At 35.4% G+C, this 57671-nt stretch carries 59 protein-coding genes and 1 pseudogene (1 of these 60 running past the window's edge); 30 read left to right on the top strand and 30 right to left on the bottom strand.

From position 1 onward, the window contains the following. Positions 1 to 724 carry the final stretch of an AraC family transcriptional regulator gene (locus tag H560_RS0113655; RefSeq protein ID WP_034752908.1) on the top strand. The gene continues 845 nt to the left of window position 1, outside the view, so the window shows 724 of its 1569 coding nt (coding positions 846-1569); its start codon lies beyond the left edge, outside the window; its stop codon occupies positions 722 to 724. Between the two features lie 19 nt (positions 725 to 743). On the opposite strand, the gene H560_RS0113650 is transcribed toward H560_RS0113655, so the two are convergent. After that, positions 744 to 1055, bottom strand: coding sequence for a hypothetical protein (locus tag H560_RS0113650; protein WP_027380564.1), 312 nt, complete (start codon positions 1053 to 1055; stop codon positions 744 to 746). Between the two features lie 124 nt (positions 1056 to 1179). Beyond that, positions 1180 to 2154 (bottom strand): SDR family oxidoreductase, encoded by a 975-nt coding sequence (locus H560_RS0113645; protein ID WP_027380563.1) that lies wholly within the window; start codon positions 2152 to 2154, stop codon positions 1180 to 1182. A gap of 225 nt (positions 2155 to 2379) precedes the next feature. On the opposite strand from H560_RS0113645, the gene H560_RS0113640 reads away from it, so the two are divergent. Then, on the top strand, positions 2380 to 2976 hold the full coding sequence (locus tag H560_RS0113640; protein WP_051289336.1) for a Crp/Fnr family transcriptional regulator: 597 nt from the start codon (positions 2380 to 2382) through the stop codon (positions 2974 to 2976). A gap of 110 nt (positions 2977 to 3086) precedes the next feature. Here H560_RS0113640 and H560_RS0113635 read toward each other — a convergent pair whose 3' ends face one another. Both H560_RS0113635 and H560_RS0113630 read right to left on the bottom strand, forming a co-directional pair. Further along, on the bottom strand, positions 3087 to 3695 hold the full coding sequence (locus H560_RS0113635) for a Crp/Fnr family transcriptional regulator (protein WP_034752906.1): 609 nt from the start codon (positions 3693 to 3695) through the stop codon (positions 3087 to 3089). Between the two features lie 131 nt (positions 3696 to 3826). Beyond that, positions 3827 to 4297, bottom strand: coding sequence for an Lrp/AsnC family transcriptional regulator (locus H560_RS0113630; RefSeq protein WP_027380560.1), 471 nt, complete (start codon positions 4295 to 4297; stop codon positions 3827 to 3829). 144 nt (positions 4298 to 4441) lie between these two features. Here H560_RS0113630 and H560_RS0113625 point away from each other — a divergent pair, with 144 nt between their 5' ends. The 3 genes from H560_RS0113625 to H560_RS0113615 all read left to right on the top strand — a co-directional run bounded on the left by H560_RS0113625 (position 4442) and on the right by H560_RS0113615 (position 8925). Continuing rightward, positions 4442 to 5824 (top strand): MFS transporter, encoded by a 1383-nt coding sequence (locus tag H560_RS0113625; RefSeq protein WP_034752904.1) that lies wholly within the window; start codon positions 4442 to 4444, stop codon positions 5822 to 5824. A gap of 71 nt (positions 5825 to 5895) precedes the next feature. Next, positions 5896 to 6642 (top strand): metallophosphoesterase, encoded by a 747-nt coding sequence (locus H560_RS0113620; RefSeq protein ID WP_027380558.1) that lies wholly within the window; start codon positions 5896 to 5898, stop codon positions 6640 to 6642. A gap of 114 nt (positions 6643 to 6756) precedes the next feature. Then, on the top strand, positions 6757 to 8925 hold the full coding sequence (locus tag H560_RS0113615; protein ID WP_027380557.1) for an outer membrane beta-barrel protein: 2169 nt from the start codon (positions 6757 to 6759) through the stop codon (positions 8923 to 8925). A 328-nt stretch (positions 8926 to 9253) separates the two neighbouring features. On the opposite strand, the gene H560_RS0113610 is transcribed toward H560_RS0113615, so the two are convergent. From H560_RS0113610 to H560_RS23610, 5 genes are all read right to left on the bottom strand, one after another. Beyond that, positions 9254 to 11515: a glycoside hydrolase family 3 C-terminal domain-containing protein gene (locus H560_RS0113610; RefSeq protein WP_027380556.1), complete on the bottom strand. Its 2262-nt coding sequence runs from the start codon at positions 11513 to 11515 to the stop codon at positions 9254 to 9256. A gap of 466 nt (positions 11516 to 11981) precedes the next feature. After that, positions 11982 to 12794, bottom strand: a complete 813-nt coding sequence (gene metQ, locus H560_RS0113605; protein WP_027380555.1) for a methionine ABC transporter substrate-binding lipoprotein MetQ — start codon at positions 12792 to 12794, stop codon at positions 11982 to 11984. Between the two features lie 135 nt (positions 12795 to 12929). Beyond that, positions 12930 to 13586 carry a methionine ABC transporter permease MetI gene (gene metI, locus H560_RS0113600; RefSeq protein WP_027380554.1) on the bottom strand — a complete coding sequence of 219 codons (657 nt, stop codon included), beginning with the start codon at positions 13584 to 13586 and terminating at the stop codon, positions 12930 to 12932. Next, positions 13579 to 14352: a methionine ABC transporter ATP-binding protein gene (locus H560_RS23615; RefSeq protein WP_262486282.1), complete on the bottom strand. Its 774-nt coding sequence runs from the start codon at positions 14350 to 14352 to the stop codon at positions 13579 to 13581. The genes metI and H560_RS23615 overlap by 8 nt, the downstream gene beginning before the upstream one ends. Positions 14353 to 14354: 2 nt before the next feature. Beyond that, positions 14355 to 14639 (bottom strand): ATP-binding cassette domain-containing protein, encoded by a 285-nt coding sequence (locus tag H560_RS23610; RefSeq protein ID WP_262486281.1) that lies wholly within the window; start codon positions 14637 to 14639, stop codon positions 14355 to 14357. Positions 14640 to 15262: 623 nt separating this feature from the next. On the opposite strand from H560_RS23610, the gene H560_RS0113585 reads away from it, so the two are divergent. Then, entirely contained in the window at positions 15263 to 15556 is a 294-nt protein-coding gene (locus H560_RS0113585; RefSeq protein WP_027380553.1) for a GNAT family N-acetyltransferase, read from the top strand. Positions 15557 to 15855: 299 nt separating this feature from the next. Continuing rightward, a complete protein-coding gene (locus tag H560_RS21635; RefSeq protein WP_051289339.1) occupies positions 15856 to 16617 on the top strand; it encodes a pirin family protein in 762 nt (253 codons plus the stop codon). A 105-nt stretch (positions 16618 to 16722) separates the two neighbouring features. On the opposite strand, the gene H560_RS22970 is transcribed toward H560_RS21635, so the two are convergent. Together H560_RS22970 and H560_RS23780 are read right to left on the bottom strand one after the other, a co-directional pair. Next, complete coding sequence (locus H560_RS22970; protein WP_027380552.1) at positions 16723 to 16905, bottom strand: hypothetical protein; 183 nt, start codon at positions 16903 to 16905, stop codon at positions 16723 to 16725. Then, positions 16906 to 16992 (bottom strand): annotated as a pseudogene (locus tag H560_RS23780) (helix-turn-helix domain-containing protein); the annotation flags it as partial. Positions 16993 to 17221: 229 nt separating this feature from the next. Between H560_RS23780 and H560_RS0113570 the strand changes: the two are divergent. The 4 genes from H560_RS0113570 (at position 17222) to H560_RS0113555 (ending at position 21326) form a co-directional block, all read left to right on the top strand. Continuing rightward, positions 17222 to 17503 (top strand): hypothetical protein, encoded by a 282-nt coding sequence (locus tag H560_RS0113570; RefSeq protein ID WP_027380551.1) that lies wholly within the window; start codon positions 17222 to 17224, stop codon positions 17501 to 17503. Between the two features lie 115 nt (positions 17504 to 17618). Then, on the top strand, positions 17619 to 18383 hold the full coding sequence (locus H560_RS0113565) for a GLPGLI family protein (RefSeq protein ID WP_027380550.1): 765 nt from the start codon (positions 17619 to 17621) through the stop codon (positions 18381 to 18383). Between the two features lie 214 nt (positions 18384 to 18597). Then, on the top strand, positions 18598 to 20721 hold the full coding sequence (locus tag H560_RS0113560) for a type IA DNA topoisomerase (RefSeq protein WP_027380549.1): 2124 nt from the start codon (positions 18598 to 18600) through the stop codon (positions 20719 to 20721). Between the two features lie 182 nt (positions 20722 to 20903). Further along, positions 20904 to 21326 carry a PaaI family thioesterase gene (locus H560_RS0113555; RefSeq protein ID WP_027380548.1) on the top strand — a complete coding sequence of 141 codons (423 nt, stop codon included), beginning with the start codon at positions 20904 to 20906 and terminating at the stop codon, positions 21324 to 21326. A gap of 77 nt (positions 21327 to 21403) precedes the next feature. Here the strand turns inward: H560_RS0113555 and H560_RS0113550 are convergent, their stop codons facing one another. From H560_RS0113550 to H560_RS0113540, 3 genes are all read right to left on the bottom strand, one after another. Beyond that, entirely contained in the window at positions 21404 to 22141 is a 738-nt protein-coding gene (locus tag H560_RS0113550; protein ID WP_027380547.1) for a hypothetical protein, read from the bottom strand. 88 nt (positions 22142 to 22229) lie between these two features. Continuing rightward, positions 22230 to 23579, bottom strand: coding sequence for an MFS transporter (locus H560_RS0113545; protein WP_228372479.1), 1350 nt, complete (start codon positions 23577 to 23579; stop codon positions 22230 to 22232). 12 nt (positions 23580 to 23591) lie between these two features. After that, positions 23592 to 25022, bottom strand: a complete 1431-nt coding sequence (locus H560_RS0113540; protein WP_027380545.1) for a mannitol dehydrogenase family protein — start codon at positions 25020 to 25022, stop codon at positions 23592 to 23594. A gap of 176 nt (positions 25023 to 25198) precedes the next feature. On the opposite strand from H560_RS0113540, the gene H560_RS21630 reads away from it, so the two are divergent. The 5 genes from H560_RS21630 (at position 25199) to H560_RS0113520 (ending at position 29795) form a co-directional block, all read left to right on the top strand. Continuing rightward, a complete protein-coding gene (locus tag H560_RS21630; protein WP_228372478.1) occupies positions 25199 to 25972 on the top strand; it encodes a LacI family DNA-binding transcriptional regulator in 774 nt (257 codons plus the stop codon). Then, positions 25939 to 26214, top strand: a complete 276-nt coding sequence (locus H560_RS23385; protein WP_228372477.1) for a substrate-binding domain-containing protein — start codon at positions 25939 to 25941, stop codon at positions 26212 to 26214. The genes H560_RS21630 and H560_RS23385 overlap by 34 nt, the downstream gene beginning before the upstream one ends. Positions 26215 to 26495: 281 nt before the next feature. Further along, a complete protein-coding gene (locus H560_RS0113530) occupies positions 26496 to 26840 on the top strand; it encodes a phage holin family protein (RefSeq protein ID WP_027380544.1) in 345 nt (114 codons plus the stop codon). Between the two features lie 380 nt (positions 26841 to 27220). Then, positions 27221 to 29215: a S9 family peptidase gene (locus H560_RS0113525; RefSeq protein ID WP_027380543.1), complete on the top strand. Its 1995-nt coding sequence runs from the start codon at positions 27221 to 27223 to the stop codon at positions 29213 to 29215. 91 nt (positions 29216 to 29306) lie between these two features. Further along, positions 29307 to 29795, top strand: a complete 489-nt coding sequence (locus H560_RS0113520) for a DNA-deoxyinosine glycosylase (protein ID WP_027380542.1) — start codon at positions 29307 to 29309, stop codon at positions 29793 to 29795. 110 nt (positions 29796 to 29905) lie between these two features. Here the strand turns inward: H560_RS0113520 and H560_RS0113515 are convergent, their stop codons facing one another. From H560_RS0113515 to H560_RS0113500, 4 genes are all read right to left on the bottom strand, one after another. After that, positions 29906 to 30940 carry a phosphotransferase enzyme family protein gene (locus tag H560_RS0113515; protein ID WP_027380541.1) on the bottom strand — a complete coding sequence of 345 codons (1035 nt, stop codon included), beginning with the start codon at positions 30938 to 30940 and terminating at the stop codon, positions 29906 to 29908. After that, positions 30931 to 31842 (bottom strand): nucleotidyltransferase family protein, encoded by a 912-nt coding sequence (locus H560_RS0113510; protein WP_027380540.1) that lies wholly within the window; start codon positions 31840 to 31842, stop codon positions 30931 to 30933. Before H560_RS0113510 ends, H560_RS0113515 begins: the two co-directional genes overlap by 10 nt. Next, positions 31832 to 33223: a Gfo/Idh/MocA family protein gene (locus H560_RS0113505; RefSeq protein ID WP_027380539.1), complete on the bottom strand. Its 1392-nt coding sequence runs from the start codon at positions 33221 to 33223 to the stop codon at positions 31832 to 31834. Before H560_RS0113505 ends, H560_RS0113510 begins: the two co-directional genes overlap by 11 nt. Before the next feature lie 166 nt (positions 33224 to 33389). Further along, positions 33390 to 34082, bottom strand: coding sequence for an AIM24 family protein (locus H560_RS0113500; RefSeq protein WP_027380538.1), 693 nt, complete (start codon positions 34080 to 34082; stop codon positions 33390 to 33392). Positions 34083 to 34278: 196 nt separating this feature from the next. On the opposite strand from H560_RS0113500, the gene queA reads away from it, so the two are divergent. From queA to H560_RS0113475, 5 genes are all read left to right on the top strand, one after another. Next, positions 34279 to 35328 carry a tRNA preQ1(34) S-adenosylmethionine ribosyltransferase-isomerase QueA gene (gene queA / locus H560_RS0113495; RefSeq protein ID WP_027380537.1) on the top strand — a complete coding sequence of 350 codons (1050 nt, stop codon included), beginning with the start codon at positions 34279 to 34281 and terminating at the stop codon, positions 35326 to 35328. Positions 35329 to 35399: 71 nt separating this feature from the next. Continuing rightward, the gene (rlmN, locus tag H560_RS0113490; RefSeq protein ID WP_027380536.1) at positions 35400 to 36434 is read left to right on the top strand and encodes a 23S rRNA (adenine(2503)-C(2))-methyltransferase RlmN; all 1035 of its coding nucleotides are present in this window, start codon (positions 35400 to 35402) and stop codon (positions 36432 to 36434) included. A gap of 73 nt (positions 36435 to 36507) precedes the next feature. Further along, positions 36508 to 37446 carry a sterol desaturase family protein gene (locus H560_RS0113485; RefSeq protein ID WP_034752900.1) on the top strand — a complete coding sequence of 313 codons (939 nt, stop codon included), beginning with the start codon at positions 36508 to 36510 and terminating at the stop codon, positions 37444 to 37446. 223 nt (positions 37447 to 37669) lie between these two features. Beyond that, positions 37670 to 38548: a hypothetical protein gene (locus H560_RS0113480; protein ID WP_027380534.1), complete on the top strand. Its 879-nt coding sequence runs from the start codon at positions 37670 to 37672 to the stop codon at positions 38546 to 38548. 69 nt (positions 38549 to 38617) lie between these two features. After that, positions 38618 to 39595 (top strand): polyprenyl synthetase family protein, encoded by a 978-nt coding sequence (locus tag H560_RS0113475; protein WP_027380533.1) that lies wholly within the window; start codon positions 38618 to 38620, stop codon positions 39593 to 39595. Position 39596: 1 nt separating this feature from the next. Here the strand turns inward: H560_RS0113475 and H560_RS0113470 are convergent, their stop codons facing one another. Then, complete coding sequence (locus H560_RS0113470) at positions 39597 to 39890, bottom strand: hypothetical protein (protein ID WP_027380532.1); 294 nt, start codon at positions 39888 to 39890, stop codon at positions 39597 to 39599. A 136-nt stretch (positions 39891 to 40026) separates the two neighbouring features. Here H560_RS0113470 and H560_RS0113465 point away from each other — a divergent pair, with 136 nt between their 5' ends. After that, positions 40027 to 42459, top strand: coding sequence for an alpha-ketoacid dehydrogenase subunit alpha/beta (locus tag H560_RS0113465; protein WP_027380531.1), 2433 nt, complete (start codon positions 40027 to 40029; stop codon positions 42457 to 42459). Positions 42460 to 42689: 230 nt separating this feature from the next. On the opposite strand, the gene H560_RS0113460 is transcribed toward H560_RS0113465, so the two are convergent. Further along, positions 42690 to 43271, bottom strand: a complete 582-nt coding sequence (locus tag H560_RS0113460; RefSeq protein ID WP_027380530.1) for a TlpA family protein disulfide reductase — start codon at positions 43269 to 43271, stop codon at positions 42690 to 42692. 42 nt (positions 43272 to 43313) lie between these two features. Then, positions 43314 to 43766, bottom strand: a complete 453-nt coding sequence (locus H560_RS0113455; protein WP_155845012.1) for a hypothetical protein — start codon at positions 43764 to 43766, stop codon at positions 43314 to 43316. Between the two features lie 166 nt (positions 43767 to 43932). Here H560_RS0113455 and H560_RS0113445 point away from each other — a divergent pair. The 6 genes from H560_RS0113445 to H560_RS0113425 all read left to right on the top strand — a co-directional run bounded on the left by H560_RS0113445 (position 43933) and on the right by H560_RS0113425 (position 48704). Next, positions 43933 to 45104, top strand: a protein-coding gene (locus H560_RS0113445; protein ID WP_155845011.1) for an IS3 family transposase whose coding sequence is annotated in 2 segments (ribosomal slippage) — positions 43933 to 44179 and positions 44179 to 45104 — 1173 coding nt in all. Because the reading frame shifts where the segments join, the coding sequence is not laid out codon by codon here. 160 nt (positions 45105 to 45264) lie between these two features. Continuing rightward, positions 45265 to 45750 carry a hypothetical protein gene (locus H560_RS0113440; RefSeq protein WP_027380526.1) on the top strand — a complete coding sequence of 162 codons (486 nt, stop codon included), beginning with the start codon at positions 45265 to 45267 and terminating at the stop codon, positions 45748 to 45750. Between the two features lie 7 nt (positions 45751 to 45757). Continuing rightward, on the top strand, positions 45758 to 46330 hold the full coding sequence (locus tag H560_RS22450) for a protein kinase family protein (RefSeq protein WP_051289335.1): 573 nt from the start codon (positions 45758 to 45760) through the stop codon (positions 46328 to 46330). Positions 46331 to 46365: 35 nt separating this feature from the next. Beyond that, positions 46366 to 46794 carry a hypothetical protein gene (locus H560_RS22445; protein WP_155845010.1) on the top strand — a complete coding sequence of 143 codons (429 nt, stop codon included), beginning with the start codon at positions 46366 to 46368 and terminating at the stop codon, positions 46792 to 46794. Further along, positions 46794 to 46991: a hypothetical protein gene (locus H560_RS0113430; protein ID WP_027380525.1), complete on the top strand. Its 198-nt coding sequence runs from the start codon at positions 46794 to 46796 to the stop codon at positions 46989 to 46991. Before H560_RS22445 ends, H560_RS0113430 begins: the two co-directional genes overlap by 1 nt. Before the next feature lie 330 nt (positions 46992 to 47321). After that, positions 47322 to 48704: a hypothetical protein gene (locus tag H560_RS0113425; RefSeq protein ID WP_027380524.1), complete on the top strand. Its 1383-nt coding sequence runs from the start codon at positions 47322 to 47324 to the stop codon at positions 48702 to 48704. 81 nt (positions 48705 to 48785) lie between these two features. Here H560_RS0113425 and H560_RS0113420 read toward each other — a convergent pair whose 3' ends face one another. From H560_RS0113420 to H560_RS0113380, 8 genes are all read right to left on the bottom strand, one after another. Then, positions 48786 to 49301 (bottom strand): hypothetical protein, encoded by a 516-nt coding sequence (locus H560_RS0113420; protein ID WP_027380523.1) that lies wholly within the window; start codon positions 49299 to 49301, stop codon positions 48786 to 48788. Further along, complete coding sequence (locus H560_RS0113415; RefSeq protein ID WP_027380522.1) at positions 49294 to 49797, bottom strand: Panacea domain-containing protein; 504 nt, start codon at positions 49795 to 49797, stop codon at positions 49294 to 49296. The genes H560_RS0113420 and H560_RS0113415 overlap by 8 nt, the downstream gene beginning before the upstream one ends. 56 nt (positions 49798 to 49853) lie before the next feature. Then, complete coding sequence (locus H560_RS0113410) at positions 49854 to 50825, bottom strand: IS1595 family transposase (RefSeq protein WP_228372476.1); 972 nt, start codon at positions 50823 to 50825, stop codon at positions 49854 to 49856. A gap of 305 nt (positions 50826 to 51130) precedes the next feature. Next, positions 51131 to 52099 (bottom strand): chorismate-binding protein, encoded by a 969-nt coding sequence (locus H560_RS0113400; protein WP_027380520.1) that lies wholly within the window; start codon positions 52097 to 52099, stop codon positions 51131 to 51133. A 48-nt stretch (positions 52100 to 52147) separates the two neighbouring features. Then, positions 52148 to 52585, bottom strand: coding sequence for a PaaI family thioesterase (locus H560_RS0113395; RefSeq protein ID WP_027380519.1), 438 nt, complete (start codon positions 52583 to 52585; stop codon positions 52148 to 52150). 53 nt (positions 52586 to 52638) lie between these two features. Continuing rightward, entirely contained in the window at positions 52639 to 53235 is a 597-nt protein-coding gene (locus tag H560_RS0113390; protein ID WP_027380518.1) for a 1-acyl-sn-glycerol-3-phosphate acyltransferase, read from the bottom strand. Between the two features lie 314 nt (positions 53236 to 53549). Further along, on the bottom strand, positions 53550 to 55271 hold the full coding sequence (locus H560_RS0113385; protein ID WP_027380517.1) for a PspC domain-containing protein: 1722 nt from the start codon (positions 55269 to 55271) through the stop codon (positions 53550 to 53552). Between the two features lie 12 nt (positions 55272 to 55283). Beyond that, a complete protein-coding gene (locus H560_RS0113380) occupies positions 55284 to 55613 on the bottom strand; it encodes a PadR family transcriptional regulator (RefSeq protein ID WP_027380516.1) in 330 nt (109 codons plus the stop codon). Between the two features lie 301 nt (positions 55614 to 55914). Here H560_RS0113380 and H560_RS0113375 point away from each other — a divergent pair, with 301 nt between their 5' ends. Beyond that, a complete protein-coding gene (locus H560_RS0113375) occupies positions 55915 to 56601 on the top strand; it encodes an XAC2610-related protein (RefSeq protein ID WP_027380515.1) in 687 nt (228 codons plus the stop codon). A 2-nt stretch (positions 56602 to 56603) separates the two neighbouring features. Beyond that, the gene (locus H560_RS0113370; RefSeq protein ID WP_027380514.1) at positions 56604 to 57194 is read left to right on the top strand and encodes an HD domain-containing protein; all 591 of its coding nucleotides are present in this window, start codon (positions 56604 to 56606) and stop codon (positions 57192 to 57194) included. A gap of 238 nt (positions 57195 to 57432) precedes the next feature. Here the strand turns inward: H560_RS0113370 and H560_RS0113365 are convergent. Then, on the bottom strand, positions 57433 to 57671 hold a 239-nt coding region (locus H560_RS0113365), incomplete at its 5' end, for an acyl-CoA thioesterase (protein ID WP_027380513.1).

Raw genomic sequence — 57671 nt, 5'->3', positions numbered from 1 at the left:
AGAGTTTGCTAAAGTTGCTGAGGTTTCAGAGAAAAAAGATTCGGTGGAGGTACAGCTTTATAATAAATCTGCTCAGTTTTTAGATACATCGTATTCAAAAATAGACGGTGAAATAACGAAGTCAAAAGAAAGCAATAATCAAAAGATGATCATTATTTTTGTGGGGATTATTTTACTGATTGCGGGAAGCATCTATTTTTATTTTTATAAAAAAAGGCAAAAAACCAATATCGAGAGATACAAAAAAATAGTAAACAATTATAAAAGCCTGAAAAGTAAAAGTGCTGTTATTACCCCAACAGAAACCGTAACAAAAACGGAATCTGATCTTAAACCTGAAAAGGAAAAAAATGTAGTAATGACAGATCTTACCGAAAAATTATTGCTATCCAAGCTTCAGGAATTTGAAGAATCTACTCTTTTTACAGATAAAAATATTTCACTTTCTTATCTGGCGGCACATTTTAATACCAATACAAGATATCTTTCACATGTTATCAATAAATACAAGGAGAAAGATTTTAATAATTATATCAATTCCTTACGAATAAAATTCATTGTAAATAAGCTGGCTGACGACCCAATGTACGTGAAATATAAAATTGCAACACTGGCTGAAGAATCAGGTTTTTCATCGCCCAACAAATTTACAATGATATTTAAAAAAATAACTGATGTTTCCCCTTCAGAATACATCAGAGATTTACGAGAAAAGGTTCAGTGATTTTTGTATTAATGATGTCTTACACCTTTCTGTGATACTGGATGTCTTTGTATATAGCTTGGTAATTTTTCAACGCATTTTCATTGGTTTCATTGAAATGATTACCCGTTGAAGATATTTTTTGTTCAGATTCCGGAGTGTTGAAATGAAATTCCTTACCATTTTTATAAACTTTTCCTTCAAAGGTGCGGTAAAGCTGGTTTTCTTTGTAGGAATTTCCATCCGGCGCGGTAAAAGTCTTGGGTTTTTTACCGTTTTTTTTCTTTAGGCTTAAGAATGCTAAAGCTCCGCCTGCAAGTAGTGCTAATCCTATTTTTACTTTATTATTCATAATATTATATTTGATTTAAATTAAACAAATTACCTGCCATTAAAGGATTTCATTAATTTTAAATTTAGTTAGTAAAAAAGCCTCTCAAAAATGAAAGGCTTACAATTTTTTTATATCAAATAATTTATGGCTGACCGCTTCCTCCTGCAGCTCCATAGATCTGGCCTGTCGCGAAACTGGCATTATTATCCGCCAGCTGAACAAATATGGAAGCCAGTTCTGCAGGTTGCCCGGGTCTTCCCAAAGGAGTATCTTCACCGAATCTTTCAATATTTTCCTGTGTCTGTCCTCCACTGATTTCAAGAGCAGTCCATACCGGGCCGGGTGCAACCCCGTTTACACGTATTCCTTTTGGTCCCAATTGTTTGGCCAGTGATTTTACATAGCTGGTGGTTGCGGCTTTTGTCTGTGCATAATCATAAAGGTCTGCGGAAGGATCATATGCCTGGACTGATGATAATCCAATGATGGATGAGCCCGGCTTCAGATGGGGTAGAGCGGCTTTTATAATCCAGAACGGTGCATAGATATTGGTTTTCATAGTTCTTTCAAATTCTTCTGTGCTGATATCCAATATAGATTCATGCGTTTTTTGATGACCTGCATTGTTAACTAATATATCAAGCCCTCCAAGCTGCTCTACAGCCTGGCTTACGAGGTTTTTACAAAAAGATTCTTCGCGGATATCTCCGGGAATGGCAACTGCTTTTCGTCCGGCTTTCCGGATGAGCTCTATTACTTGTTTTGCGTCTGGCTCTTCTTCAGGGAGGTAGTTAATGGCGACATCGGCCCCTTCGCGGGCATAAGCAATGGCTGCCGCTCGGCCGATTCCGGAATCTCCACCCGTTATTAGGGCTTTTCTGCCCGTTAATCTCCCTGAGCCTACATAGCTTTCTTCACCGTGATCAGGGACAGGATCCATCTTGCCTGCCAGTCCCGGAAACGGTTGAAACTGTCTTTTGAAAGGTGGTTTGGGATACTTGGTTGTAGGATCGGTAAGGTTCGAACCTGTCATATCTGTTTTCTGATTCTGAGATTGTGCCAAAGCCCCTAGTGCAATTTTTCCAATAGCATTTCTTCTTGTAATTTGCTTTTCCATTATATAATATTTTGGTGTGGTTGATGTTGTTGTTTAATTTTCTGTCATATAACAGAAATTAATTATTATTTGCAAGTATAATACCATTATAGATGATTTTTATTCTTAAAATGTACCATTTTTATTGATTTTTTAAAGGGTTAGTAATTTTTTGGTTTGTTATTTGTAGTAGCTTTTTCATTATTTCTACTTCGATAATCATTGTAACCTTAAAAAACATATAAGATGATAATCAATGAAGATTTATTATTGGAATTTGGAGCGGTTTATGAGGATTTTGATGTAAACCAGACCATTTTTACAGAAGGTAAAAATGCCAGGTACTATTTTCAGATTGTGGAAGGCATTGTAGAGCTCAACAATTATCATGAAGATGGAAAAGAATTTACACAAAACATTTTTTCAAACGGGGAGAGTATAGGAGAGTGCTTTCTATTAAATGACAAGCCTTATTCTATCACAGCAGTTGCAAAAACAAAATGCAGAATCTTGAAAATCTCAAAACCGGATTTTATCAAATTATTAAATGCAAAACCGGATGTTTCCTTAGATTTATTCAAATGCCTTGCAGACCGGTTATCTGATAAATATTTCATGTTGTTCAATCTTGTTTCTCAGGATCCCACAACCAAAATAGAAAGTGTTATCAATTATTTTAAAAGAAACAGCAAAGGGATCAATCCTTTCTCTTTCCAGGTGCCGCTTACGAGACAGCAGCTTGCCAACCTCACCGGCCTACGCGTAGAAACAGTAATTCGAACTATAAAAAAGATGGAAGATGCTAATAAAGTAAGAATTCAGAACAGACGTATTTTTTGCTAGAACAGCATCAGGAAATAGATTTAATTTTAAGAAGCTAAACTTAATGTAGCAGAAATTGAAACAGCAATATAAAGCTCATTTCAATTTCTGCTTTTTATTTTATTTCTTTTTTAAACGAAAATTTTTCTGTTTTTAAGAATGAGAAATTTTTCCTTTTCCATTCTTTTGATTGCCCTGATCACAGTTTCTACACGAAGCCCGGTAATGGCCGCAAGCTGTTTTCTGGTAAGCTGAACTTCATAAGAGTATTGAGTCTGATCATCGCTGAAGCTTTTAAAATAATCAAAAACACCTTTTAGCCTGATTTTAGGATTGATAGATGAATTGTGCTGCATGATGATGAACTTCTGGTACAATCGTCCGGAAATAAATCGGTTGACATCAATAGATATTCTCGGGTGATCATCCAGAAGATTGAAAAAATTAACCTTCGGAAGTCTTATCACACTGCAGTCTTCCAGAGTAACCGCATTTACGGGATATGATTTATCCAGAAAAAGAAGAAGCTCACAAACGCTTTGCCCAGGATTCAAAATACTTTGAATAAATTCTCTGCCTTCCTCATCCTCATGATTGAGTTTTACCTTGCCGTGCATGATCTGATAATAATATTTCGGGATATCACCCTCACTGAAAATAACTTCTGAACTTAAGAAGTCGTGTCTTGTGGCTCCGTAAGAGAAGAGAAGATTTTCATCAATAACCTCTACTTTATTCATGTTTAATTGTTTGAATATGATCTTGCAAATATTATTCCATCAAAATTTTAACATGATAATAATTAATTCATTGTTAAGATTGAATTATATAATAAATTTCTTTCAAAAATTTGTTTTAAAAATGTATAATTTTATAAAATCTGTACACTTTCCTTGATGCTGTTCATTACGAAGATGCTTTTGGTCTGCCCTATTCCTTCTATTTCAGAAAGCTTATTGACGAAAAACTCATGGAATTCATCCATATTCGGAGCGAGGATTTTCAGCATAAAATCAAAATCCCCGCTGATGTTATAAAATTCTACCACTTCCTTCAGTTTTCCAACCTCTTCAATAAATTTTCCGGCGGTTTTTTTACTGTGAACATTCAGGGCGATCATGCAGATCACCATCATTCCTTTATTTACTTTTTTGCGGTCAACTACTGTTGTATATTCTTTGATAATCCCCAGCTTTTCCATACGTTTTATCCGTTCATGAGTGGGGGTTGGGCTGAGGTTGATACGTGATGCAATATCGCGGACACTCAGTTTAGCATCTTTTTGCAAAATACGCAGAATAGAAAGATCTTTTTCATCCGGAGTGTAGTTTTCGGCAGCCATTTGTTCTGTTTTTTAGGGTTAAATTTTATATTAAAGAGTATTTGTTCTTTTATTTTATTAATTTAAATTAATTTTGTTCCAAATTTACAATTAAATTTTTTCATACGTTCTGTTAATTATAATTTTGCAGCATATTTGAACTATATGGAAAGAAAGAATTTAATTTTAATGATAGCATCGGTGGGAACATTTGTGGAGGCTTTGGATATCGCCATTATTAACCTTACAATTCCTTCCGTTCAGCAGCAGTTCGGTATTGGGACAGAGACTGTTCAGTGGTTACAGACTTTATATGTATTATTTTTTGGTGGTTTCCTTATTATTGGGGGAAAACTCTCTGACCAGATCGGGCGAAAGAAAATTTTTCTTTTGGGATCGTTACTTTTCATGCTTACCTCTCTGGGTGCAGGTTTGTCTACCAATTTTGAAGCGCTGGCTGTTTTCCGTGCTCTGCAGGGGTTGGGAGCTGCATTCATCATGCCTTCAGCGATGTCTATTGTTACCCATACATTTAAAGAAGATCAGGAGAGGAGCCGTGCTATCGGGATTTTCAGTTCATTTGCGGCCATAGGGTCGGGCAGCGGGCTTTCACTGGGAGGGATTATCAGTACTTATCTGAGCTGGCATTGGGTGTTCCTTATTAATGTTCCCATACTTGTATTGACTTTAATTTTTGCATATCAATATCTTCCAAAAGATGAAAAAAATAAGGCTCAAAAAACAGACTTCACATCAGGGATTTTACTTGTAATAGGCCTTTTAAGCCTTACTTATGGTACCCATGAGCTTATTCATATTAAAGAAGAACCTTTTATGGTCATTGGTTCGTTGATTATGTCCGTTTTGCTGTTGGTTTTTGTTTTTTATCGTTTAAAATCTGCTTCGCAGCCATTAATTGATTTGAAATTGTTCAGACATACCTCGTTGGTTATTTCCAATCTTACATTTGTAGCGTTAGGGGCATTTTTCATAGGGTTTTTATTCCTGATTTCATTAATGCTTCAGAAAGATATGAATCACAATGCAGCTTCGGCGGGCTTGATGCTTGTTCCGTTCAGTGTAATGTCTGCATTGGTGGCAAAATTTATCCTGCCTCATGTTTCTAAAAGATTAAATTCTGTCCAAATGGGAATTTTCGGCTGGGTTTTTATGCTGTCGGGTGCTTTTTCTTTATTAATTTCAGTTTATTTTGATCATGTTTTACCTTTGGTTTTATTAGGTGCAGCTTGTATTTCAGGAATTGGGATGACGTTTTGTTTCACTGCTTTGTCGGTGCTGGCTATTCAAGATGTGAGGGCTTCCAGCTATGGTGTGGCATCAAGTTTAAGTTCTACCAGCTATTTCCTGGGTGCGGGAATCGGACTTTCATTCATGACTTTAATGAGCCAGGTTTTTCCCTCGGCGCTGGCTGTTGGAAATTTAAGTTTAATAATACTGGCGGGATATGCTGTTTTTGCTTTAGGAATGCTGTCTTATTTTATTGTTAAAAGTTTAAAATTAAAACAGTCGGAAATGGTTGTCTCTTAATTTTTAAGTGATATAAAATATATTAACTTTAGAATTGGCTGTATTTGTCGGTTCTTTTTTATTTTAGCAGAATGAAAATACAAATCATCAGTGATCTTCATCAGGAGTTTGGTTCTACCAATTTATCATTTGATAATGCGGAAGTTGTGGTGCTAGCTGGAGATGTGAACTTAGGAATAAAGGGAATAGAATGGATTAAAGCAAAAATCACACATATCCCGGTCATTTATGTTTTAGGAAATCATGAATATTACAAAGGTTCTTATCCAAAAACTTTAAACAAAATAAAAGAAGCAGCACAAGACTCTAATGTTTATGTACTGGAAAATGATTTTGTAGATATTGGAGATGTCCGTTTTCACGGCACCACTTTATGGACGGATTTCTCCATTTTCGGAGATCCCAGATATTACGGTTTTACTTGCCAGATGGGGATGAATGATTATAAACAGATAAAACGCGATCCTTCATATTCAAAAATGAGATCTATCGACATTTATAAAATACATCAATTCTCAAAAATATGGCTTCAGGAAAGTCTTGAAAGCTCAAAAGGTTTAAAAAATATTGTTGTGACGCATCATGCTCCAAGTATACAGTCTGTCCCGGAGAATTTTAAAAAAGACCCGCTCACTTCTGCCTATGCTTCTAATCTTGAAGATTTTATTATTGAGCATAAGCCTTTATATTGGATTCATGGTCATATCCATACACCTTCCAGATACAGGATAGGTGATACCGAGGTCATTTGTAACCCTCACGGATACATTGATGAGCAGTATAACGGATATCAAAAAGAGCTGATTATTAAAGTTTAAATTTCTAAAATCTGTTTAATTTTTTTAACCAAAAATTAATTTTTCGTTTTTTTTATTATTTGATGTAACAATTATTCAATGTGTGGTGTCTTATTAGGAGAAACCTAATAACTAATGAGGAAATTATTTTCATCGGTTGCTGTATTGGCAAGTCTTTTTACACTGGCTCAGGAAAAAAAAGATACGATAAAAAAAGAAAAGGAAATTGAGGCTGTTGTTTTAACGGGCAGAAAACCAACGGTAGAATCAAAAATTGACCGAACTGTTTTCAACGTGTCAAACAGCTCCATATTAGCGGGAAATACAACATGGGATGTTTTGAGAATGACGCCTTTGGTGAGTATTGATAATAATGATGCTATAAAAGCGGAAGGAGAATCGGTGACGGTTTATATTAATGACAGAAAATCCGTCTTCACAGGAAAGGAATTAAAGGAATACCTGAAAACAATCCCTGCCGACAACCTCATGAAAATAGAAGTGATCACAAGCCCGTCTTCAAGGTACGAAACTGCCGGGTCCGTAATCAATATCGTATTGAAAAAAAGAGATGACGAAGGAATTAAAGGAAGCGTAACCCTGAATAACAGACAGCAGCAAAAAAACTCACAATACACGAATCTTAATCTTAATTATCATAAAAAGAATTTTACACAGACCTTCATCGGGAGCTACAGTGATAATGCCTATCTTCAGAAAAGTGAAATTCTTACTACGTCTTATGCGGATAATTCTGTTACAAAGATCAATACACAAAGCGGCGGAAGGTCGAAAAGCCCTTCCTTTTCCTCTACTTCGGAATTTGAACTGAATGATAAAAATACAGCCGGACTTATACTGGAGTATTATCAGGGGAAATATGAAAATTCTGCCGACGCGGACGGAATTACCCATATCAATTCTGTTTTTAATAGCTCTTATACCCAGAACCAATGGGCAACAGGGCGCAACCGTACTTTGGGAACCAATCTTTTCTATAAATTTTATGATAAGGAAAAAAACAGGATTTTGGATATCAACCTGGGAACAAATTATTTCGGGCGGTCTGAAGATAATAATTTTGAAAAAAATCAGCTGGTATCCAATAATTTCATCCTATATCAGACAAGAGTGCTATCTGATAGCGAAAACAGGAATTATTATGTGAAAGTAGATTATACCCAGCCGTTGGCAAAAGATTGGGGAACGCTGGAATTGGGAGGTAAGATGGACTTTAATAATAATGTAGTACCTAATGATTTATTTGCTACCCAGATGGACGGTCTCAGCCCTCATGATGTTTTCCATTATGAGGATAATATTAACTCATTATACATTAATTATAGTAAAACATTCTTCAAGAAATTAGAGACCAGATTCGGACTTCGGTATGAGCATATTGATTATAAAATGAGACAGGATGTAGCCGGTGCAAGCAGGAAAGATTCTTACGGAGCCTTTCTTCCCAACCTGTTGCTAAAATATTCTTTCTCAGAAAAATATGATTTGAGCCTGACCTATAACAGGAACCTTTGGCGTCCGTGGTATGCAGAGTTCAATCCTTTTATGGTTCCGAACGATAATGGATTTTACAGCCGTGGAAATATGGCGTTGGAACCCAATCCAAGTCATAGGGTAAACATGAAACTCGGACTTTTTAAGAAGTATTTTATCTCGGCAAGATATATGTACACGGATCAGGATTACTGGACGAGCTATATTTTTGAAACAGACCCTGACAATCCGGAAAGAAACAGAACGATTACTCAGGAGGATAATTTCTTCGGAAAAGTGGAGAAATACTATATTTTTGCCAATACCAACCAGACTTTTTTAAAAAATAAGCTGAGCGTAAATGTCGGTTTTGGCTGGTACTATATTGACAATAGTGATTTCAATACAAGAAATAATCTTAAAGGACAAAATTATATCAATTATTGGGGCGGTTCTACGAATATTTCGTACACCAACCTTTTTAATAAAAATATCAACCTGAGCGCATGGGTGGAAATTTCTAATCAGAATAACGGAAATTCTTATGCCAACAGAACCAATGTTTTTCATAATATTTCTGTTACCAAAATTTTCCCGAAAACCCAGATGGAGGCCAGTTTGCAACTGATGAACATTTTCCAGAAACCGAATTTTGATGCGACTACCTACAACCAGACCGGTACCATCAGAAATTCTGTACAATGGGACTGGTACGGTATTTCGCTTTCATTTGTAAAACGTTTCGGGAACCAGAAAGTGAAAGAAAATACAAAAACAGATGTTGAGAAAAATGCAGGAGGAGGAAAATAAAATAGATTGTTAATTTTAAAATACAGGCGCGGAAAATTATCCGTGCTTTTTTAATTGATTTTAAATAATTGATAGTATCAAATGATATTATCATGTGTAGAGATTTTGAATACATTTTGTATTTCAAAATTAAGTGGAACGGCTTTATCTAGCTTAATAACTAATAGTATCAATAAATCTTTGTCTCACTTTGCGGTTAAATTAATGAATAAGCGAACAAATTTATAGTATAAGATGATACTACCATAAACTAAAAATAGAGTTGTGAAAAACAAAAATGCCCGAATAAATTCAGGCATTCTCGTTTTAGAAATATAAATAAGTAAAATTACTTCAATGTAAACTTCACCTTGGTTTTGATGGCATCAGAAGAGTTCCCGATCTGTGCTTCAAAATCTCCTGGTTCTGCTACCCAGTCGTGTTTTTGGGCATCGAAGAAGCTTAAAGCTGTCTTGTCTATTGTAAACGTTACTTCTTTTTGTTCGCCCGGATTTAAATAGACTTTTTCAAAACCTTTCAGCTCTTTTGAAGGTCTTTCAACAGAAGATTTTAAATCAGAAATATACAATTGCGCAACTTCTGCTCCGGCTCTTTTTCCGGTATTTTTTACCGTTACGGTGAATGTTATTTTGTCGTCCTGAGACATCGTAGTTTTATCAGCTTTTGCCTTTCCAAACTCGAAAGTAGTATAGCTCAGGCCATGCCCGAAACTGAATAAAGGCTTGATTTTTTTAGTGTCATGCCATCTGTAGCCCACAAAAATACCTTCATTATAAGTAATATTGATAGGGTTCTTCTGATCTTTTCCTTTATCTGCTGCCAATTCTGCTTTATTTCCGGGATATTCTCCCAATTGATGCGCAGAATTATCCTCTAATTTCATAGGGAAAGTAAACGGCAGTTTTCCTGAAGGATTCGCGTCACCGGCCAAGACAGAAGCAATGGAATTTCCGGCTTCAGAACCCAGATACCAGGCCTGAACAATGGTTGGAACCTCCTTGATCCAAGGCATTGCCACCGCATTTCCTGAAACAAGAACTACCGCAAGATTTTTATTGGCTTTAGCAAGAGCAGTGATTACTTTATCCTGATTGTAAGGGAGCCCGTAGCTTTTTCTGTCGTTTCCTTCGCTGTCCTGGAAGTCGGATTTATTTAGACCTCCTACAAAAATAACGTAGTCTGATTTTTTTGCAAGCTCTACCGCTTCATTAATTAATTCTGCTTCTGAACGGTCGTCTTTTAAGTTTTGCCCGGATTTTACACCGTTATACTCACCACCGATATCGCCCACATAACCTCTCGCAAACTGTACATCAGACTGTTTCCCGAATCTGGCTTTAATTCCGTCCAGAGGAAGGGTTTCATATTTCACCTTTAATGATGAAGAACCACCGCCTACCGTCATGATTTTAATGGCATTTTCACCAATTACGGCAATTTTTTTAGCTTTATTGATATCAATCGGAAGTATATTTCCCTGGTTTTTCAACAGGACAATTCCTTCTTCACCGATTTCTTTTGCAACAGCTTTATGCTCCTCGGAAGCGATATTTCCGAAAGGCTTGTTCCTGTTCATCGTGGTTTTATAAGCGAGATTCAAAAGTCTTGTCACTTTATCATCCAGCTCTTTTGTTCCTACTTTCCCGGATTTTATTAAATCTAAATAAGGTTTTGCTAAATAATAATTGTCATACGCATTTTTTGTACCCGCCGAAAGACCGTTTGTCCAGCTCCCGAATTCAAGATCCAAACCGTTGTGGATGGCCTGTTCGGTATTGTTTACAGCACCCCAGTCGGAAACTACAACGCCTTTGTATTTCCATTCGCCTTTTAAAATATCATTTAAAAGATATTGATTCTGGCTTGCATACTGGTTTTTGTACATGTCATAAGCACCCATAATGGTCCAGGAATCTCCTTCTGTAACAGCCGCTTTGAAAGGCGGAAGATAGATCTCATACAAAGCCCTGTCATCTACATTTACATTGCTGGTATGGCGGAACATTTCCTGATTATTCAATGCAAAATGCTTCACGGAAGTTGCCACGCCGTTCGATTGTACTCCTTTAATGTAAGGAACTACCATTTTAGATGTAAGATAAGGATCTTCACCCATATATTCGAAGTTTCTTCCGTTCAGTGGAGTTCTGTAAATATTTACTCCGGGTCCCAGAAGAATGTCTTTTTTTCTGTAACGTGCTTCTTCACCCAAAGCTTTACCGTAATTCCAGGACATTTTTTTGTTCCATGTCGCGGAAAGTGCTGTCAGTGCAGGATAAGCAATGATGGAGTCGTTGGTCCAGCCGGCCTGGTTCCATTCGTCCCACATTACTTCGGGGCGAACTCCGTGAGGGCCGTCCGTTGTCCAGAATTCAGGAATTCCCAATCTCGGAACACCCGGTGAGCTGAATTTTGACTGTGCATGAAGCATGGCCACTTTTTCCTCGAGTGTCATTCTGGAAAGTGCATCCTGAACGCGCTGCTCAACAGGTTTTGATTCATCTAAATAAACGGGAAGGGTAGTATTTTGAGCCATATACGAAGCAGAAATAAGGGTAAATAAACTTACGATGGCGGTTTTCTTTAACATAAAAAAGCCTTTTTGGATTGGTAACAAAAATAGCAAAAATATTTATTATCTCAAATTGAGAAAATGAAAATTTTAATGAAATAGTGATTAATAACTAATGGATTTTAAAAATTTTGATGTTTAGTAATGACTTCTCTGCTTGACTTTTTTGTTTAAACTTTTATTTAACCACAAAAAGCACAAAAGATTTTTGATATTCTATTTAAAGTTGATTATTAATCGGAAAAAAAGAAAACCTAAGTATTTAAAAATTTTTGATTTTATTTGATAGTTAATAATGCGTTTTACAAATTTCTTTTGTGCTTAATTTAAAGTTATTTTAAACAACTTTTTATATAAAAAAAACATCGTTCCAATAGCTATTGAAACGATGTCAAAAAATAAATAATATAGAATCTTTATGTCAATGGTGAATTTTACAGCATAATGGAAAAATTCACCATTGACAGTTCACTATTCACCAAAATCAGTTCCAGCCTTTAACAGCCCCGCCTTTGAAAATCTCATCTGCTTTTTTTACAACTTCATCAGACTCATAGGCTTTTACAAAATTTTTCACCTTTTCTGAGGTTTTATTGTCATGTCTTGCGACGATCACATTCACGTATGGGGAATCTTTATCTTCTTTAAAAATTCCGTTTTTCTCGGCATCCAGTCCGGCCTGAGCAGCAAAATTATTGTTAATAATAGCGATCACAACTTCTTTATCATCCAACACTCTTGGCAGCTGCGGAGCTTCAATTTCCAGGATTTTCAATTGTTTCGGGTTATCTGCAATGTCAGTTACTTTGGGTAGCAGGCCGATGCCGTCTTTCAGCTTTAATAAGCCGTTTTTCTGTAAAAGCAGTAAGAAACGCCCGCCGTTTGTAGGATCATTGGGAATCACGATTGTGCTTCCGTTCTGAAGTTCATTGATACTTTTAATTTTTTTTGAATAAGCAACGATAGGATAGACAAATGTATTTCCGACAACTGCCAGTTTATAGCCTCTCTGTTTGGATTGCTCGTTCAGATACGGTACGTGCTGAAAAGCATTGGCATCAATATCTCCATTATTTAAAGCTTCATTGGGAACCACATAATCATTGAAGGAAACCAGCTCTACATTAAGATTATATTTTTCTTTAGCTACTTTTTTGGCCACTTCGGCAATTTCCTGTTCCGGACCGGAAGTGATACCTACTTTAATGTAATTCGGATCATCTTTTTTCGATGTATTACAAGCTGTAAACAGCAATAAAACAATGGCTGCTACACCTAAAATTTTTATTTTTTTCATATAAATTATTTAAATCAATTTTAAAAAAGAGATAAAAGGCTCTAAGCAAAACTGCAAACAGCCCTTTATCAAAACTACTTCACATTCACACAAAATATTTCAAAGCTCACACTAAAACTCTCTTACTCTCAAAAATCACCGATGATCAAACCTTTTCGCGAGCCTGTCACCGGAAAACTGAATAATAAAAACGAGGGCCACCAACAATCCCAACACAAGATTCATAATCACCGCGTCATACCCAATGTATCCATATTGATATCCGATCTGTCCCAGTCCACCGGCACCCACGGCACCTCCCATCGCTGAATATCCTACGAGGGTAATCAGCGTAATGGTCGCATTATTAATCAAAGAGGGAAGCGCTTCCGGCAGCAAAACTTTCCTGATGATCTGAAAAGGGGTTGCACCTAAAGCTCTTGCCGTTTCTATCAATCCATAAGGAACTTCCAGCAGGCTGTTTTCCACCAGTCTTGCGATGAAAGGTGCGGCTCCAATGCTCAGAGGAACCAGTGCGGCATTCATTCCGATGGAGGTTCCTACCAGGCTTCTTGTGAAAGGGATCATCCAGACAATTAAAATAATGAATGGAATGGACCGGAAAATATTAACCAAAACAGATAAAATCCTATTATAAATTACATTTTCCAGCAACTGATCTTTTCTTGTTAAGAATAATAATATTCCCACAGGCAGACCCAGAACAAATCCAAAAAAACCGGATACAAAAGTCATATAAACCGTCTCCCAAACTCCCTTTGACAAAAGGGAAATTACCGTATCACTAAGCATAACCTCTTACTCTGTTTTGGATTTTATTCTGATTGAAATAATAAATGGCCTGCTGATTTTTTTCTTCCTCTCCCTTGAGCTGTAGCAGCAGTTTTCCAAAATTGGAATCACCCAGATATTCTAGATCAGCCTTTAAAAGCTTGTAAGGGATTTTATATTTATCATATATTATTGACAGCAGATCTTCAACAGATATATTTTCATTAAGTTCAACTTCTACAAGCGGAAATAATCCGTCTTGTGGTTCTTTTTGTAGTTTTTTATTCAGTTCTTGTGGCAGAGTCATAATACCGGAGTTTAAAAATTGTTTAATGACGGGATTCTCTTTGTTGGATATGATTTCGTTTAAAGTTCCCTTTGCTAAAAGTTTTCCTTTGTCGATTACCGCAACATGGTTGCAGACAGATTTAATGACTTCCATTTCGTGGGTAATCAGCAAAATTGTAATTCCCAGCCTTTGGTTGATATCCCTCAATAATTGTAAAATGGATTGTGTGGTCGCAGGATCCAGCGCGCTGGTAGCCTCATCGCAGAGAAGAAGATAAGGATCGTTGGCGAGAGCCCTTGCAATGGCTACCCTCTGTTTTTGACCGCCGGAAAGGCTTTTGGGGTAGTCATTTGCTTTTTCTTCAAGACCCACTATTTTCAGTAATTCATTAACCTTTTCATTGATTTCAGATTTGTTTATATGATCTAATTCCAATGGTAACGCAATATTTTCATACACCGTTCTTGAAGAAAGCAGGTTAAAATGTTGAAAAATCATCCCTATTTTCTTTCTTTCTTTCTTTCTTTCTTTCTTTCTTTCTTTCTTTCTTTGGCCAGCTGGCTGGAATTTAATTTTGTGAAATCTTTTCCGTTAATGATAATTTCGCCATTATCCGGTTTCTCAAGAAGGTTCACCGTTCGGATGAGTGTGCTTTTACCAGCTCCGGAAAACCCGATAATCCCTACAATATCGCCCTGGTCAATACTCAGGCTTATATTATCAAGCGCCTTAAAGGACTGCTTTTTCTGATGAAAGGTTTTTGAAATATTCTTTATCTCTATCATTTTTAAGATATGGGTTCTTGTTAAAAATAAAAAGGCTCTACAACGTGGTAGAGCCTTTAAAAATATGTCATATAAAAGTAAGGTCAACCACAGCAATATTGATGTACAGGCATACAGCAATGCATCATCATTGTATTGATGAATTGCTTTCCGGTTGAATTATTTTTAAATTCTGTTTTCATTGTAAAACTGTGTCGTGATTACGGTTGCAAATATAAGAGATAAATTTCTATTAGTCCACTAAAAAAGTAGACTTTTTTAAAATAAATTTTAACTAAATAAAATAACATGCTGATTTTTAATGATATAATTTTTGGAATAGGTGTTTTAGCGAACTCGGAAGACATTTTATTTAAAGAAAGCCGGGAGTTGGAAGAGGGAAGATAGAAGAGGAAGTTTATTGGGATTAAAAAACTGCTTCACTGTTTTGTATGACAACATCAGAAATTTAGATCTGATAGCTACTTCAAGTCTCTCACTTCCGGCTTCCTGCTAGCAATACAATGTTTCTTATCCAGAACTCAGATTATTTAATAAAATAATTATTTCCTGTCGAACTTATCATAGATCATTTAAAATTTTCTAAAGACAGTATAAATTTGCTAAAAATAAATAACAACATTATGGAAAGAACAGAAGTAGTTTTAGGACACGCAAGAGGTGAAGTTCAGCTTTTCTCAGACGAAAATAAAGCAGGGAAAATGGATATATCAGTGATCGGGAAAAAATTAACCGTTTATCACACTGAAGTTAATGATGAATATGCAGGAAAAGGTTTTGCAAAATTATTACTGGATAAACTTGTTTCTTATGCAAGGGAGAATGACCTGAAAATTCTGCCGTTGTGTTCGTATGTTCACGCTCAGTTCAAAAAACATCCTGAAGAGTATAACGATGTATGGCTGAAAGAATCATAAAGATAATTTTATAAAAATTTAAATATCAGACTGATATGGAAGCATTACAATTTTTAGTCATAGGAAAAAATCAGGAGATTCTTGACGTTTTGAAAAGAATTATTGAAAAAGAAAAGGAATGGAAAGCCGAAATTCTGAATGATGAAACGAAAGCATACGATTATCTCAAAGAAAACCATGCGGATATTGTATTGCTGAGCTCTGGCCTGGATGGTCAGTTTGAGAAAGATATTAAAGTTTTTTGCGAAAATTTGAATCAAAAAATCAAAGTAGTAGACCATTACGGAGGTGGAAGCGGACTGCTTAAAACTGAGGTTGAAAGGCGTTTTTCACCTGCTCATAAACCTGAAAATGTTTTCCATGCGGCTGAATCCAGAGGAAAAACAGATCATCAGTGGCTGTTGAGCGAAAAAACATTCAGTTTTGGTGATTATTATAATGCGGAAAACATTCAGTTTGGAGCTTTGCGCGTTCTGAATGATGATACCATGCAGCCCGGAAAAGGTTTTGGTGCACATCCTCACGATAATATGGAGATCATCAGTATCCCGCTTGAGGGAAGCCTTGAGCATAAAGATAATCTGGGTAATAAGTCCGTTATCCAAAGCGGCCAGATCCAGGTGATGAGTGCCGGAACCGGCGTGATGCACAGCGAGTTCAGTAAAAACGAAAACGGAATCGCAAAGTTCCTGCAAATCTGGGTATATCCCAATAAAAGAAACGTAGCTCCGAGGTATGATCAGATTACTTTGGATAAGACCAAAAGCAAAAACAGATTTCAGCAGATTCTGTCTCCCAATCCGGATGATGACGGTGTCTGGATTCATCAGGATGCCTGGTTCCACTTAGGGAATTTTGAAAATGATACGGAGACCCTTTATCAGATCAATAAAAAAGGAAACGGTGTCTACGCTTTTATCATAAAAGGAAGCGCCGAAATTGATGGTCAAAAATTAAATGAAAGAGATGGTTTTGGAGTCTGGAATATTTCAGATTTAAAAATTAAAGCAACATCAGATAAAACGGAAATTCTTTTAATGGAAGTTCCAATAACGATATAGTAAGAGCTCCCTTTTTTAAGGGGGCTTTTTTGCTGAAAATTTCCGCGAGCGCGAGCGTCTCACTCGTGCTTATTATCAAATAAAAATTTTATGAGGATAATAGATTTAATTTTTATGAATAAGATTTCTCAAAAATAAAATTTCTTCTTCCAGATGTTTGATCTGCTGTTGATAAAATTGTCGTTCGTTTTCAAAATTATCATCTAAAATTTTATCAGCAAATAATCCTTTTGAAGTATTATTAAAAACTTTCTTTTCATCAAAAGTCAGTAATTCCAAAGCATCCATTTCAAAAATATTTGATAACCTTTCTAATCGATCAAGATCTAACTTAGTTTTATTATTTTCAATATCAGAATAAGCACGTTGTGAAATAAAAAGTTTTCTGCGACTTCTGTTTGTGAAAATCCTTTGAGTTTTCTTATGCGTTTTATTTTTTTTGTCCTACTTGCATAATTTTCTTTATCACAAATATAAAAATGTTGAGGTATATATTCTAAAAATGCAATTTTTTTGCTGAAAATTGAAGATAAACCCCTCAAACCCTACTTGTGCAATATGAATTTTTATTTTATCTTTGCGAGAAACAATTAAAAAACAACTTATGAAAAAAGTATTATTGCTAGCAGCTTTCGGAGTTGCAGGATTATTGAGTGCTAAAAATACAGAAATAAAAACTGTTGAAGCAGAAAATGAGATTAATGTTCCAAAAAAAGAGAATAAACTTCTTCGTAGAGATATTATACGTGTTCCTACAGTTTGTGGATCAACCTATGTTACTGTTTATGATAGCTCAATAGATTCAGATGAAACCATGTATGATGAATGGGAAGAAATGAATTATAGTCTTTGTGGACATTATAGCTTCGAAAACCCCGTAACATAAATGTAAAATAATATATTGTTGTTGTTTTTATAACAACTAATGTCACTTTATAAAATATTGATTTTTAATTATTCTGATTTTATAAAGTGACAAATTTTATTTGAAAAAGCGCAATATGAAAAATATCTTAAAATTAATTTTTCTTTTTTCTGTAATTTTCATCAAAAGTCAGTCAGATGAAAATTCAGAACTTGAAATAAAATATGATTTTGTTTTTGTAAATGACACTCTTGATAAAAGTCATCCGCTTTCAGAGCAGATGACATTATTAACGAACGGAAAAAAATCAAATTATTTTAGTGAAAATTATAAAGCTAGAGCTGCTGCTTTTGGAAAACAATTAAGAGGAGCTACAAATAATGAAGTTGTTACAATAAATATGAGCGGAGTACCTGAAGCGAGGGTAAAACATTCTGTTTATAAAGACGAAAATGGTATTTTTATTTCTAATAGCTTAGGAAGAACTCTTTATACATTCAAAAGTGCAGATTTAAAAACATGGAAGATATTTAATCAGGATACTAAAAATATTCTGGGTTACAAATGCACAAAAGCAACCATAGAAATAGATAATAAAAAATATATAGCTTGGTTTACTTATGATATTCCTATTAATGACGGTCCATATAAGTTTAAAGGTCTACCTGGGCTAATATTGGAAGTTTCAGAAATTCATGAATATTTTAAATTCAGCGCGGTTTCTATTACTAAAGTAAAGCTTCCAATAGAATTTAGAAAAGGAGTATTGATAAATAAAGAGCAATATATCAATAAAAGAAATGAATACATTGCAGATCCATCACAAGGAAAAATTAATAATCCTGAATATAGAAGAAGAATAGATGAAAACAAGAAAAAATACAATAATTCTTTGGAATAAAAGTTTTGAGCTTAACTCAAATTGATTATTTATATTAGCAATTTTTTCCAAAAAAAAATGGGATATACTAAATAAAGAACACTTCAATTAATTGAAGTGTTCTTTATTTAGTTATAATAATTTTAAAATCAAAACTCAACCAGCAACCTTCAACAAATTAGCAAAATCCAAAAAAAATCCCGATTTTTGCCCTCTTCAATAATCCCCGAAATTCATGAAACTTTGTATTGCAGAAAAGCCAAGTGTTGCCAGAGATATCGCCAAAGTATTGGGTGCCACCATTCCCAAGCAGGGCTATATGGAAGGAAACGGCTATTGTGTGACATGGACTTTCGGGCATTTGTGTACCCTGAAAGAACCTCATGACTACGGTCCGCAGTACAAATCATGGAACCTTTTTCTGCTGCCAATCATTCCGCAAAGCTTTGGGATCAAATTAATTCCCAATAAAGGCGTTGAAAATCAGTTTAAAGTTATTGAAAGACTGGTAGAAGAATGTGATGAGGTCATCAACTGCGGGGATGCCGGGCAGGAGGGAGAACTCATCCAGAGATGGGTGCTGCAGAAGGCAAAATGCAACAAACCGATCCAGCGGTTGTGGATTTCATCACTTACCGAGGAAGCTATTAAAGAAGGTTTTGCAAATTTAAAGCCTGCCGAAGATTACAAAAACCTTTATTTGGCAGGAAACGCAAGGGCTATCGGAGACTGGCTGCTGGGGATTAATGCCACAAGACTTTTCACTAAAAAATTTGGTGGAAATAAAGCTGTTTTATCGATCGGAAGGGTTCAGACACCCACTTTGGCGATGCTCGTTCAGCGCCAGAAAGAAATTGATGCTTTTACCATCGAAGAATATTGGGAGCTGAAAACAAAATACCGTGATGTTATTTTCAATGCGGCGATCGACCGTTTGAAAACACTGGACAGGGCAGAGAAAGGGCTGGAATATTTAAAATTAAATCCCTTTGAAATCGTTTCTTTCGAAATTAAAGAAGGAAAAGAAAAAAATCCAAGATTATTTGACCTTACCGGACTTCAGGTGGAAGCCAACAAAAAGTATGGTTATTCAGCAGAAAATACATTAAATTATATTCAAAGCCTGTACGAAAAAAAACACGTCACCTATCCGCGTGTGGATACCACGTATCTATCGGAAAGCTTATACCCGAAAATTGAAGGAATTCTACGGAAAATGACGTTCTACCAGGAATTGGTTGCGCCTCTGCTACAGGAACCAATCCCAAAGTCAAAAGCAGTTTTTGATGATACAAAAGTTACAGATCACCATGCTATTATTCCTACCGAAGTTCCGCCGTCACAGAATTTGAGCAGGGAAGAAAAGCTGATCTACGACCTTATTGCAAAACGTTTTATTTCGGTTTTTTATCCGGAATGTAAAATCTCCAATACTCTGGTGGAAGGAAAAGTAGGAACCATCCCTTTCAAAACCAGTGGAAAACAGATTCTGGAACCGGGCTGGAGAGCGGTGTATGCAAAAGAACCCAAAGAAGAATCGACAGATAAGGAAAAAGATAAGGAAGAGGAACAGACCATCCCGGAGTTTACAGTGGGAGAAACCGGGCCACACGACCCAATGATCCATCAGGGGAAAACCTCTCCTCCGAAACCTTATACGGAAGCAACCTTACTCCGGGCTATGGAAACCGCAGGAAAGCAGGTGGATGATGAAGAACTTCGTGAAATGCTCAAAAATAATGGAATCGGAAGACCTTCCACAAGAGCAAATATCATTGAAACCCTTTTCAAACGAAAGTATATTGAAAAGAAAAGAAAAAACCTGATCGCAACCCAAACGGGAATTCAATTAATTGATACCATTGAAGACGAGTTGCTGAAAAGCCCCGAGCTTACCGGAGAATGGGAATTGAAGCTTCGTAAAATTGAAAAAGGCGAATATGAAGCCAATCATTTTAAGGAAGAGCTCATCCAGATGGTAACGGAGCTTACCAAGAAGGTGGTTTACGGAAAAGGAAAAGTCATTAATCTGGAAGAAGAAAAGCCTGAAGTCAAAGAAAAGAAAAAGCGCGAGCCCGCCACAAAAAAAGAGCTGCAGTCATGGGAAGAAACAAAATGCCCGAAATGCAGAGAACATCATCTCATGAAAGGGAAAACGGCCGTAGGATGTTCGGATTTTAAAAACTGCGGTTTTAAAGTTTCATTTGAAATCTTTGGGAAAAAATTTTCGGATAAACAGTTGATGGACTTGGTTTTAAAAGGAAAAACTTCAAAATTAAAAGGTTTCAGCTCACATCCTGAAGGTGTTACAGAAGGTGTTGTTTCGTTAGATGAAAATTTCCAGATTGTTTTAAATTAAATTTTAACGCGAATTTTAACTAATTTTTCACGAATTACAATAAGAAATATCAATAGGGGTGGGCTTTAGCCCACTTTATTTTTTAAATCTGCTAAAAAGGCTTTAGCCAAAACTTAAATTAGTGTTCATAGTTAAAAAAATTGTGAAAATTAGTATTTAACTTAGCATTATAAAATCAAAAAATGACCCCACAGAAAAAACAGCTTATCACGGACAGCTTCAACCGTTCAGAAACATTAAAATTCTACAAAGCCGAACTGCTAGAAGTAGAAACCGGTTTCATCTCCATGAAAATCCCAAAAATGGATTTAATGACCAGAAAAGCAGGAATGTTTAACGGAGCTATGATCGCTTCCCTGGTGGATGTTTCATCTGGATATGCCGCGGTAAGTCATTATGAGGAAGACTGTTATGTAGTGACTGTAGAATTAAAGGTGAATTATTTAAGACCGGCCATTGGTGATGCTCTGGTTTCTAAATCGTATGTTATAAAAGGCGGGGCAAAAATCAGTGTCGTAAGAACAGAAATTTACACGGTTGATGAAAAGGGTGAATCCGAAAGTCATGTCGCCACCTCACTGGTTACTATGATGAAAATCAAATAAAGTTATGATACATCAGTATAGTAGAATTAAAAAGTTCAAACTCCAGACTCACCCTCAAAATTCTCTCTCCAAAACTCTTAAAACGAAAATGCCTGTACTGAAAACTGCAGATAGGCATTGTTTCCTACAGGATTCCACATTCCCCAAATTCCCACGGGAAGTTTGTAGCCGGCAATGGTGAAACTTTTGGTGACCATTAAGCTCACTTCTGTGATGCCGTCTTTTTTAGCGAAAAAATTACTTTCCTCTCCGGCATGGTTTAGGGCAAATCCGTACCCGATTCTTCCGCGTACTTCCAGGTTTTGATCTTCTTTTTTATACAAAGGATATTCTGCTGAAACAAATGACGAATACTTATTTTCCGTATTGTCCTTATTTCTGTCGCGCCCAAAAACAATGGTATAAGCGCTTAACGTTAGAGGAAGTTTATCACTGATGGTATAGTACGACCTTAAATCCCAGAAACGGCCTGTTTCACGGGCATTATAATTGAAAAATTCTTTGTTGTTGTAGGTGGCGTCAGGAGAAAAATTATAGATATCCCAAAGCTCGACCGTGAGGTGTTTGTTTTTGTAACCCACGTAGTTATTAAACTCCTTGTAGGAACCGTCAACATTTCCGCCGGTCCAGAAACCTCCGTAAAAATTTTTTCCGTCCAGGTGAATATCCCCGGTATAAATTAACCCCGAAGAAACTTCAAGTCCTCTCCAAAGATGGCTGTTTCTAAACTGTAATGCAGAATGAATCTGCTGTCCGAAAAGCAAAGTTTTGCTCGTGATAATGAGTGCAATGATGAGTAATTTATTTTTTATCATAAGTGTTTATTTTTAAAAATTGGCGAAGAATATCCTGCATCCGGATTTTGACCGGATGCGGAATGTATTGAAATAAAAGAGTGTATTATTAGCTGTTAATCAAATCTTTTTCCCTGATTTTAGAACCGAATAATGCATAAGAAAGCATGAGTAATTCACAAACTACGGTAAGAATCCACGTCCATCTCCATGATCCGAACGCATCCGCCAGACCACCCTGAACCAAAGTAAATACAGCTCCTCCAAAAACTGCTGAAATGAAAACCCCGGAAGCTTTTGAGGTGTATTTATTTAATCCTCTGATGGAAAGCGTGTAGATGCAGCTCCACATGGAAGAGTGCAGAAGCCCGATTGCTACAAGGAACCAAAGGTTTTGTGTAATCATGGCAACAATGGCTAAAATGGTTGCTAAAATTGTAGTCACCGCCAGTTGGGTTTTTGCCGAAATATTGCTGAAAAAGCTTGAAACAGATCTTCCCACCAAAAATCCACCCCAATATAATGTTGAAAGAAGGGCGTGAATTCCAAGATCCATTCCACCGATAATGATGTCGGTTTTTCCGAAGAAAGTGATAGGATGCCCCGATTCCATAAGTTCAAAAGCATGAAGATTGATATTCGCCCCGATTGCCACTTCTGTCCCTACATAAAAGAAAATAGCAACAACACCAAATGCAAAATGCCTGAAAGACCAGATGCTTCTCTCCAGCTTTTCCCCGCCGGCGGCTCTTGTATTTTCAATGTCGGGAAGATGGAGCTTTTTTGTAATTAAAATTACCGTTAAAATACAGGCAATTAAAACTGATAGCGGAAGAAGCAACTGCTTGATCTCAATTTTCTCAATGGAAATTCCGCTGAACATGATCACCGTCACGAAAAATGGAGCAGAAGTAGTTCCTATGGAATTAATGGCTGTTAAAATATTCAGTCTCTGAACCGGCTGTGTGCCTTTTAATTGATAAGAAGCCGCATAAGGATTCACCACCACCTGTATCACAGCCGCAGAGGTTCCCATTAAATAAGATCCTGCCACAAAAATCAGAAATCCAAAAGGGATGACGGCATCACCCACATTGAATTTCAAATCAGGATATTCTGCCCCGAACCAAGATGAGCACAGATACATGAAAAGCCCTGAGATCATGAAGAAAAGCCCTCGCAGAATAGTATTTTTATATCCAAAAGCATTCACCCATTTGCTTCCCAATGTTCCGTTCAGCAGATAGCCTAAAAAGAAGAAGAAAGAAATAAGCGTTGTAAAAGTATTTTTTAAGCTTCCGGCATGAGACAGAAATGTAAATTTCAAGGGAGCCTGAAGCTGTTCGTTTACTGTTGTTAAAAAACCAACAATAAAATAAATAAAGGTAATAATAGCAAAAGGAAATACGCTGTTATTAGACCTTGAATCCAAGGTTTTAATTTCTGAATTTACGATCATGAGTGTTTATTTTTAAAGTGATTCTAAAACGGAGGCAACTCCCTGATTTTTAATTTGATTTGTAAAATTTAAATATAATTCAACAAAACTTTCCGAAGATTTTAGATCATAGCTTTTAAATGCAGACAGGTTTAAAAAATCCACGGCATTTTCACTGGAAATAAGAGTTTCATCATCTTTTGTAAGCCATGGTTCAGCGATTTCGTATGAATTCCCCTTGTCATCGGATTTATATTTCAGATAATGTCTGTATGAAGCCACTAAGAAAGCTGCTCTTGTAAGATCTTTATTATCGCGGATCATTTTAATGAGATTCGGCATGATGTAAACCGGGAATTTTGAAATTCCGTCAAAGCACAATCTGCTCACCTGATCACTCACACTGTGATTTGCAAATCTTTCAATCAGTGTTTGCTTATAATCTTCCAGATTTATGTTTTCAGGAGCCGGAACGTATGGAGTAATGTCTGTATCCATGAAGTTTCTGATGAATTTTACAATACTTTTATCCATCATTGCTTCATCCACTTTCCGGTAACCTTTTAAGAAAGAGGGATAAGAAAGCAGGGTATGTGAAGCATTCAAAAGGCTTAGCTTCATGTTTTCAAAAGCAGTAACATCAGCGGTAAACTGAACGACGGCTTTTTCCCAATTCGGTCTTCCGGCAATGAAGTTGTCTTCAATCACCCATTGTGTGAAGTCTTCACAGTAAACTGGCGCTTTGTCGTTGGTTCCATTTTTCTTATTTAGTCTTTCCACATCTTCCGCGGTTGTTGCAGGAGTAATTCTGTCAACCATGGAATTCGGAAATGTAACATTGCTCTTTACCCATTCGGCTAACTCGCGGTCTTGCGCTTCAATAAAAGTTGTAAAAGCTTTTTTTGCCGTATCACCGTTATGCTGAAGATTATCGCAGGAAAGAATGGTGATTCCTCCGTTTTGCTTTGATTTTCTCAGACGAAGTCCTTCCGCTATAAACCCGAAGACCGTTGACGGATTTCCCGGGTTTTCCAGATCATACTTAATTTTTTCGTCATTTAAATTAAATTCATTGGTTTCTTTATCCAGATTATAACCGCCTTCTGTAATAGTTAACGTAATAATTTTTATCGCCTTATCCGAAATTTTTTCAACGACAGCTTTCGGATCTTGAATTCCCCAGATCAGGTCAGTTAGAGAGCCGATCTTGTACACTTCGTCATTTCCGTCTCTTCCGCAAATGGTTAAGGTATAATCCAGATTCTGGGATCTCAAATTGCTTACTATTTTTTCGTCTGAAGGCAAAAGGCAGATTCCACAGATTCCCCATTGCTGCTGATTTGGATTTTCCAGCAGAAGATTAGTGTAAAATTGCTGATGGGCCCTGTGGAAATTTCCTACACCAATATGAATAATTCCCGATTGTATTGCTGAACGTTCAAAATGATAAGGTTTCATTGACATATTTGTATAATTTTAAATTAAATTTTAACGATGTCTTAAACTTATATTAATAATTTATGATAAATGATTTTTTGTTGTGAAATTGTAAATGGGAACGTTCCCAAAACTCCGGGAACGTTCCCAATTGACTATTTTTTTAGTATTTTTGATTTAAATCAGCCTTAAAAAACGCAAAAATGAAAAGAGTTACGATCAAAGATTTATCCAAATACCTGTCTCTGTCCACTTCCACCATCTCACGGGCTCTTTTAAATGATAAAAATATCAGCTCAGAAACTCAGAAAAAAGTTTTGGAAGCGGCAGAAAAACTCGGATATAAACCCAATCCCACCGCATTAAACCTGAAATACGGTAAAACAAAGAATATCGGGCTTGTAGTTCCGGAAATGATCACTCCGTTTTCATCAAAAGTCCTTCAGGGAATTCAGAATGTTCTTGCGCCTTTGGGATACAGGGTAATCATCACACAGTCGGATGAAAATCCTTTAACGGAAAGGAAAAATTTACAGCTTCTGGAAGAATTCAATGTAGACGGAATCATTATTAATCTTTGTCATGAAACCTACAATGAAGATTTGTATGAATCTATGATGAAGAAAGGGATGCCTTTTGTTTTTTTTGACAGGATTCCAGGTAAAAACATTGAAGCCACGAAAGTAATGGTGGATGACCGTATCAAGGCGTCTTTGGTGGTGGAACATCTCATCAAAACGGGTAAGAAAAAAATAGCCCACATTATGGGGCCTTCTTCGATCAGGAATGCTGCAGAAAGAGCAAACGGATACAAAAGAATTTTAGAAAAGCATAGTATTTTTAGCCCGGAACTTACGGTTCAAACTAATGGAATGTCTTTTGAGGACGGTAAAAATGCAGTTAAAAAGCTGATGGAAAACAACGTGGAATTCGACAGTATTTTGTGTTTTCAGATACGCTGGCAATCGGTGCAATGAATCATCTTCTGGAAATGGGAGTTAAAATTCCTGACCAGGTTTCTATAGCCAGCTTTTCGGGTACTGAACTGTCAACGATTGTACACCCTCAACTCACAAGCGTGGAGCAGCCCCTTGTGAAAATGGGAGAAGCAGCCGCCCGGGCAGTTTTAGAAAAAATTAATGATTATTCTTCACCATGCAGTACAATCACATTAGATGCACAGCTTGTTTACAGGGCTTCAACTTCTAAGGAAATATGAAGTAAATTTATTAGATTTATTAAATCAATCTGAGTTTGGAAAAGAAAATTAAGGATCATGGTGGGAAGCTGGAAGTAAGAGCCTGGAAGCTGCTATTAGGCCTCAATTTCTGATATTGTCGTGAAATTTAATGAAGCAGTTTTTAAAGTAAATAATCAATTACAGATTGTAAGCTTTTAACCAACAAACTTCCTTCTTTCAGGTTAAATTAAAAACCTCCACAATCTCCGAATGGAACAGCTTTTGTACGGTAAAGACCATAAACATTAAAAAATAAAACTATGAACTTAATTATCCGACTTCTCGTAACGGCAGTGGTTGCCTATCTTCTCACAACAATTTTACCCGGTGTACATTTTACAGGGTTCGCGGGAGCAATTATCTTTGCCATTGTTTTAGGGCTTTTAAACCTTATTGTAAAGCCCATTCTCAGTCTTTTCGGGTTACCTTTAACGATCATTACATTGGGATTATTTGCGTTGGTAATCAATGCATTAATTATTCTTATTGCAGATTATTTTATTGACAGCATGGTGGTTGACGGTTTCTGGTGGGCGTTGATATTCAGTATTTTGCTTTCTATTGTAACGTCTCTGGTCAACTCAATGTTTGGAGATAATGATTAAATGTAAAAATTAAATTGCATATTATTCATTCGCCAGTCGTTTTGACTGGCGAATTTTTTTGGGTTATTTGAACCAAATCAAAAAATTGTATTTATTTCTCTTTGGAGCTTTTTCTCGCTTTCCGCACTCGCTATTTTACAGTTTTCGGGTTGGGGCGGCGAAGCCGCCCCAACCCGAAAACTGTAAAATGAGCTCAGACAAATGCTGCAATCGAGGCTAGGGTTTTTGTCGGATGTTCAATTTCGGGAAAAGTATACAGGCTTGTTTCCGGGAATATTTGTATCAATTCATGTTTCAAAAATAATTAACTTTGGCAATCTTTGAATAAGGATAATGAAATTATATTGAATTTCATCAATCCATTAAAAATGAACCAGAATATGAAACTTAAGTACAGTCTGCTCGCTTTGGCAGCTCCGCTTTTAATGAATGCACAACAAGTAATGACGCCTGAAATTCTTTGGACTTTAAAAAAAGTTGGAGTACAGGCCGTTTCACCGGATCAGTCGGCTCTTATTTATAAAATCGGCCAGGTAGATCTGAAAACAGAAAAAACAAAAAACGAGAATTATTTACTGAATGTTCTTAATAATCAGTCCGTAAAAATAGATTTTGGTAAAAAAGCCCTTATTCAATGGGATAAGAACGGGATTTACGCTCAGGAAGGCGACAAAATCTTCCTTTCAAAAGACAGTGGAAAAACATGGTCGGAGTTCTACACCATCGGGGAAGCTGATAACATCGTGATCTCTCCGGACGGTAAAAAAATAGCTTTCAGCAAACAGGTTTTGGTAGAGAAAGTAATGGGGACAGACAAGTATTCTGATACCCCGAAAACTACCGCACAGGTTTATACAGACCTTAACCACAGACACTGGGATTATTTTAATGAAGGCAAATACAATCACGTTTTTGTAGTAAATATTTCAGATAAAATAGAATCTGCAAAAGACCTTTTGGAAGGGAAAAACTGGGATTCACCACAAAGACCTTTTGGCGGAGCCGAAGATTTCATCTGGAGCCCGGATTCCTCGCAGCTTTTATATGTTACAAAGCCAAAAAGCGGTAAGGAATATGCTACAAGCACCAATACAGATATTTTCGCTTATGATTTAGCTTCAGGGCAGACAAAAAACTTAACGGAATCCAACAAAGGATATGATGTAAATCCAAAGTTCAGCCCGGACGGAAAATCACTGATCTGGCAGAGTATGGCGAGAGACGGCTATGAAGCGGATAAAAATGATGTAAAAATCATGGACTGGAAGTCACAAAAAACTTCAAACCTTACTGGTAATTGGGACGAAAGTGTTTCAGGAGACGTTTTCTGGAGCGGAGATTCTAAAATGATCTATTTTACGGCCGCATTCAGAGGTACAAAGCAATTATTTTCTTTAGATCCGAAAAATGCTAAAGTACAGCAGATTACAAAAGGTGATTTTGATGTGAATGAAATTTTTGCCGACAATAAAAATTCACTTTTAGTAGGAAAAACGGATATCAATCATGCAACGGATATTTTCTCTGTTAATCTGAAAAACGGAGAATTGAAGCAGGTAACCGAAGCCAATAAAGATACCTACGCAAAACTAGCCCAGGGAAAATCTGAGCTTAAAATGGTAAAAACTTCGGACGGAAAAGAAATGGGAGTGTGGTTTCACTATCCTCCAAACTTTGACCCGAATAAAAAATATCCTACCCTTGTGTATTGTCAGGGAGGGCCGCAATCTGCTCTTACGCAGTTTTTCAGCACAAGATGGAATTTTGCTTTAATGGCAGCCAACGGATACATTGTAGTAGCTCCTAACCGCCGCGGAATGCCGGGCTGGGGAACAAAATGGAACGAAGAAATTTCAAAAGACTGGGGCGGACAGCCGATGAGGGATTATCTGGCTGCAACGGATTACGCGAAAACATTGCCGTATGTGGATGGTGAAAGAGTAGCAGCTGTTGGTGCAAGCTACGGTGGATACAGCGTTTTCATGCTTGCCGGGATTCATGAGAACAGATTCAAGACTTTCATTGCGCACGACGGTTTATTTGATATGAAATCATGGTATCTTACAACAGAAGAGCTTTGGTTTGCGAATTGGGATTTAGGTTCACCATGGGAAAAACCGCTTCCAAAGGCATATACAGAATACAATCCAAGTAATTTTGTTGAAAAATGGAATAAGCCAATTATGGTTATTCAGGGTGGAATCGACTACAGGGTTCCTTACGAACAGGGGCAGGAAGCTTTCCAAGCTGCAAAATTAAGAGGTTTAAAGACAAAGTTTGTTTATTTCCCGAACGAAAACCACTGGGTACTTCATCCGCAAAACGGATTGGTATGGCAGAGAGAGTTTTTCGACTGGTTGAAGGAAACTTTATAATGTACATCAAAAAATACCAATAGGAGCGGGCTTTAGCCCGCTTTTTGTTTTCAAAATCTCAGGCTTTAGCCAAAATTTATATATTTGAATTATGCACAATAGAATTTCCTCTTTTCCGCCAATTATTAACGAAAATTCCCAAATATTAATTTTAGGGTCAATTCCGGGTGTGAAGTCTTTGGAAAAACAAGAATATTACGCTCATCCACAGAATAAATTCTGGTCTATTATTTTTGAATTATTTAATGAAAATTCTACGGCAGATTATGCTGAAAAGAAGGCCATTCTACAGAAACATCATATAGCGCTTTGGGATGTCATCGATTCCTGCGAAAGAAAAGGCAGTTTGGATTCTGAAATCAAAAATGAAGAAGCCAACCGGATTGCTGAGCTTCTTGAGCAATATCCAAACATCCGGGCCATATTCTGCAATGGGGGAAAATCGTATAAAAACTTACAGAAGATTTTAGGCAAAAATTTTAGAATTCCTGTTTATCAGCTGCCGTCTACCAGCCCGCTTCATACCATTTCTTTCGAGAAAAAGTTAGAAGAATGGAAAGTGATCTTGAATTTTTTATAATTAAAAGTCATTCTTAATAAGCTTAAAAAATCAATGTATGATTTCTTAAATTGTTTAATAGTAAGCAATACTTAATTTCTTAATGTTTAAATAAGAAAAGCTTTATTTATCTAATTTTTAGTTAAATAATCCCTCAGTCCCTGCAAAAGCTGAAACTGATTCTTAGTCCGGTCCAGATTGTGCTCAGGATATTTAATAGAATAATAAGTGCTTCCGTTCAGATAGTCCGCCAGAAACCGGATAGCCTGAATATAAATGGCCACCTGTGCTGCATAATCCAGATTGTCAGATTCCTGAGGCAGTAATTTTTCTTTCAGATAAAATAAAAAACCTTTCTTCACAGCTTCATATACTTCTTCATTGAAATTATTTTTTGCGGTTCCATCGTCTTCATCATATTTATTGGTGTACGATTGTATCATGGTTCCGAAATCATATAAAATAGTGGAAATCATGACGGTATCAAGGTCGATCACAGCAGCCGGCCGATGATTTTTATCAAAAAGAATATTGCTGATCTTAGCGTCTGCATGAACAATTCTTGGAGGAAGCGTCTTGTTTTCTACCATTTTGATCCATTTTTCAGGTAAAGACAGCAACTGATTGGCATATTCTATTTCTGTTTTGGCGTTTTCCCGTAAATTGGAAGATGCATTTTCCAGTGATTTTTTATAATCTGTAATTCTTTTTTCAAAATTAAGAAAGTCGGGCAAAGTAATTTCCAGTTCGGGAGCATCGTGTTCATTGATAATGCTAAGAAAATAGCTGAAAGTTTTGGCAGCCTCAAAAGCGGTTTCAAGATCCGGAGCTTTCAGGAAAGTAATGCTGTTTTCCACAAAACCCAGCATTCTCCAGGATTCATTATGCTTATCTTTTACAATGTATTCATTTGAAATGGAAGGGATTGGCCTGATGATCTGAAGTTGATAATCACTGTCTGCAAGAATGGAATTGATTTTTAAGTGGTTATTGACGATCGCTTCAGGATTTTTAAACACATTTGTATTTATTCTTTGAAGAATATATTTTTCGTTTTTATCTTTATTTTCTAAAATATAGGTAGCATTGATCAGCCCGTTGGTGACAGGAGTAATCTCATAATTAAGAGTGTTGATAAACTTCCGTATAATATGGTCTAATTCCATAGATTTTCAGGATACTTTTTAGATTCAGTTTCTTTTTTCAAAAAACTTTTCAAAACAATTTTATCTTCAGGATAGGTCATCCCTTTCCATATTGAAGTTGAAGTTTTTACCAATACATCTGCTTCTTGATTATCAATCATCCTCTGTACTGCAGACGGGATGTAAAATTCTTCCGTAATTTTCGGGTTAGATTGTATAAAATCATAAAAATAAACCAGCAAGAAATCAAATATTTTGGGATGAAAAATGAAAAAATTCATAGAGACCAGCGTTTTAGGATTGATCTCAAAATCGTGCCCGGAATCGGTGTAAACAATGGTTTCATTTTCTTTCCTAATGGAAGTCTGCTCAGTGACATTCACCAAAAAATTCTTTGAATCCACGGTACATATTCCTCTTGCCACGGTGCCATTTTCGCTCAATGTACTTTCTACCGGATAAGCAATCAGCTCAAACTGTTTCGATGAAATATTCCCGGAATCCATTTCTTTTGCAGCTAAAGAATAATTTTCCCTTCCATAAAAATCATCAGCATTAATGATTACAAAGGGCTCATGAATAAAATCTTTTGCACAAAGTATGGCGTGCCCCGTTCCCCACGGTTTCTTCCGTTCGGAAAAGTCATAATTTTCAGGGACAAATTTTTCCATGTCCTGATAAACCCAATGTAATTCAAAATTTTTATGTTTTGAAATGGTTTCAAGCCGTTCGATATAGCTTTCAGGGATAAAACGGTTGATAATCATCACCACTTTATTGAATCCCGCTTCCAGAGCATCATAAACAGAATATTCCAGAAGCGGCGATCCGTTATCCAATATACCATCTACCTGCTTAAGGCCTTTGTAACGGCTTCCTAAGCCTCCGGCTAAAATGAGAAGTGTTTTTTTCTTAGAATTCATCGGTCATTCCAAATACGGGTTTACGGTTTTTCCATTGTCCTTTTGTGAAGTCAGGAATTTCTACAATTTGGCCTCCTTTAGCAATGGATTCTTCGCTCAGCGGCGTGATGGAATACCATGTGGCAAGGTCGTAAACATCCATCGGGAATTCAATATTTCGTTTAATACATTCTATAAAAGTATTCATCACGAAGAAATCCATTCCGCCGTGTCCCGCGCCGGTGGCGCTGGCTTCAAACCTTTTCCACATCGGGTGGTCATTTTCTTTAAGCCATACTTCAGAATTTTCCCATTTGTGGGTATGGTTCATTTTTTTCTCAAAATAGATATGTCCCTGGTTAAATTCTCCCCATCCGAAATCCTGCCACAAACCTTCCGTTCCCTGAACCCTGAACCCTAAATCATAAGGCCTCTGTAAGCTTGTATCATGGGTTAAAAGTATGGTTTCGCCATTTTCACAGGCAATCTGGGTGGTTACAATATCTCCCTGACTGAATTTCACCTTTGCATTCGGGTGGTTTTCTCCGCCTTTTGGATGTTCTACAATGTATTTGTGCAACCCCAGTGATTTTGAAGAGAATGATGAAAGCCGCGTCAATCGGTTTCCTCTGTTGATATTCATTGTCATGGCAATCGGGCCCAGTCCGTGGGTTGGGTAAAGCTCGCCATTTCTTTTTACATAATGCTCTGTTCGCCATTTCGCCTCGCTAAAGCCCTTATCTCCGAATTCCACACCGGAATTGTAGGGAGTAACGCCGTCATTAAATAAAACGCCGCGAAGATCATGCTCATAGCCGCCTCTTCCGTGGACAAGCTCTCCGAACATTCCTTTACGAACCATATTCAGGACTGCCATAATATCTCTGCGATAGCATACATTTTCCATCATAAAAATTGGGACTTTTGTTTCTTCGTATGTTTTTACGAATTCCCAGCAGTCCTGTAATTTAATAGCACCGGAAACTTCCATGCCTACTATTTTCTTCGCTTTCATGGCTTCCACACCTTGCGGGAGATGCCATTCCCAGGGGGTTGCAATCACCACGGCATCTATATTTTTTGATTTTAAAAGATTCCTGTAATCATATTCTCCGTTGGAAAACTCCTGTGCTGCGGGCTTGTTGTTTGTTTTTAAAATTTTTTGAGAAGCAGCCAGCATGGTTTTGCTGGGGTCTGCAAAGGCTATGATTTCCACATCATCACGTTTTGCCAGTAATTTTACATGTTCCTGTCCCCGAAGTCCGACTCCGATAAAGCCGACCCGTACTTTTTTATACGTTTTAAATGGTTCAGGATAAGCAAATAATGAATTGGGTAAAATAAGTGCCCCAAAACTCGCCAAAGCGGCGGTTTTAATAAAATTTCTGCGATTGGTGTTCATTGGTGTTTATTTTGATACTTAAATATATTAAAATATCACTGACAAATGATAAATCAGTAAAAAGTTGATTAAATTAATAAATTTAGTTTTATTCTTTAGTTTAAATAAAAAAAGCTGTTCCAATTTTTTTGAAACAGCTGATTTTATATAAAAAATTTTTATCAAATTATTTCTCAATTCTGTACACTTCCTCGTACGGCTGAATAAGTACCCATCCGTTTCCTGAGAATTTCATCTGGAATTCTTCGCCGCTTCCTCTTCCGATAAGGCTTTTGAAAGAGACATTGGTTTTAAGTTCGGGGCTTAGGTTTCCGGACCACGCAACGGTAGCATTCGGGTCTGTGAAAACAGGCGCATCCGGTGTTACCATTAATGTTAAAGGTTCACCGTGTGTTGTTATGGCGATATGTCCCGTCCCCGAAAGCTTCACCTGAAAAAGTCCGCCGGACATTACTCCTGCAATGCTTTTTAGCATGGTGATGTCGCTTTTAATGCTTTGTTCATGGGCTAAAACATCATTTCCGTTTACACAAACCGTTTCGTTATTAAGGTAAAGAATACGAACTTTTTTGCCTTCGTCCGCAACGTATAATTTGCCTGTTCCCTCAGCTTTCATCAGTCTGGAACCTTCGCCGCTGATGGCTTTTTTCAATAGATTTCCCAATCCTCCGGAAAGCATTCCCTGTCTTTCGAAATTGATGTTCCCGATGTATCCGACCATGCTTCCGGCTTTTGTCCACACAGACTGATTGTTCAGGTTAATTTCCAAAAGTGCGGGTTTTTCCAGCTCAAAATAATCTCTTTCCATTGGATTCTCTTTGGTTTCGTTTACGAAAGCCTCAATTGAATATTTGCTCATAGTATATTTTTTAAGACACCAAAATACAATTTTTTTACCTTTAAAAATTACCGTAATATCACGGTTTTTTGTTTTATTTTAAATTAATTTAAAAGGAATGTAAATAATACTTGACAAAGGGGTGTTTCATATCGTATATTTGCACTCCGAAAATTACATCTTGTAATTTGGTAATTTTTAAACCGTAATTTAAAAAATGAAAACATCAGATTTTAATTTTGATCTTCCTGCGGAATTACTTGCAGAACACCCATCAGAACACAGAGACGAAGCAAGATTAATGGTTTTGGACAGAAAAACCCAGACTATTGAGCACAAACTGTTCAAAGATGTTGTAGATTATTTCAATGAAGAAGATCTTTTTATCTTTAATAATACTAAGGTTTTCCCTGCACGCCTTTATGGAAATAAGGAAAAAACCGGTGCTAAAATTGAAGTATTCCTTTTAAGAGAGCTGGATAAGGAAACCCGTGTGTGGGACGTTCTTGTAGATCCTGCAAGAAAAATCAGAATTGGGAATAAATTATTCTTCACAGAGGATGAATCTCTGGTAGCTGAGGTTATCGATAATACTACTTCAAGAGGAAGAACTTTGAGATTCTTATTTGACGGTTCTTATGAAGAATTCAGAGCTAAATTAAAAGAATTAGGAGAAACTCCGCTTCCAAAATATATCAAAAGAGCCGTAGAGCCGGAAGATGCTGAAAGATATCAGACCATCTATGCAAAAATAGAAGGAGCTGTGGCAGCACCTACAGCCGGCCTTCACTTCTCAAAACATTTGATGAAAAGACTGGAGATCAAAGGAATTAACTTTGCAGAAATTACACTTCATGTAGGTTTGGGAACTTTCAACCCGATTGAAGTAGAAGATCTTTCCAAGCACAAAATGGAATCTGAAGAGGTATTCATCGACGAAAGAAATGCAGATATCATCAATAAAGCAGTTGACAATCACAGAAGAGTATGCGCAGTGGGAACAACTACGATGAGAGCATTGGAAACTTCTGTCTCTTCAAACAAAAAAATCTCCGCATTCCACGGTTGGACTAATAAATTCATCTATCCGCCGCACGATTTCGGAGTTGCTAATTCAATGATCACTAACTTCCACACGCCAAAATCTACATTAATCATGATGATTGCAGCATTTGCAGGAAGAGACTTCGTAATGCACGCATACGAAGAAGCCGTAAAAGAGAAGTATAAATTCTACTCTTACGGAGATGCGATGTTGATTCTTTAATAAGATAATAGGAATTAGGATTTAGGGCTTAGCTTGTCCTAAATCCTTTGTCCTAATCCCTAAAACCTACAATGAAAGATATCAGAACTTTATCACTGGACCAGCTCAAAGAGTACTTTGTGTCTTTGGGGGAAAAGCCGTTTCGTGCGAAGCAGGTGTATGACTGGTTGTGGAGTAAAAACCTCCATTCGATTGATGAAATGACGAATCTTTCGAAACCTCTTCGCGAAAGAATTGCTGAAGAATATACCATCAATCCCGTTTCAGTAGATCAGCTCCAGAAAAGCACGGACGGAACCATTAAAAACGGAGTGAAGCTTCATGATGGATTATTGGTAGAATCCGTATTAATTCCTACAGAAACAAGAACTACCGCTTGTGTTTCCTCACAGGTAGGATGTTCCCTAAACTGCGAATTCTGCGCAACGGCAAGGCTTAAGAGAATGAGAAACCTTGAAGTTGCCGAGATCGTGGATCAGGTGGCTTTAATTGACAGCCAGAGTAAAATGTATTTCAACAGGCCGCTTTCCAATATCGTTTTTATGGGAATGGGTGAGCCGATGATGAATTACAAAAATGTGGTGGAAGCCATCAGGAAAATTACCCAGCCGGAAGGTTTGGGAATGTCTGCAAGAAGAATTACCGTTTCTACGTCTGGAATTCCTAAGATGATCAAAATGCTGGCTGATGAAGAATTACGTGTAAAATTAGCATTGTCTTTACACTCTGCTATTGAATCCAAGCGTAATGAAATCATGCCTTTCTCTGATAAGTTTCCTCTAACGGAAATTATGGAATCTCTGCAGTACTGGTACAAAAAAACAGGCTCCGTAATCACTTTCGAATATTGTGTCTGGAAAGATATCAATGATAAGGATGAAGACATTAAAGCCCTGATTAAATATTGTAAGCAGGTTCCTTCTAAAGTAAATTTAATCCAGTACAACCCCATCGGTGACGGAAAATATGACCAATGCAATAAGCAGGCAGAGGAAAACTACATCCGTCAGTTAGAAAACGCAGGAATTGTGTGCGTTGTCAGAAAAAGCCGTGGTGGAGATATTGATGCAGCATGCGGGCAGCTAGCCAATAAAACTGCAGATTAAAATTATATTAAAAAATTCAAAAATTAACTTAACACTTTCTTAAAATCTTACCTTTGTATTAAACATATGCAAGATGATGGATTACTTCTTGGGTGAGGATGGATTAGAAAATGTCTATTCATGGGCGATTCCCGTTCATGCCACTATTATTTTTGCAGAAATGATTTACAGCCACGTTTCGGAGGCTAAATTGTACGATAAAAAAGATGTTGCAACAAGCATTTACCTGGCTTTGATGAACTTCGGGCTCGATCTTCTGATGAAGGCTTTTGCAATGGGTGTTATGTTTTTCTTTTATAATCACAGACTGTTTTCATGGGATTTTAGCATTTGGTATTGGCTGATCTGCTTTATCATAACAGATTTTGCTTATTATGTTCTTCACTATGTGGATCATCATTCAAGGGCGTTCTGGGCGGTTCATATTACGCATCATAATTCGGAATATTTTAATGTGACCACGGGTTTCAGAAGTCCGGTTCTACAGCCTTTGTACCGGTATCTTTACTTTTCTCCGCTTGCATTTTTAGGATTTAATCCGTGGCATATTATGGTGGTTTATGCCATTGGTCAGGTGTATGGAACGCTGGTTCATACGCAGACAGTAAAATCGATGGGGATTTTGGAATATATTTTTGTGACACCTTCTCATCACCGTGTCCATCATGCCTGTAACATTAAATATCTCGACAGAAATATGGGCATGTGCCTCATTATCTGGGACAAAATTTTCGGGACCTTTGAAAAGGAAGATCCCAAGGTTCCTGTAAAGTATGGGATTTATCCGAAAATGCCGGATAATAAACCAGATACAGTTCTTCTTTATGAATGGCGAAAAATATGGAAAGATATTAAACAGCCGGGTTTAAAATTTTCCGACCGGGTTAATTATATTTTCAATTCACCTGGATGGAGGCATGACGGGAGCGGAAAAACGGTAAGGCAGTATCAAAGAGATTACCGGGCGAAAAAAAATGGTAATAAAGAGCAGATTAGGAAGAGATCAGCTTGATTTTCAAACACGAATTACGCAAATTTATACACAAATAAAGACTAATTTTAAACTTTTTGTTCAACATCATTTTGTCATTCTGAACGCAACAAAGTGGAGTGAAGAATCTCAAAAAAGTACTGAGATTTTTCCTTCGTCAGAATAACAGAATGATATTAAATTTAGATAAATATATTTATGAATAAATTAGTATCATTTGCGCTCAAATAAATATTTTTACGTCATGAAAAAGCTTTTCCTGATAGCAGCTATTACCATTTCCACTGTATCATTTTCGCAACAATCAAGTCTTTTTAAGATAAGAAAATACAGAGTCTCTTATTTAGATGGAAAAATTAAGGAAACATCGGGATTAAGTATAATAAATGGGAAACTATATACATTCAACGACAGCGGAAATTCTCCCGAACTTTTTGAACTGGATAAAACGACAGGCAAAATTGTAAATACGATCAAAATAAACGGAAAAAATAAAGACTGGGAAGCTTTAACAAATGACGGGACCAACTTTTATATAGGCGATTTCGGAAATAATGACGGCACAAGGAAAGATTTGGAAATTTACAAAGTTCCTTTTAAAAATGATTCGTTAAAAAAAGATTCAGTTGAATTAATTTCTTTTGAATATCCCGAACAGGAAGAATTTATTCCAAAATATACCAAGACCAATTTTGATGCGGAAGCCATGATTTATTTAAATGGAAAAATCCATATTTTTACGAAAGAATGGGGCGCAAAATCAACAACACATTATATTATCGATCCTAAAGTTTTAAACAAACAAAAAGCGCAAAAAGTAGAAACTTTCAAAACAAACTATATCATAACCGATGCTTCTTATTACGATAAAAAGCTTTATTTAATAGGCTATACAAAGAAAACGGAAGTGTTCTTACATATTTTCAATGAAACCGAACCTGGAATATTTTTTAAAGGAAATCCTAAACGGTATTATCTGGGAAGTGCTTTGTCAATTGGGCAGATTGAAGGGATTACAGTGGATGAAAATGGGATTTATATTTCAGGGGAAGACTTCCATTCTCCATTGGGAACAGCAAAATCGAGTCTTTATTTTATTCCAAAAGATAAACTCAAAGATTAATTTCTCTTAAAATTGACTGAAAAAAATTATCTTTGTGGAAGTTAATAATTTATCCCATCATTCGAGATTGTGGCGAATACTGTAGAAGAAATCAAGCGACCGATCAATGAGGAAATGAAACTTTTCGAGCAGAAGTTTTATGAATCCATGCAGAGTAAAGTACCTTTATTAGATAAAGTCACTCGTTTTATTGTTACTACAAAAGGCAAGCAGATGCGCCCGATGTTCGTATTTCTTTGCGCAAAGCTTATTGGAGAAGTCAATGAAAAAACGTATCGCGGAGCTTCCATGATCGAATTGATTCATACGGCAACATTAGTGCACGATGATGTGGTGGATGAAAGTTTCAAACGTCGTAATTTTTTTTCAATCAATGCTTTATGGAAAAATAAAATTGCCGTTTTGGTGGGGGATTACCTATTGTCAAAATCAGTTTTATTATCTACGGATCACAAGGATTACGACCTGCTGGGGGTGATCTCCAGAACCATTCGTGAAATGTCTGAAGGTGAGCTTCTTCAATTGGAAAAAGCAAGAAAGCTGGACATTACGGAAGATGTTTATTATGAAATTATCCGCCAGAAAACGGCAACTTTAATCGCGGCCTGCTGCGAAATCGGGGTTTTATCTAATAATGCCGATGAAGTTTTGGCTAAAAAAATGATGGACTTCGGAACATTCACGGGAATGGCATTCCAGATTAAAGATGATCTTTTTGATTATTTAACATCAAATGTTATCGGGAAGCCGGTAGGTATTGATATTAAGGAACAAAAAATGACCCTTCCGCTGATTCATACCCTAAAAACGGCTAATGAAACCGACAGAAAGTATTATTTTAATACGATAAAACGTTATAATAACGACCAAAAACGTGTAAAGGAGCTTGTGAATTTTGTTAAAAACTCAGGGGGGCTTAATTATGCCATTACGGTAATGAAAGATTTTCAGCAAAAAGCCAAAGATATATTGAATGAGTTTCCAGACTCTGAAGCAAAAAAATCTTTACATATTATGCTGGATTACGTAATTGAGCGAAAATTTTAAATTAAATAATCTTCACCGTTACAATTATAACAGCTAATACAATGCAAAATAAAGCTGTTAAAAATAAATAATCCGCAATATTCTCAAATCTGTGCGAACGGTTTTCTTTTTTTGAGCGGATTGATAAAAAAGAAAAAAAGCAGCTGATCGCAAAACACAGGCATGCAATACCTGCAAACTCATCCAAATGGGTGCTCTCACTCATTTTTGAGATTTTTAAGGAAGTAATAATTACCAGTGAAAATCCCAAAAGATTGCTGGATGCATTAAGAATATGGGTCGACTTTTTCTCCATCTTTACAAATTTAATCTAAAATAAGGACATTTTTTTTATTATCAAATTTTTAAAAAAGATTATTAAAAATTAAAATTAATTTAAAAAGTGTATATTAGCAAAATACTTCAAGAACAAAAAACTTTTTTATTAGGCTATGCAAACAACCTACATTGAAACACAGCAAATTTCTTTTCAAGATTTTAAAAATCAGATACTTGGAGACTATAAGCTGGGAAGGATTTCTCGCGAAATGTCTTATTTAGGTAGAAGAGAAGTACTTACGGGAAAAGCTAAATTTGGAATTTTTGGGGATGGTAAAGAGCTTCCTCAGCTGGCAATGGCGAAGGTTTTCAAAAACGGAGACTTCCGCTCAGGATACTACAGGGATCAGACTTTTGCAATGGCCGCAGATGCATTAACGGTAGAGAGTTTCTTTGCTCAGTTGTATGCCGATACAAGCGTTGAAAGAGAGCCTGCATCCGCCGGAAGACAGATGAACGGGCATTTTGCAACAAGAAGTTTAAATGAAGACGGAAGCTGGAAAGATTTAACAGCTCAGAAAAACATTTCTTCTGACATTTCTCCTACAGCAGGACAGATGCCAAGATTGTTAGGTCTGGCTCAGGCTTCCAAGATATATAAATCAGTGAAGTTTGAAGGTTCTGAAAAGTTTTCAAAAGATGGTAACGAAATCGCTTTTGGAACTATAGGGGATGCTTCTACAGCGGAAGGTCATTTCTGGGAAACACTGAATGCTGCCTGTGCGCTTCAGGTTCCTATGATTGTTTCAATCTGGGATGACGGTTACGGGATTTCTGTCCCTACCATGAAGCAGAGAGCAAAAGCGGATATTGCCGAAATGTTAAGCGGTTTCCAGAGAAAAGAAGGTGAGTTTCAGGGATGTGAAATTATTCAGGTAAAAGCCTGGGATTATCCTGCATTATTGGATGCTTATGCAAGAGCAGAGCAGTTTGCAAGGGTGGAAAGCATTCCGGTTGTAGTCCATGTTATTGAAGTTACACAGCCTCAGGGGCACTCAACTTCCGGTTCCCACGAAAGATATAAGAATGAGGAACGTTTAGCTTGGGAAGCGCAGTTTGACGGATTGGTGAAATTCAGAGAATGGATTTTGAATTATTCAATCGAAATTGAAGGTAAAGAAGAAATTATCGCAACAGTTGAGGAATTAGATGCTATTGAAGAAGAAGCGAAAAAAATAGTAAAAGCCGGGCAAAAAACTGCTTGGGAAAACTATCAGAAAACAATCACTGAATTAGCGCATTCAGTATTGCCTCTGGTAGAAAACATTAAAGGTCAGAATGCTGAAATAGAAGGCTATATCAATCAATACAATAAAATAGTTTCCAAGGCTAAAAAAGATATTTTCCATTTAACGAGAAAAGCTTTACTGGCTACAAGAGGAACAAATTCTGCAGAAAGAAACCAGCTGATGCAGAAGTACAACGAAATATTTGAAGTTGAAAAAGATAATTATTCTTCTCATTTATATTCCCAGTCTCAATGGAAGGCTGAAAATGTAAAAGAAATTAAGCCTGTTTTCTCTGAAAACTCGGAGGAAGTGGACGGAAGAGTGGTAGTAAGAAACAATTTCGATAAAATCTTTGAAAAATATCCTGAAACTTTAGTATTTGGTGAAGATGCCGGAAATATCGGTGACGTAAACCAGGGACTGGAAGGAATGCAGGAAAAATATGGTGAAGTTCGTGTTGCAGATACAGGAATCCGTGAAGCTACAATTTTAGGACAAGGTATTGGTATGGCGATGAGAGGGTTAAGGCCTATCGCAGAAATCCAGTATTTAGACTATATTTTGTACTGTCTGCAGGGGATGAGTGATGATTTGGCGACAGTTCATTACAGAACAAAAGGCGGCCAGAAAGCTCCGGTAATCATCAGAACAAGAGGCCACAGACTGGAAGGAATCTGGCATTCCGGATCTCCGATGGCGGGAATTCTTAACCTTTCAAAAGGTATTTTGGTATTGGTTCCAAGAAACTTAACGATTGCTGCAGGATTCTACAACACCATGCTTCAGGCAGATGAGCCGGCAGTGATTGTTGAATGCCTGAACGGTTACAGATTAAAAGAAAAACAACCTGACAACTTGGGTGAATTCACTATTCCTGTTGGTAAAATTGAGGTAACCAAAGAAGGGAAGGATGTTACTTTGGTAACGTACGGATCAACGTGGAGAGTTGTCATGGAAGCGGCAAATGAATTGGAAAAATTAGGAATTTCTGCGGAAGTGATTGATGTTCAGTCGTTAATTCCGTTTGATTTAACTCACGAAATTGCTGAATCTGTGAAGAAAACCAACAGATTAGTCGTAATAGACGAAGATGTGGAAGGTGGAACTTCAGCATTTATTCTGCAACAGATTTTAGAGAAGCAAAAAGCTTTCAGATTCTTAGATTCAGATCCATTGACGATTGCTGCTAACGATCACAGACCTGCGTATGCAAGCGACGGAGATTATTTCAGCAAGCCGTCTGCAGATGATATGGTGGAAAGAATTTACGCAATGTTTAATGAAACAAATCCTCAGAAATATCCGGCGATATTTTAATTGGGATTTTAGATAAATTTTGAAACCGCTTTCTTTTTGGAGGGCGGTTTTTTGTTTTTATATAAATAATAAATTTAAGCTATGCGAGTAAATTTATAAATCATAAAATAACCCTTTCATTTGAATGAAAGGTTTTTTTATTATCATTAATATTTCTTCTGAAACTTTATATTCACTTTTTTGTTAGTATTTTTTTATCTACAAAGTCACAATTGTTTAGTTACATAATATTAATTGTTTCTTAGATTATTTAATTTCTCTAAGAATTCGTTGTAATTTATTATACCTTCTTTTTGATAAAGTATTTTGCCTTTTTTAATAATAAAAGTTTTAGGGATTTCTGTAGATGAAATACTAATAAATGAATTATTTATTTCATTTTTATTCGCTTTTAGAGTTGAAAGGATGGATTTTTTGTATTGTAAATTTTCAATTGTTATATCTTTGAAATTGCACTTCTTAGTCGCAAGAAATTTTTGAAGCTTTAAGGAATCTGTATCTATTGAGTAAGATAAAAATATAATGTTAGGATCACTCTCCATTTCTTTTTTTAATTCATTGAGAAAAGGAGTTTCTTTGATACAGGGCTCACACCAGGTAGCCCAAATATTGAGAACAATTATTTTTTTTTGAGAGAAATAGTCCTTATAAAAAGGACTATTTTTAAATGAATATTCTATATCATCCTCTCTTATCTGGCTGATACTTCTCACCCTCAAATTTCTAATTATATCTGTATTTTTATTTATTAAAAATAAACCAATAGAAATAAAGGCAAGAATTATTAATGATATATAGATTTTCTTTTTCATAAAATTAAGTAAGAGTGCTATTCAACACTCTTACTGCTTAAATTAATTTGTTTTTTCCAAATTTACTATTGCCCCATAACCGTCTTGGTCCTTTATAATCTTATATGTTCCTGTTTTTATAGTTAGAGCAGTTTCTTCATCTTTTTCAGTGCTTGAGCCTAAAACAATTATCTCTTCCGCATCTGAAAATCTTTCATCTTTTAATAAATCATTAAGATTCATTCCTCCAAAACTAAGATCTTGCCCATTTGCATTTTTACTTATAGATCCGCCACAATTTACAGCCATATAACTGGTACATCCTGCACAAACCGTAACATCCGTTTCTATTTCTACAAATTTGATTGATACTTTTATATGAAAAGTTTTACATCCATATTTAAAATTAGGAATGTTGTCTTGCATATAAGGTAAATCATTTGCCTTAGTAGTTGCAAAGTTAAAGGTTCCAAACATTAAAGCTAAAATAAATGTAAGTTTAAATAATTTTGACATAATTTTTGTTTTTTAGATTAATTAATATTTCTTAATTCAATCCCCGACATGGGATCAAAAATCAGCAACTTTATTTTTGTAGTGCGCACAAACAAAAACATCACTTGCGTTTTGGAGTTGCTAACTTTGTTAGGACACAATTCTTATACTCTTTATCTTTAAGAGTATGAAAAAGATCAGAAAAAATTACAGTCTAGAGTTTAAGATCCAAGCAGTATCTTTAAGTGAGCAGCGAGGCAATGTATCCTCGGTAGCTGAAGAATTTGGGATCTGTAAAGAAAGTCTCGTTAATTGGCGAAAACTTCACAAAGAAGGTAAACTTAGCAAGGAAAAACAAATATCCTCTGATCCAATAAGGGAAGAGTTATTGAGACTTCGCAAAGAACTGGAAGAAACAAAGCTTGAACGTGATATCTTAAAAAAGGCGGTAGGCATCTTCTCCAAGAGAGAGGGGTAAGATATAAATTTATCAAAGAACACGCTTGTGTGTTTCCTGTCGGGAAGATGTGCGAAGTATTAAAGGTAAGCAGGAGCAGTTTTTATCATTGGAAGAAAAGAAAACCGAGTAAGCAATCAGAAAGAAGAGCCATTTTATCAGCAGAAATCTTTAGTATTTATCATTGGAGCCGTGGGAGATATGGAAGCCCTCGTATTGCCCGAGAATTAGAAGCAAAAGGAATGAGAGCTTCACGTCCTTTGGTGGCCAGACTAATGAGAGAACGCAACCTGAGAAGTATTGTAAAGAAAAAATTTAAGAAAACTACCAACTCATCCCATCGATACCCTGTTGCTGAAAATTATTTGAATCAAAATTTTCAGGTTACAAGCAGTAAAGAGGTCTGGGTGTCTGATATTACCTATATCCGAACAGGTCAGGGCTGGTTGTATCTCACAACGGTCATTGATTTGTTTGACAGAAAAGTTATAGGATGGTCGCTAAGTGAGACGATGAAGGCTCAGGACACCAGTATTGCTGCCTTGAAAATGGCAAGACTCCATCGGCCTTTACAGGATCATGATAGCTTGATTTTCCATTCAGACAGAGGGATACAGTATGCGTGCACAGAATTTACGTCAATAGTCGGGAAAAATATTACCCGAAGTATGAGTGGAAAGGGAAATTGCTATGATAATGCTGTAGCGGAGAGTTTTTTCAAAACTCTGAAAACCGAACTTGTCTATCAAAATAAATATGAAACTAGAGACCACGCCAAAAACTCTGTGTTTGAATATATAGAAACATTTTACAACACCCAGAGAAGGCATTCAGCTTTAGGAAATTTAACCATAAGAGAGTATCAAAATTTAATGTCTAATCAATCTAAAAATGTAGCATAAAGAGTATATAAATTTTGTCTCAAAAATAGTTGCAAGTTCAACTGTTCAAGAGGGTGCTAAAACAAATGAAGAAACTGACGAAAAATAAGTTTTACGGAAAACCTTAAACTATCTATTATGAATGTTTGTATATTTGAGCAAAACTAATAACAAACAATTCATGACAGTAATCGGATTAAGAGTAAAATCCAATAGTAAAATTTACTATTGTATTTTGGAAAAGCTCCCAGATGAAACATTAAATTATGTAGACATTTCTCATATTAATATTCCCCAATCTTTAAATTGGCCAGAAGCATTGAATTATGTTCGAAATACCATTATTGACATTATTACGTTATATGATGTCAAAAAAGCAATAATTCGAATTTGTGAATTTGGAACAACATTTAATGATACAATTGTAGAAAGGATTTATATTGAAGGTGTTCTACAGGAAACTATTGCAAGTTCTAATATAGAAAACTATCTCGCGGGTAAAATTTCAAAATTTGCTCAACTTTTAGGAATTCAAAGATCAGAATTCAAAAAATATGCTGATGCAGAAATAGAATACGAAATTATTCCAGAAGATTTTAATTGGCAAAGACAATCTCTTGAAACTAGAGAAACAATATTAACGGCAAATGCTGCACTAAACCTATAATCCTATTATGTTTACAAATACATTATTAACATTTCATTTAGGTGATAGTATAGGAGAAGGTGGTGAAGCCACTGTTTATAAAGCGTTTGACACGCAGTTAAATGCTGATATAGTAATCAAAAAAATATCTAAAACTAGGTTCAAGGGTGATCTAAATAAATATTTTGAGGAATCACAAAAATTATATTTATCATCTCACCATAACGTCGTAAAAATTATGTATGGTTGTCAAGATGATGAATTTATATATTTAGCAATGCCTTTGTATGTAAAAGGTTCTTTAAAATCAATTTATGATGAAAGATTTTTAACATGTAGAGAAATTATAAGATATTCCTTACAGTTTCTATCTGGACTCAATTATATCCATTCAAAACAGTTATTACATTATGATATCAAACCTGAAAATATATTAATTGATGATACAGATAAAGCTTCAGTATCTGACTTTGGTCTTGCAAAATATTTAGGGTTGTATGGTTTTGCAACTGTTGAAGGAACAACAGAAGAATTAGCACCACCTGAATATTTTTCACAGGCAGCACATAATATAAATTTGATATCTATCAGTCTGGTTTAACTATGTTTAGAATGTGTAATGGTGATAATATATTTATGGAGCAATTACATAATGCCTACATTTCAAAAAGTGTTACCAACTTTAATAATTTAATAGCTAATATACAGCGTGAAAAATTTCCAAATAGAAACTATTTTCCACCTCATATTCCAAAAAGCTTAATAAGAATAATAAAAAAAGCTATTAAGGCTAACCCTGATGATAGATATGATTCCGTAATAGATATTTTAAATGATCTAAGCAAAATTGAAGATGGAAATGATTGGAAATATATAAAAGATGATAATATTGAATCTTGGACTCAACTTAATCGTTCTGTAACTTGTACATTCAATATCACAAATAATAAATATACTATTCTTACGTTAAAAAATAATAAAAGAAAAACGCTATATTGCGCAACTTTAAATGATTATAAAGAGGCACATGATTTGCTATATAACTGTCTAAATACCAATTGGTAATGTCATTAAGAAAGATTACATATAATTCTAAAACTAGAAAAGATTTTTCTAATCCTTATGCTAAATACTCTCATCAAGAGTTATTAAGATTGGGTAATGTCGATACTTTTAATGGTAATTTTGAAATTGAAAGATTGCAAAATGGCAGAATAAAAGTAAAAGCAGTCAGTAAATCACATTCTTCAAAAAAGAAGTAATAAAATAATTTATAATATTATAAAACCCTCTAAAATAGAGGGTTTTACGTTTTTCAGCCTAGATAATTTTTATTATATTTGTATTATTAAAAATAAAAACCATTCCTAAAAAGGGAATGTAAAATAAATCGTGCTAATTGCATTATTGCTAACCTAAACTACCACAACGAAGTTTTCGAACTTCATCTTTAAAAGCAAATAATGTATATAAGGTACGCCATTTTGGCGTGGCTTGTATCATTGCTTTTAAGGGTGTGGTAGCCCTTGGTTAACGTGGTACAATGTCCACGCTTTATTTTTTAAGCATTTATTAACCAAAACTACCACACAATGAAATTTGAATTCTCTACATTCAAAAAAGTAGCATCATGTTCTATTTTGATGCTAACAAATCTCTCTTTATCAGGACAAACAACATTTACTATTAATTCTGAAACAAGTAAAACTATTTCAGCGAATGAAAGTTTTATTTACCCTGTCGAATATCGGGAAATAGAATATTACCCTTATATTGAAGGAAAAGTCTCCACTGATTCTTATAAATTCTTTCTTAATAAGCAAAAAGAATTAAAAGATGATTATGATGAATATATTTTAAATAATGAAAATAATTCCGCAAAAAATGGCAAAAAATTAAAAATTATTGAATTATTAAATTCCTATTTATCAAATTCAAAAGATGAAAGACTACTTGATGATGCTTATAAACTTTCCAAAGATTTAAATTTAAAATATATTGTTGATGATAATTCCTCTTCTTATGACGGATGGGGTGTCAAACCTAAAAAAACTTTATATATTAAAGATGAAAAAGGGAGGTATGCTTCAAAATCTATCTTAAGAGAATATTTAATGTCAGTAAATAACGATCAAAATTTTTATAATAAAATCCCTATGTCTTATGAAGCAAAGGAATATTTACAAAAATTGGAAGAAGAAAAAGAAATGACTGATTCGGATAAATATGAGATAGGACGAATCAAATTAGAAAAGTTGTCTAAACGAAAAGCATACTTGGTTTTGAAAGATCGGGAAATAAAAGACTTTTCAAAGATATTTGGTAATTATAAAGAAATTTCCAGTACAATGCTTATAGCTAATACAACAATAGAAGATCGATTTATTGAAAATGAATTATCAGAAGATGTAAGTAAGTATTATAGATATGATGGGGGTAATCAATATACCCTAATAGAAAATACTGTAACAGGTAAATTTTATGTCATACCATATAATGCATATTCAAGTATAACTGCTGTTTATTCTGACGAAATAGCTATAAGAGAACTTGCTTCAACAGGCTATAAAATAGAGAATTCTAATGGCTATAAATTTATTAATACAAAACACTATAAAATTCAAGCTACAAATGCCTTGAAAAAAAGATTAGAAAAAGAAAAAGATTATTTGAAAAAGCTTGATATTTGGTTTGAAGAACGAGAAGCTATTAGAAAGCAAACCATAGCTATGATTCCCAAATTAGATCATTACATAAGATTATATAGAATGCAAAGAAATAGAATGTCTAAAGCTGATATTTCAGCATGGACAGCCCTAACAAAATCGGCTAATCTTTTGAATAAAAAACAAGTTGATTTAAATGATAAATTATTTGGTTGGACTGATCGTAATGATTCAGATAAAAATTACTATAAATATTCAGATGAGTTTATCAACTATTTAAGTGCTTCAAGTAATGTTTTAGGAATATAAATTAATTTGAAAGAGGATGTCTGAAAATACTCTCTTATGCTAAATTCTCATAATATTAGATTATTTTTTTGTCCTCTTCTTTCAAATTTTACCATTTTTATCAAAGATTTTATGAAATGGGTCATAAAACAATATATATAACATGTTTGTATGACCAATGAATCCAAAAATTCTAGGAGCTTTATTACTATTTTTATTAGTATACAATTTTATTTCAATAAATGAAGGTATCTGTTCTGGGCTAAGATTTTTTGAAAAAATAGATTTAGTAATCTCTTTTATTTTTTTATTAAAAGTGACGGTTTTAAAATGAAGAGTATCATTACTTAAATCTTCAAATCTACTAATACAAAGTTTTTGAAGTTTAAGAAAATATATATGGGCATCTGACATACCAGAATAAGCCTCACTTGTAATTTTATTAAACTCTGGGTTTAAAAATGAGTATTCACTATCATCTAATAATATATAATCATAACAAACAGAAAGCGTACAATTAAAATTAATAGGTATTAATTTATCTTCTAATTTGTATTTAAAATCTCTGTTTTGTTCTTCAAGCCGTTCATTTATTTCATCTAAAAGATCTTCAAACATTTGTAGGCTTATTAAAATAATCGTACATATCATTTACTGATAATAATCTACCAGATCTTTCGATTGGTGATAATCCTTCTCTAGCGTTACTCCATGGGCTCTCGCTATGGCTCATCAAAATTAATCTTTCATCACTCAATTTTGAGTATGCCTCAAGAACAGCATTTATTAAACGTAATTGATTTTCTTCTAAATTCAATGAATCTTGAAGACGTTTAAGTTCATTTGACAATTGTAGTTCTTCAAGATCTGTTACTATACTTGAATTTTTGAAAAAAGAATTTTTATATAAATTATAAACAGTTCTATATACTGGCCCATTAACCCAGGCTTCAGGAAGTTCATTAAATAATTGTTCTTTGTCAAATTTTGCAATATGCCATGATTGAATGTAATATAACAATTTTTGTATTTTCAATGGACTAATTTTAACTCCCATATATTGACAAAAAGCAATAATATAATCGGACATTAACTCTAAATCAACAGTTTTCATTTTACAAAAATAATATATTTCAATAATATATGTATCTAACTTCTACAATAGCAAACTTAAGCTATCAATTCTTCATAAGTGATTCGTTCCTCAAATGCACAATATAGAGCAAAATTGAATCGATTACCTTCATCAAAATCTTTAGTATTATACCTAAAGGAAAATTCATCACAGTAAAGTTGTAAATGTTTTGGACTGACTGAATGATAGATACCAAGAATTCCACGTTTTAGCAAACTCCAGAATCCTTCAATACTATTTGTATGATAGTTATCTTTGACATATTGACCTCTAGTATGAGGTATGCGTTTATGTTCGTAATCTTTATATACATCTGAATAACCTCTCCAACCATCACTAACCACAATAGAACCTCTTTTGACCATATTTTTAATAATCGTTGTAAGAGTTTTCCCTTTTGTGTTAGGAACGATTTCTGTGGATACTTTTCCATTACTAAGTAAACCAAATACAACAGCTTTTGTTTTAGTACTTCGACCCTGGGTGTTTTCTACTCTTTTTTGCCATGATTTTTTATGATTTTTACCTCCGATATATGTCTCATCCACTTGAGTGTCACCATCAAAACTTTTAACTTTTTCAGAACGTAATGAATGTCTAATTCTTGAAAGCATGAACCATGCAGTTTTTTGTGTTACACCAATATCTCTTGCAAGTTGATGACTACTAATACCCTTTTTGTGGGAAGTAAAAATATAGATTGCATAGAACCATTTTCTAAGTGGGATTGCTGAATTTTCGAACATCGTTCCAATTTTTACATTGAAATTTCTTCTACAATCTTTACATTTATAAATCCCATTGAATTCGCCATCTTTTTTTAATTGATAATGGTCTTCTCGTTCACTTGCACAATTAGTACATATTGGAGCATTAATCCAAATTAAGTCTTCTAGATATTCTCTGCATTTTTGTTCTGTATTAAATGATTCCATCATATTCATTATAGAATCTGTAGGATCATCAAATCCAAGACGGAAATACTTTGTTACGTGGTGAATTATCATATTTTATTAGTATATATAAATTTAATAAAAAAGATCGAGGCAGAACAATGCAGAAGAACAAATTTTTATGATTTTTATCTTGTTTTTAGTTTGATTATCAAACGATTATATTTTGTTATTTAGTGATTTAAGATAAAAAAATACAGCATCAAATATTGATGCTGTCTAGGTTTTGAAATGTTGTTTAATTAACTTGGTATTAACTAGTATATTATTATCTATTATTATATAAATCTCTTTCAGCTTTGAAAGGGATTTTTTTATTATTACTACTGATATTTCTACTCTGCTCAGCATCTTTAGACTTATAAAACTACCAGATTCTTCAAAACAGCTTCAGATTTAAGTTCAGTTTCTCTCCATTCTTTTTCAGGGCTGCTCTGCGCTGTGATTCCCCCTCCTACAAATAAGTGAACTGCATCTTTATATAATTTTGAACAACGAAGATTAACAAAATATTGAACGGTTTCTTCATTTTCCACTTTGATATATCCTGCATATAATTCACGTGGATATTTCTCTAAAGCCTGTATCTTTTCTTTACAAAAATCCTTTGGAATCCCACAGACAGCAGGTGTAGGATGAAGTTCGCGGATGATTTTATCTAAATCTGAAGGTTTTATCTTTGCTTTAAAATCTGTTCTAAGGTGTTTAATATTTCCCGAAATATGATCGTATGTTTTAGATTCCTCTACATTTTCAGAATAAACACTTAAAATATTTCTGATATAATCCGTGACCGGTTTTTGTTCTTCAATTTCTTTTTCCGACCATTCTTCGGACACAGGAAGTGTTCCCGCAAGGCTCATCGTTTCGAACTGATGGGTTTTCTTATTAAATTTTCCTAAGACTTCAGAAAAAGCTCCCATCCATGAATTTTCCTCGTTGATAAGAATATATCTGAATGCATTAGGGTAGGACTGGCAAAGATTTTTAAAACTATCTTTTAAAACAATTTTTTTAAAACCTGTGAAAATTTTTCTTCGCGAATATACCAGTTTTGGAAGATTATTTTCTTTAATGACTTCAATAACCTTTTCAATATTCTTTAAATATTCGTCTTGTGTTTCAGCTATAAATTTGGGGTCATTTTGTTGTAGAATCTCATCAGTAAGTATGTTTTGATCAAAGATTTCCGGATCTAATTCAATAAGTTTTCCATTACAGTCAGTGCGATGTGAGCCGTCAAAAGAATAAAAACTAATATGATTTTCGGTTTGACTTTCGTCTGTGGAATACAGTTTTTCGTCGAATGGAAATTTGAAATAAATCATGATAAATTGTTCAAAAAGAGAAATTGACCTGAATATTTTAATTAAATTTTACTTATTAATAATATTATTCGTCATGGTTGTATGATTGATCAGCTGGTCTTTTTCATCACGTATTTCAATTTCAGAAACATGCATGGATTTTCCTTTTCTTATAAATCTTGCCACTGCAGTTACCATTCCGTCTTTTTTGCTTCTTAAATGGTTGGAATTAATATTGGTTCCCACACCATAATATTTTTCACCGTCGATAAAGATATTAGACAGACTGGATCCCATTGTTTCCGCCAGAACGCAGCTTGCGCCGCCGTGTAAAATTCCAAAAGGCTGATGAACTTTTGGCTGTACAGGCATTGTTGCAGTCAGAGTTTCATTTTCCAGGTCTATATCTATGAATTTTATTTCTAATGTTTTAGCCAAAGTAACTTCGCCTCCCCAGCTATTTAAAAATGCTAATATCTCCTCTTTAGTTTTATCTTTCGTATACATGTTTTATTGGTAATAAGTAATGGGTAATGAGTAATTTTGTTAACTTCTAACTTCTAACTTCTAGCATCAGTATCATTTCCCATGATATTTGGGTTCCAGTTTTCCGGAACTTTCGGGACAATATCGTTTTTTATGTAATAATCCTGAATTTCTTTCATGATTTCGGCAAAAGGAACGGATGCAATTCTTTCATATGGGATTGTATATCCGAGGTAAATGATTTTTCTTTTAAAATCTCCTGCTGCCAGAACAATAGGAACTTTTGCGGCTAAAGCCATGTGGTAGAAGCCTTTTCTCCATTTCGGAACCCAGCTTCTGGTACCTTCCGGCGTGATGACAAGGCTGAAATCATCTTTTGAAAACTGATCTGCCACGAAATTAACAAGGTCATTTTTCTGGCTCCTGTCGATCCCGATACCACCAAGGCCTTTTACAACACTTCCGTACCATGCTTTGGTATGTGCATCCTTGATGATGATTTTTAAAGGTTTTTTTAATGACCAGTAGGCAAGATTTCCCAGCAGGTATTCCATATTGTGCGTGTGGGGTGCCACAACAAGAATACATCTGTTGAGACTGTTTGCATCGCCTTGCAGAACGACTTTCCAGCCCAGTAATTTTAACATCAGTTTGCCAATCAGCTTTCTCATATAATGTAGATTAAAAACAAAAAAGTATAACCAAAGTGGTTATACTTTACAAATATATTGAAATATTATCGCTCTTAAAATAAACCGCTGATTAAATCTACGATTTTCATTACAATTTCTAACGCTAGTTGTACCATGATATTAATTATTTTTTGAGAGTTTGGTTATTGTTTTTTTCTTACACAAATGTAAAGCTTTTTATTTACATAAGGAACTAAATTTTTTTATTTTTTGTAGTTTTTTGAGAGAAGAAGAGTGTGAATTTCAAACGGTTGTGTTGTCCATTCACACCTTCTGCCACTCTCTGCAGTTAATTATTTAGTTTGTATGGAAATTTCGTTTTTACCTTCGTTTACTTTGATATCTACGTTGCCTTTCATCTTTTTGATGCTGCTTTTCATAGAATCAATTACCTGGTCTGCCTGGTTGCTCGGAACTTTTTTACCGTTGATGATAATGCTGTCGCTATCACTGTCATCAGAGCTGTATTCTATGGTAGAGCCGTTTACGGTAATTTTATTTTTTTCTATTTTAATATTTCCATGCTCGTCTTTTTCCTGGTCGTTGTCATTGATTCCGTCTCCGTTCAGATCGCCATCGAAGTTGATTCCGTCTTTTTTTACAGGAATTACTACCGCTTTCTGAGGAACTACAAGCTCATAATCTATGCTGTAATCTCTGAATCTGTGATCATAAGGATATTTAATATAGTTTGGAAGAATCACTTTATTATTAACGATTTCTACTGGAACATTCACATTCAGTGGAAGGTTATATCCTTTAGCTTCTTTTTTAATGATCAGGTAAGGCGTTTTAATATCAGCTTTTCTTGTAACATCTACATGTACCCAGTCTTTTTCATAGACAGAAGATTTGTCAGAATAAAGGTCATCATCATAGCCTGTAAAGTTTTGAGGAATAGCAATCTGCTTTACATCTACATATAATGTGTCTGAAGCTGAATTGATAGAAACTTCTTCCGTATCTTCTTTGTGACCTTTCAGGAACATCTCTTTTTTCGCCATGCTTACTCCGAAATAAGTAGAAACCGCAATCAAAGCAAGAATTAAAGCTCCGATAACCCATCCTGTATTTCTAAGCTTTGTTTTTGGAGAAATTAATTTGATACTTAATAACCCGAAAAGCATTGCAGGAATTAAGCTTCCCAGTACAATCATTGCCATGATGATGTATTTCATTCCGTCATTATCGAAGTAGAAATCCATTTCGCTGATTGGCGGGAAGTTATTATTTCCCATAAATCCGAAGATTACAAATACACCGATAAGGCATCCAAAAGACATTATGGCAAAAATACCTCCTAAAATATATCTTATAACATTCCAGACTCCGCTTCCGGCGTTGTTAATGTATGGTTTGCTTTCGATATAGATTTCTCCGACCCTCTGAGTAGATTCATTGGCAAATTGTACCAATTTATTAGACTCATTCTTAAGATTGTCGAAGTTCATAGGCTTTCCCTTCATTTTCAGGAAATCTGCTGCAGTTTCTGCTTTTGGTAAAACAATCCAAAGGATGATATAAAGAAGCACAATAAGGGAAGAAGAAATCGCTGCGGTGAAAATTCCCAGTACGAAGATTCCCAGCCAGATTGCTCTCATTGCTGTAATATCCATTCCTACGTAGTGGGCAAGACCAGCGCATACACCTGCTATTTTCTGTCTTTCAGGATCACGGAACAATTGTTTTTTGTCTGTATATTCAGTTCCTGAAGAATATGTTTTTTTAGTATTTTTTTCAGAATAATAAGCTTCTTCCTGCTCTTCGATTTTTTCAGGGCTTCCGATCTGTGCGATTACTTTTTCTACATCCGTATCGTTAATCACTTCACGTTTTCCTAAAGAATCTCTGAAGATTTCTACCATTCTGATTTCTATGTCATGCATTACCTCATCAGCTTCCGAAGCTTCCAGAGAGCTTCTGAGAGCGTTCAGGTAATCGCTGAGCTTTATATATGCGTGTTCTTCTATTGTAAAAGAAAAACCTGCGAGTCCTATTGAGAGTGTCTTGTTCATAGCTTTGTTTTTTTAAATTTTTTGAGTGATTTGGTTTACTGAATCTGTTAATTCGTTCCAGGTATTTTGAAGTTCATCTAAAAACAGTTTACCTTTTTCTGTTATCTGGTAATATTTTCTTGGTGGTCCTCCTGTGGATTCTTCCCATCTATAGGAAAGGAATTCGCCGTTTTTCAGTCTTGTTAAAAGAGGGTAGAGTGTACCTTCCACTACATCCAGTTTTCCTTTTTTCAGCTCATCTATAAGGTCGGAAACATACATTTCACGATAATTGATGAGACTTAAAATACAGAATTCCAGAATTCCTTTTCGCATTTGCGCTTTGGTATTTTCAGTATTCATCTTTAATAAGTTTTGTTAATTAGTTATATTCTCATCAGTTTCGGATCCTAGCTAGATGATCCTATTCCGATTTTACATTACAAAGATATGTAATTAAAATGGTATTATGCAATACAAAGTAGTGAAATTTTTTAAATAAAATGATTAAATGATTGATTTTCAGAGTAATAATTTTTAATTGTGTTTGATGATAAATTTGGTTTAAAGTAAAAACAGCTTGGAAATTTTAATTTTTTGTACTTTTGAACCACCTTTTCAGAGAGAAAAGATGATTGATTTTTAAATAAAGCACAACTTTAAGATGAAATACAGATTATTAACGGGACTAAGCATTTTAAGTAACTTTTTCTTTGCCCAACATCAGTTTGAATTAAAAGATGCATCAAAAAATTACGATGTAAAAATAAATGTCGAAACCTGCGAGAACAACGAATGCAGCGGTAAATCCACCATTGAACTGGTTGATAAGAAAACTTCGAAAAAGTTCCAGGAACTTACTTCTGATAATTTAAATTTTTATTTAAATGAAGATCAAAAACCTACGGCTAACATAATTCAGCTGTATAATGAACAAAGTCCGCTGATTTTTGATGACTTTAATTTTGACGGAACGGAAGATATTGCCATCAGAAATGGAAATGAAAGCGGCTACGGCGGGCCTTCTTACGATGTTTATGTTTTTAATATTACTAAAAAGCAATTGGTTCTCAGCGAAGAGCTTACCCAATTGGCCCACGAAAACCTTGGAATGTTCAATACGGATTCAGAAAGGAAAAGGCTGATAACTTATTCTAAATCCGGCTGCTGCTGGCATCTTACGACAGAATATACCGTTCTTCCACAAAGAGGCTTGTTCAAAGTATATGAGCTTGAAGAAGATGCAACGGGCGGTGAAACGGTGAAAGTCACAAAAAAGGAATTTATTGATGATAAATGGACTACAAACATTAAAACATATCCAATAAACGTATATTATAAAGAAGATTAGGAATGAAAATACAGAAAGAAATTGATTTTATTCTGGCAGTAGATGCCTTAAAAAATGTACAGAGAAGAAATTATAATGCCGATGATTCCAGAAGGGAAAATACAGCCGAACATTCCTGGCAGATTATTATCCTGGCCCAAATCCTTTTTCCGTATGCAAAAAACAGAGCGGATATTGATTTGCTAAGAGTAATCAGAATGCTTTCCATTCATGATCTGGTAGAAATAGAAGCCGGGGATACATTCTTATTTGATGAAGCGGCAATGGTAGGGAAGTTTGAAAGAGAAAAGGTTTCTGCCCAAAAGATATTTGGGATTTTAGATGAGCCGCTGCGTTCGGAATTCTTTAATCTCTGGCTGGAATTTGAAGAAGAGAAAACTCCCGATGCTATTTTTGCCTGCGCTATCGACCGGATTATGCCCTTCATTCTGAATTCCCACACTTCTGGGAAAAGCTGGACGGAAGCCGGTGTTACAGAAAAACAAATCAGAAATATGCTGGAAAATGCCATCAGCAGAGCTTCGGATGAGTTGGGAGAAGCTTTTCAATATTTGTTAATTAAAAACCTGGAAACTGAGAAGGTTTTGAAATAGATTTACTATAAAGTTAGAATAAGGTTTTTAATCTAATAACATGATAAAAATTCCCATGGATTACACAGATTTTCACAGATGATATCGCACTTTTTATCAAAATAAACATAAACATCTTTGGAAATCTGTGTAATCCGTGGGAATAGTAAATAAAAGTTTCGGCGGGCAAAGCCCGCCGAAACCACTTTAAAAAACAAGTTAAAAATATCGGGCTCGGGCGGCCTCCGGCCGCCGGGCCTTATAATATCGAAATCGGTTTCTTGAGTTCATCTATTGCCACAAAAGTAAAATCACCTACAATCGCTCTTTCCCTTTCATAAGAATACATCTGTTCGGTATAGATTTCTACATTTACCTTCATACTCGTTGTTCCTACATGGGAAACTCTGCCGATAAGCTCTACAATGGTTCCTGCGGGAATTGGCTTTTTAAAATCAATTTTATCGCTGTTCACGGTTACTACACGTTTTCTTGCAA

The sequence above is a fragment of the Chryseobacterium daeguense DSM 19388 genome (assembly GCF_000430825.1).
GTDB lineage: Bacteria > Bacteroidota > Bacteroidia > Flavobacteriales > Weeksellaceae > Chryseobacterium > Chryseobacterium daeguense.
Note: the sequence above shows the minus strand (reverse complement) of the source record. Positions and strands in the feature narration are given on the sequence as shown.

What these genes read in the sequence shown, in the direction of transcription:
- H560_RS0113650 (WP_027380564.1), bottom strand. Translation starts at nt 1,055, where the DNA reads ATGAATAATAAAGTAAAAATAGGATTAGCACTACTTGCAGGCGGAGCT.
- H560_RS0113645 (WP_027380563.1), bottom strand. Translation starts at nt 2,154, where the DNA reads ATGGAAAAGCAAATTACAAGAAGAAATGCTATTGGAAAAATTGCACTA.
- H560_RS0113640 (WP_051289336.1), top strand. Translation starts at nt 2,380, where the DNA reads ATGATAATCAATGAAGATTTATTATTGGAATTTGGAGCGGTTTATGAG.
- H560_RS0113635 (WP_034752906.1), bottom strand. Translation starts at nt 3,695, where the DNA reads ATGAATAAAGTAGAGGTTATTGATGAAAATCTTCTCTTCTCTTACGGA.
- H560_RS0113630 (WP_027380560.1), bottom strand. Translation starts at nt 4,297, where the DNA reads ATGGCTGCCGAAAACTACACTCCGGATGAAAAAGATCTTTCTATTCTG.
- H560_RS0113625 (WP_034752904.1), top strand. Translation starts at nt 4,442, where the DNA reads ATGGAAAGAAAGAATTTAATTTTAATGATAGCATCGGTGGGAACATTT.
- H560_RS0113620 (WP_027380558.1), top strand. Translation starts at nt 5,896, where the DNA reads ATGAAAATACAAATCATCAGTGATCTTCATCAGGAGTTTGGTTCTACC.
- H560_RS0113615 (WP_027380557.1), top strand. Translation starts at nt 6,757, where the DNA reads ATGAGGAAATTATTTTCATCGGTTGCTGTATTGGCAAGTCTTTTTACA.
- H560_RS0113610 (WP_027380556.1), bottom strand. Translation starts at nt 11,515, where the DNA reads ATGTTAAAGAAAACCGCCATCGTAAGTTTATTTACCCTTATTTCTGCT.
- metQ (WP_027380555.1), bottom strand. Translation starts at nt 12,794, where the DNA reads ATGAAAAAAATAAAAATTTTAGGTGTAGCAGCCATTGTTTTATTGCTG.
- metI (WP_027380554.1), bottom strand. Translation starts at nt 13,586, where the DNA reads ATGCTTAGTGATACGGTAATTTCCCTTTTGTCAAAGGGAGTTTGGGAG.
- H560_RS23615 (WP_262486282.1), bottom strand. Translation starts at nt 14,352, where the DNA reads ATGATTTTTCAACATTTTAACCTGCTTTCTTCAAGAACGGTGTATGAA.
- H560_RS23610 (WP_262486281.1), bottom strand. Translation starts at nt 14,639, where the DNA reads ATGATAGAGATAAAGAATATTTCAAAAACCTTTCATCAGAAAAAGCAG.
- H560_RS0113585 (WP_027380553.1), top strand. Translation starts at nt 15,263, where the DNA reads ATGGAAAGAACAGAAGTAGTTTTAGGACACGCAAGAGGTGAAGTTCAG.
- H560_RS22970 (WP_027380552.1), bottom strand. Translation starts at nt 16,905, where the DNA reads ATGGATGCTTTGGAATTACTGACTTTTGATGAAAAGAAAGTTTTTAAT.
- H560_RS0113570 (WP_027380551.1), top strand. Translation starts at nt 17,222, where the DNA reads ATGAAAAAAGTATTATTGCTAGCAGCTTTCGGAGTTGCAGGATTATTG.
- H560_RS0113565 (WP_027380550.1), top strand. Translation starts at nt 17,619, where the DNA reads ATGAAAAATATCTTAAAATTAATTTTTCTTTTTTCTGTAATTTTCATC.
- H560_RS0113560 (WP_027380549.1), top strand. Translation starts at nt 18,598, where the DNA reads ATGAAACTTTGTATTGCAGAAAAGCCAAGTGTTGCCAGAGATATCGCC.
- H560_RS0113555 (WP_027380548.1), top strand. Translation starts at nt 20,904, where the DNA reads ATGACCCCACAGAAAAAACAGCTTATCACGGACAGCTTCAACCGTTCA.
- H560_RS0113550 (WP_027380547.1), bottom strand. Translation starts at nt 22,141, where the DNA reads ATGATAAAAAATAAATTACTCATCATTGCACTCATTATCACGAGCAAA.
- H560_RS0113545 (WP_228372479.1), bottom strand. Translation starts at nt 23,579, where the DNA reads ATGATCGTAAATTCAGAAATTAAAACCTTGGATTCAAGGTCTAATAAC.
- H560_RS0113540 (WP_027380545.1), bottom strand. Translation starts at nt 25,022, where the DNA reads ATGTCAATGAAACCTTATCATTTTGAACGTTCAGCAATACAATCGGGA.
- H560_RS21630 (WP_228372478.1), top strand. Translation starts at nt 25,199, where the DNA reads ATGAAAAGAGTTACGATCAAAGATTTATCCAAATACCTGTCTCTGTCC.
- H560_RS0113530 (WP_027380544.1), top strand. Translation starts at nt 26,496, where the DNA reads ATGAACTTAATTATCCGACTTCTCGTAACGGCAGTGGTTGCCTATCTT.
- H560_RS0113525 (WP_027380543.1), top strand. Translation starts at nt 27,221, where the DNA reads ATGAAACTTAAGTACAGTCTGCTCGCTTTGGCAGCTCCGCTTTTAATG.
- H560_RS0113520 (WP_027380542.1), top strand. Translation starts at nt 29,307, where the DNA reads ATGCACAATAGAATTTCCTCTTTTCCGCCAATTATTAACGAAAATTCC.
- H560_RS0113515 (WP_027380541.1), bottom strand. Translation starts at nt 30,940, where the DNA reads ATGGAATTAGACCATATTATACGGAAGTTTATCAACACTCTTAATTAT.
- H560_RS0113510 (WP_027380540.1), bottom strand. Translation starts at nt 31,842, where the DNA reads ATGAATTCTAAGAAAAAAACACTTCTCATTTTAGCCGGAGGCTTAGGA.
- H560_RS0113505 (WP_027380539.1), bottom strand. Translation starts at nt 33,223, where the DNA reads ATGAACACCAATCGCAGAAATTTTATTAAAACCGCCGCTTTGGCGAGT.
- H560_RS0113500 (WP_027380538.1), bottom strand. Translation starts at nt 34,082, where the DNA reads ATGAGCAAATATTCAATTGAGGCTTTCGTAAACGAAACCAAAGAGAAT.
- queA (WP_027380537.1), top strand. Translation starts at nt 34,279, where the DNA reads ATGAAAACATCAGATTTTAATTTTGATCTTCCTGCGGAATTACTTGCA.
- rlmN (WP_027380536.1), top strand. Translation starts at nt 35,400, where the DNA reads ATGAAAGATATCAGAACTTTATCACTGGACCAGCTCAAAGAGTACTTT.
- H560_RS0113485 (WP_034752900.1), top strand. Translation starts at nt 36,508, where the DNA reads ATGATGGATTACTTCTTGGGTGAGGATGGATTAGAAAATGTCTATTCA.
- H560_RS0113480 (WP_027380534.1), top strand. Translation starts at nt 37,670, where the DNA reads ATGAAAAAGCTTTTCCTGATAGCAGCTATTACCATTTCCACTGTATCA.
- H560_RS0113470 (WP_027380532.1), bottom strand. Translation starts at nt 39,890, where the DNA reads ATGGAGAAAAAGTCGACCCATATTCTTAATGCATCCAGCAATCTTTTG.
- H560_RS0113465 (WP_027380531.1), top strand. Translation starts at nt 40,027, where the DNA reads ATGCAAACAACCTACATTGAAACACAGCAAATTTCTTTTCAAGATTTT.
- H560_RS0113460 (WP_027380530.1), bottom strand. Translation starts at nt 43,271, where the DNA reads ATGAAAAAGAAAATCTATATATCATTAATAATTCTTGCCTTTATTTCT.
- H560_RS0113455 (WP_155845012.1), bottom strand. Translation starts at nt 43,766, where the DNA reads ATGTCAAAATTATTTAAACTTACATTTATTTTAGCTTTAATGTTTGGA.
- H560_RS0113440 (WP_027380526.1), top strand. Translation starts at nt 45,265, where the DNA reads ATGACAGTAATCGGATTAAGAGTAAAATCCAATAGTAAAATTTACTAT.
- H560_RS22450 (WP_051289335.1), top strand. Translation starts at nt 45,758, where the DNA reads ATGTTTACAAATACATTATTAACATTTCATTTAGGTGATAGTATAGGA.
- H560_RS22445 (WP_155845010.1), top strand. Translation starts at nt 46,366, where the DNA reads ATGGAGCAATTACATAATGCCTACATTTCAAAAAGTGTTACCAACTTT.
- H560_RS0113430 (WP_027380525.1), top strand. Translation starts at nt 46,794, where the DNA reads ATGTCATTAAGAAAGATTACATATAATTCTAAAACTAGAAAAGATTTT.
- H560_RS0113425 (WP_027380524.1), top strand. Translation starts at nt 47,322, where the DNA reads ATGAAATTTGAATTCTCTACATTCAAAAAAGTAGCATCATGTTCTATT.
- H560_RS0113420 (WP_027380523.1), bottom strand. Translation starts at nt 49,301, where the DNA reads ATGTTTGAAGATCTTTTAGATGAAATAAATGAACGGCTTGAAGAACAA.
- H560_RS0113415 (WP_027380522.1), bottom strand. Translation starts at nt 49,797, where the DNA reads ATGAAAACTGTTGATTTAGAGTTAATGTCCGATTATATTATTGCTTTT.
- H560_RS0113410 (WP_228372476.1), bottom strand. Translation starts at nt 50,825, where the DNA reads ATGATAATTCACCACGTAACAAAGTATTTCCGTCTTGGATTTGATGAT.
- H560_RS0113400 (WP_027380520.1), bottom strand. Translation starts at nt 52,099, where the DNA reads ATGATTTATTTCAAATTTCCATTCGACGAAAAACTGTATTCCACAGAC.
- H560_RS0113395 (WP_027380519.1), bottom strand. Translation starts at nt 52,585, where the DNA reads ATGTATACGAAAGATAAAACTAAAGAGGAGATATTAGCATTTTTAAAT.
- H560_RS0113390 (WP_027380518.1), bottom strand. Translation starts at nt 53,235, where the DNA reads ATGAGAAAGCTGATTGGCAAACTGATGTTAAAATTACTGGGCTGGAAA.
- H560_RS0113385 (WP_027380517.1), bottom strand. Translation starts at nt 55,271, where the DNA reads ATGAACAAGACACTCTCAATAGGACTCGCAGGTTTTTCTTTTACAATA.
- H560_RS0113380 (WP_027380516.1), bottom strand. Translation starts at nt 55,613, where the DNA reads ATGAATACTGAAAATACCAAAGCGCAAATGCGAAAAGGAATTCTGGAA.
- H560_RS0113375 (WP_027380515.1), top strand. Translation starts at nt 55,915, where the DNA reads ATGAAATACAGATTATTAACGGGACTAAGCATTTTAAGTAACTTTTTC.
- H560_RS0113370 (WP_027380514.1), top strand. Translation starts at nt 56,604, where the DNA reads ATGAAAATACAGAAAGAAATTGATTTTATTCTGGCAGTAGATGCCTTA.